The sequence below is a fragment of the Acinetobacter sp. YH12027 genome (assembly GCF_013420085.1).
In the GTDB taxonomy this organism is placed as follows: Bacteria; Pseudomonadota; Gammaproteobacteria; order Pseudomonadales; family Moraxellaceae; genus Acinetobacter; species Acinetobacter amyesii.
The window spans coordinates 57,672-110,810 of sequence record NZ_VOYW01000007.1 but is presented as its reverse complement, the minus strand read 5'-3'; the positions used below and the strand labels follow the sequence as shown (position 1 = coordinate 110,810).

Annotated in this window: 52 protein-coding genes (1 of these 52 cut by a window edge); 39 read left to right on the top strand and 13 right to left on the bottom strand. The window is 41.1% G+C overall.

The window, feature by feature from the left end:
• The 7 genes from FTT94_RS16475 to FTT94_RS03555 form a co-directional block, all read left to right on the top strand.
• On the top strand, window positions 1–237 hold a 237-nt coding region (locus tag FTT94_RS16475), incomplete at its 5' end, for a hypothetical protein (RefSeq protein WP_218955977.1).
• Complete coding sequence (locus tag FTT94_RS03580) at window positions 153–851, top strand: copper resistance protein B (protein ID WP_180170241.1); 699 nt, start codon at window positions 153–155, stop codon at window positions 849–851. The genes FTT94_RS16475 and FTT94_RS03580, both read left to right, overlap by 85 nt.
• Before the next feature lie 302 nt (window positions 852–1,153).
• On the top strand, window positions 1,154–1,471 hold the full coding sequence (locus tag FTT94_RS03575; RefSeq protein ID WP_078191168.1) for a multidrug efflux SMR transporter: 318 nt from the start codon (window positions 1,154–1,156) through the stop codon (window positions 1,469–1,471).
• Between the two features lie 55 nt (window positions 1,472–1,526).
• Window positions 1,527–1,844 carry a quaternary ammonium compound efflux SMR transporter SugE gene (sugE, locus tag FTT94_RS03570; protein ID WP_078191206.1) on the top strand — a complete coding sequence of 106 codons (318 nt, stop codon included), beginning with the start codon at window positions 1,527–1,529 and terminating at the stop codon, window positions 1,842–1,844.
• A 37-nt stretch (window positions 1,845–1,881) separates the two neighbouring features.
• On the top strand, window positions 1,882–2,364 hold the full coding sequence (locus tag FTT94_RS03565) for a methylated-DNA--[protein]-cysteine S-methyltransferase (RefSeq protein ID WP_168378519.1): 483 nt from the start codon (window positions 1,882–1,884) through the stop codon (window positions 2,362–2,364).
• A 39-nt stretch (window positions 2,365–2,403) separates the two neighbouring features.
• Entirely contained in the window at window positions 2,404–3,057 is a 654-nt protein-coding gene (locus FTT94_RS03560; protein WP_180048993.1) for a nuclease-related domain-containing protein, read from the top strand.
• A 62-nt stretch (window positions 3,058–3,119) separates the two neighbouring features.
• Complete coding sequence (locus tag FTT94_RS03555; RefSeq protein WP_180048992.1) at window positions 3,120–3,488, top strand: SseB family protein; 369 nt, start codon at window positions 3,120–3,122, stop codon at window positions 3,486–3,488.
• Window positions 3,489–3,580: 92 nt separating this feature from the next.
• Here FTT94_RS03555 and FTT94_RS03550 read toward each other — a convergent pair whose 3' ends face one another.
• The gene (locus tag FTT94_RS03550) at window positions 3,581–4,513 is read right to left on the bottom strand and encodes a tRNA-dihydrouridine synthase (protein ID WP_180106345.1); all 933 of its coding nucleotides are present in this window, start codon (window positions 4,511–4,513) and stop codon (window positions 3,581–3,583) included.
• A 449-nt stretch (window positions 4,514–4,962) separates the two neighbouring features.
• On the opposite strand from FTT94_RS03550, the gene FTT94_RS03545 reads away from it, so the two are divergent.
• Window positions 4,963–5,172: a cold-shock protein gene (locus FTT94_RS03545; RefSeq protein WP_067761877.1), complete on the top strand. Its 210-nt coding sequence runs from the start codon at window positions 4,963–4,965 to the stop codon at window positions 5,170–5,172.
• Between the two features lie 151 nt (window positions 5,173–5,323).
• Here the strand turns inward: FTT94_RS03545 and FTT94_RS03540 are convergent, their stop codons facing one another.
• Complete coding sequence (locus tag FTT94_RS03540; protein ID WP_078191164.1) at window positions 5,324–6,133, bottom strand: inner membrane protein YpjD; 810 nt, start codon at window positions 6,131–6,133, stop codon at window positions 5,324–5,326.
• Between the two features lie 138 nt (window positions 6,134–6,271).
• Here FTT94_RS03540 and ffh point away from each other — a divergent pair, with 138 nt between their 5' ends.
• Both ffh and FTT94_RS03530 read left to right on the top strand, forming a co-directional pair.
• Window positions 6,272–7,675 (top strand): signal recognition particle protein, encoded by a 1,404-nt coding sequence (gene ffh, locus FTT94_RS03535; protein WP_078191163.1) that lies wholly within the window; start codon window positions 6,272–6,274, stop codon window positions 7,673–7,675.
• A 283-nt stretch (window positions 7,676–7,958) separates the two neighbouring features.
• Window positions 7,959–8,552 (top strand): alpha/beta hydrolase, encoded by a 594-nt coding sequence (locus FTT94_RS03530; RefSeq protein ID WP_180106352.1) that lies wholly within the window; start codon window positions 7,959–7,961, stop codon window positions 8,550–8,552.
• 145 nt (window positions 8,553–8,697) lie between these two features.
• On the opposite strand, the gene FTT94_RS03525 is transcribed toward FTT94_RS03530, so the two are convergent.
• From FTT94_RS03525 to FTT94_RS03515, 3 genes are all read right to left on the bottom strand, one after another.
• Entirely contained in the window at window positions 8,698–9,375 is a 678-nt protein-coding gene (locus FTT94_RS03525) for a hypothetical protein (protein WP_180170238.1), read from the bottom strand.
• 225 nt (window positions 9,376–9,600) lie between these two features.
• Complete coding sequence (locus FTT94_RS03520; protein WP_180048988.1) at window positions 9,601–10,329, bottom strand: type III pantothenate kinase; 729 nt, start codon at window positions 10,327–10,329, stop codon at window positions 9,601–9,603.
• Between the two features lie 23 nt (window positions 10,330–10,352).
• Complete coding sequence (locus FTT94_RS03515; protein ID WP_180170237.1) at window positions 10,353–11,108, bottom strand: biotin--[acetyl-CoA-carboxylase] ligase; 756 nt, start codon at window positions 11,106–11,108, stop codon at window positions 10,353–10,355.
• A 29-nt stretch (window positions 11,109–11,137) separates the two neighbouring features.
• On the opposite strand from FTT94_RS03515, the gene FTT94_RS03510 reads away from it, so the two are divergent.
• From FTT94_RS03510 to ligA, 5 genes are all read left to right on the top strand, one after another.
• Window positions 11,138–11,950 carry a sulfite exporter TauE/SafE family protein gene (locus FTT94_RS03510; protein WP_180008514.1) on the top strand — a complete coding sequence of 271 codons (813 nt, stop codon included), beginning with the start codon at window positions 11,138–11,140 and terminating at the stop codon, window positions 11,948–11,950.
• A gap of 147 nt (window positions 11,951–12,097) precedes the next feature.
• The gene (locus FTT94_RS03505; protein ID WP_180170236.1) at window positions 12,098–12,793 is read left to right on the top strand and encodes a GntR family transcriptional regulator; all 696 of its coding nucleotides are present in this window, start codon (window positions 12,098–12,100) and stop codon (window positions 12,791–12,793) included.
• A 10-nt stretch (window positions 12,794–12,803) separates the two neighbouring features.
• Complete coding sequence (smc, locus tag FTT94_RS03500; RefSeq protein WP_180170235.1) at window positions 12,804–16,253, top strand: chromosome segregation protein SMC; 3,450 nt, start codon at window positions 12,804–12,806, stop codon at window positions 16,251–16,253.
• A gap of 1 nt (window position 16,254) precedes the next feature.
• Complete coding sequence (locus tag FTT94_RS03495) at window positions 16,255–17,307, top strand: cell division protein ZipA C-terminal FtsZ-binding domain-containing protein (RefSeq protein WP_180021407.1); 1,053 nt, start codon at window positions 16,255–16,257, stop codon at window positions 17,305–17,307.
• Window positions 17,308–17,405: 98 nt separating this feature from the next.
• Window positions 17,406–19,439: an NAD-dependent DNA ligase LigA gene (ligA, locus tag FTT94_RS03490; protein ID WP_180170234.1), complete on the top strand. Its 2,034-nt coding sequence runs from the start codon at window positions 17,406–17,408 to the stop codon at window positions 19,437–19,439.
• Window positions 19,440–19,681: 242 nt separating this feature from the next.
• On the opposite strand, the gene FTT94_RS03485 is transcribed toward ligA, so the two are convergent.
• The 3 genes from FTT94_RS03485 to FTT94_RS03475 form a co-directional block, all read right to left on the bottom strand.
• A complete protein-coding gene (locus FTT94_RS03485) occupies window positions 19,682–21,145 on the bottom strand; it encodes an amino acid permease (protein WP_180021403.1) in 1,464 nt (487 codons plus the stop codon).
• Window positions 21,145–22,179 (bottom strand): methyltransferase, encoded by a 1,035-nt coding sequence (locus FTT94_RS03480; protein ID WP_180021401.1) that lies wholly within the window; start codon window positions 22,177–22,179, stop codon window positions 21,145–21,147. The genes FTT94_RS03485 and FTT94_RS03480 overlap by 1 nt, the downstream gene beginning before the upstream one ends.
• A 66-nt stretch (window positions 22,180–22,245) precedes the next feature.
• Entirely contained in the window at window positions 22,246–23,616 is a 1,371-nt protein-coding gene (locus FTT94_RS03475) for a uracil-xanthine permease family protein (protein WP_180021399.1), read from the bottom strand.
• Window positions 23,617–23,789: 173 nt separating this feature from the next.
• On the opposite strand from FTT94_RS03475, the gene typA reads away from it, so the two are divergent.
• Together typA and mscL are read left to right on the top strand one after the other, a co-directional pair.
• On the top strand, window positions 23,790–25,625 hold the full coding sequence (gene typA / locus FTT94_RS03470) for a translational GTPase TypA (protein WP_078192340.1): 1,836 nt from the start codon (window positions 23,790–23,792) through the stop codon (window positions 25,623–25,625).
• 290 nt (window positions 25,626–25,915) lie between these two features.
• On the top strand, window positions 25,916–26,347 hold the full coding sequence (gene mscL / locus FTT94_RS03465) for a large conductance mechanosensitive channel protein MscL (protein ID WP_078192339.1): 432 nt from the start codon (window positions 25,916–25,918) through the stop codon (window positions 26,345–26,347).
• Between the two features lie 113 nt (window positions 26,348–26,460).
• On the opposite strand, the gene FTT94_RS03460 is transcribed toward mscL, so the two are convergent.
• Complete coding sequence (locus tag FTT94_RS03460; RefSeq protein WP_180170233.1) at window positions 26,461–26,745, bottom strand: peptidylprolyl isomerase; 285 nt, start codon at window positions 26,743–26,745, stop codon at window positions 26,461–26,463.
• Entirely contained in the window at window positions 26,742–27,596 is an 855-nt protein-coding gene (gene mutM, locus FTT94_RS03455; RefSeq protein ID WP_180170232.1) for a bifunctional DNA-formamidopyrimidine glycosylase/DNA-(apurinic or apyrimidinic site) lyase, read from the bottom strand. The genes FTT94_RS03460 and mutM overlap by 4 nt, the downstream gene beginning before the upstream one ends.
• A 388-nt stretch (window positions 27,597–27,984) precedes the next feature.
• Between mutM and FTT94_RS03450 the strand changes: the two genes are divergently transcribed.
• From FTT94_RS03450 to FTT94_RS03435, 4 genes are all read left to right on the top strand, one after another.
• Window positions 27,985–29,241 carry a carbohydrate porin gene (locus tag FTT94_RS03450; RefSeq protein WP_180170231.1) on the top strand — a complete coding sequence of 419 codons (1,257 nt, stop codon included), beginning with the start codon at window positions 27,985–27,987 and terminating at the stop codon, window positions 29,239–29,241.
• A gap of 18 nt (window positions 29,242–29,259) precedes the next feature.
• Entirely contained in the window at window positions 29,260–31,419 is a 2,160-nt protein-coding gene (locus FTT94_RS03445; protein ID WP_180170230.1) for a TonB-dependent receptor, read from the top strand.
• 12 nt (window positions 31,420–31,431) lie between these two features.
• On the top strand, window positions 31,432–32,547 hold the full coding sequence (locus FTT94_RS03440; RefSeq protein WP_168378535.1) for an NADH:flavin oxidoreductase/NADH oxidase: 1,116 nt from the start codon (window positions 31,432–31,434) through the stop codon (window positions 32,545–32,547).
• Window positions 32,548–32,628: 81 nt separating this feature from the next.
• The gene (locus FTT94_RS03435) at window positions 32,629–33,558 is read left to right on the top strand and encodes an AEC family transporter (RefSeq protein WP_180009885.1); all 930 of its coding nucleotides are present in this window, start codon (window positions 32,629–32,631) and stop codon (window positions 33,556–33,558) included.
• A gap of 72 nt (window positions 33,559–33,630) precedes the next feature.
• Here the strand turns inward: FTT94_RS03435 and FTT94_RS03430 are convergent, their stop codons facing one another.
• The gene (locus FTT94_RS03430) at window positions 33,631–34,437 is read right to left on the bottom strand and encodes a tetratricopeptide repeat protein (RefSeq protein ID WP_180042212.1); all 807 of its coding nucleotides are present in this window, start codon (window positions 34,435–34,437) and stop codon (window positions 33,631–33,633) included.
• A 249-nt stretch (window positions 34,438–34,686) separates the two neighbouring features.
• Here FTT94_RS03430 and FTT94_RS03425 point away from each other — a divergent pair, with 249 nt between their 5' ends.
• From FTT94_RS03425 to FTT94_RS03415, 3 genes are all read left to right on the top strand, one after another.
• Window positions 34,687–34,932 carry a hypothetical protein gene (locus tag FTT94_RS03425; protein ID WP_078191141.1) on the top strand — a complete coding sequence of 82 codons (246 nt, stop codon included), beginning with the start codon at window positions 34,687–34,689 and terminating at the stop codon, window positions 34,930–34,932.
• A 207-nt stretch (window positions 34,933–35,139) separates the two neighbouring features.
• On the top strand, window positions 35,140–36,324 hold the full coding sequence (locus tag FTT94_RS03420; RefSeq protein WP_180170229.1) for a sorbosone dehydrogenase family protein: 1,185 nt from the start codon (window positions 35,140–35,142) through the stop codon (window positions 36,322–36,324).
• A 168-nt stretch (window positions 36,325–36,492) separates the two neighbouring features.
• Entirely contained in the window at window positions 36,493–37,674 is a 1,182-nt protein-coding gene (locus tag FTT94_RS03415) for a Fic family protein (protein ID WP_180089184.1), read from the top strand.
• Between the two features lie 205 nt (window positions 37,675–37,879).
• Here FTT94_RS03415 and FTT94_RS03410 read toward each other — a convergent pair whose 3' ends face one another.
• Together FTT94_RS03410 and FTT94_RS03405 are read right to left on the bottom strand one after the other, a co-directional pair.
• The gene (locus tag FTT94_RS03410; RefSeq protein ID WP_257228637.1) at window positions 37,880–38,605 is read right to left on the bottom strand and encodes a folate-binding protein YgfZ; all 726 of its coding nucleotides are present in this window, start codon (window positions 38,603–38,605) and stop codon (window positions 37,880–37,882) included.
• 117 nt (window positions 38,606–38,722) lie between these two features.
• Window positions 38,723–40,822 (bottom strand): multicopper oxidase family protein, encoded by a 2,100-nt coding sequence (locus FTT94_RS03405; RefSeq protein ID WP_180170228.1) that lies wholly within the window; start codon window positions 40,820–40,822, stop codon window positions 38,723–38,725.
• A gap of 591 nt (window positions 40,823–41,413) precedes the next feature.
• Here FTT94_RS03405 and acnD point away from each other — a divergent pair.
• The 15 genes from acnD to FTT94_RS03330 all read left to right on the top strand — a co-directional run.
• Window positions 41,414–44,032: a Fe/S-dependent 2-methylisocitrate dehydratase AcnD gene (gene acnD, locus FTT94_RS03400; protein ID WP_180170227.1), complete on the top strand. Its 2,619-nt coding sequence runs from the start codon at window positions 41,414–41,416 to the stop codon at window positions 44,030–44,032.
• An 82-nt stretch (window positions 44,033–44,114) separates the two neighbouring features.
• Window positions 44,115–45,023, top strand: a complete 909-nt coding sequence (locus tag FTT94_RS03395) for a hypothetical protein (RefSeq protein WP_180170226.1) — start codon at window positions 44,115–44,117, stop codon at window positions 45,021–45,023.
• 67 nt (window positions 45,024–45,090) lie between these two features.
• The gene (locus FTT94_RS03390) at window positions 45,091–45,321 is read left to right on the top strand and encodes an antitoxin (protein WP_078191134.1); all 231 of its coding nucleotides are present in this window, start codon (window positions 45,091–45,093) and stop codon (window positions 45,319–45,321) included.
• Window positions 45,321–45,740 (top strand): type II toxin-antitoxin system VapC family toxin, encoded by a 420-nt coding sequence (locus FTT94_RS03385; RefSeq protein ID WP_180170225.1) that lies wholly within the window; start codon window positions 45,321–45,323, stop codon window positions 45,738–45,740. Before FTT94_RS03390 ends, FTT94_RS03385 begins: the two co-directional genes overlap by 1 nt.
• 39 nt (window positions 45,741–45,779) lie before the next feature.
• Window positions 45,780–46,016: a hypothetical protein gene (locus FTT94_RS03380; RefSeq protein WP_143221616.1), complete on the top strand. Its 237-nt coding sequence runs from the start codon at window positions 45,780–45,782 to the stop codon at window positions 46,014–46,016.
• A gap of 127 nt (window positions 46,017–46,143) precedes the next feature.
• Complete coding sequence (locus FTT94_RS03375; RefSeq protein ID WP_111884815.1) at window positions 46,144–46,719, top strand: DUF4126 domain-containing protein; 576 nt, start codon at window positions 46,144–46,146, stop codon at window positions 46,717–46,719.
• Window positions 46,720–46,826: 107 nt separating this feature from the next.
• Window positions 46,827–46,985, top strand: a complete 159-nt coding sequence (locus FTT94_RS16890) for a DUF2569 family protein (protein ID WP_180064013.1) — start codon at window positions 46,827–46,829, stop codon at window positions 46,983–46,985.
• A 218-nt stretch (window positions 46,986–47,203) separates the two neighbouring features.
• The gene (locus tag FTT94_RS03365) at window positions 47,204–47,413 is read left to right on the top strand and encodes a hypothetical protein (RefSeq protein ID WP_078191130.1); all 210 of its coding nucleotides are present in this window, start codon (window positions 47,204–47,206) and stop codon (window positions 47,411–47,413) included.
• A gap of 105 nt (window positions 47,414–47,518) precedes the next feature.
• Window positions 47,519–47,776, top strand: coding sequence for a hypothetical protein (locus FTT94_RS03360; protein WP_180170224.1), 258 nt, complete (start codon window positions 47,519–47,521; stop codon window positions 47,774–47,776).
• 752 nt (window positions 47,777–48,528) lie between these two features.
• Complete coding sequence (locus FTT94_RS03355; protein ID WP_078191128.1) at window positions 48,529–48,771, top strand: DUF6868 family protein; 243 nt, start codon at window positions 48,529–48,531, stop codon at window positions 48,769–48,771.
• A 106-nt stretch (window positions 48,772–48,877) separates the two neighbouring features.
• Complete coding sequence (locus FTT94_RS03350) at window positions 48,878–49,582, top strand: DUF1003 domain-containing protein (protein WP_180027256.1); 705 nt, start codon at window positions 48,878–48,880, stop codon at window positions 49,580–49,582.
• A gap of 604 nt (window positions 49,583–50,186) precedes the next feature.
• Entirely contained in the window at window positions 50,187–50,645 is a 459-nt protein-coding gene (locus tag FTT94_RS03345) for a GIY-YIG nuclease family protein (RefSeq protein WP_180170223.1), read from the top strand.
• Between the two features lie 85 nt (window positions 50,646–50,730).
• Window positions 50,731–51,396: a pseudouridine synthase gene (locus FTT94_RS03340; RefSeq protein ID WP_180170222.1), complete on the top strand. Its 666-nt coding sequence runs from the start codon at window positions 50,731–50,733 to the stop codon at window positions 51,394–51,396.
• Window positions 51,397–51,884: 488 nt separating this feature from the next.
• Complete coding sequence (locus FTT94_RS03335) at window positions 51,885–52,820, top strand: hypothetical protein (protein WP_180170221.1); 936 nt, start codon at window positions 51,885–51,887, stop codon at window positions 52,818–52,820.
• Between the two features lie 133 nt (window positions 52,821–52,953).
• Window positions 52,954–53,139, top strand: partial view of a ribonuclease E inhibitor RraB gene (locus FTT94_RS03330; RefSeq protein WP_168378552.1) — the beginning only. The gene runs 201 nt beyond the window's last position; 186 of the gene's 387 nt are visible here — the first part of the coding sequence; the start codon lies at window positions 52,954–52,956; the stop codon falls past the right edge of the window.

Here is a 53,139-nt window from a genome sequence, read left to right as displayed (position 1 = left end):
GCTAAGAACATGCAGAACATGCAGAACATGCAGAACATGCAGAACATGCAGAACATGCAGAACATGCAGAACATGCAGAACATGCAGAACATGCAGAACATGCAGAACATGCAGAACATGCAGAACATGCAGAACATGCAAATGCATCATCTATTGCGTCACGTGCTGCTTCTGCGCAGTTTCCTGTTGATCATAAGCGTGAACATGGTGGACAGATTTATCAAGCGACTGAGATAGACAATCGATGGCTCAATAATGCCGATGGCAGTGGAAGTTTAAAGACCGAAATTGAGAGTCGAATCGGGACCGATGAAAATAAGCTCTTTATCAAACTACATGCCGATAAAGCAGAATCTCAAGATGCTGATTATGCGGCTCAAGTGATGTATAGCCGTATGATCTCCGACTTTTGGGATGCGCAAATTGGCGCACGTTATCGGGTCGATGAACATCAAGTGATGGACAAGGAACAGTTTGATGCTGCGGTGGGTCTGCATGGTCTGGCACCGTATTTCTTTGAAACTGATGCTTATCTATATCTTGGTACAGATAATCAGGTCAGTTTTTCTTTAAAAACCGAACGTGATCTGCTGCTGACGCAAAAACTGATTTTAAAACCGTATCTAAACCTAGATGTGGTGCTGAGTGATGATTCTGCCTATGCACAAAAAACAGGACTCAGTTCTGTATGGCTAGGGCTAGAAACACGCTATGAAATTAATAAAAAGTTAATGCCATTTATCGATGTTGCTTACAGCTACGAAAAAGGAAATCAGCATACGGCATGGCAAGCTGAAACTGGAAGTGAAAAACAATGGTGGTATGGCGCAGGACTTCGTCTGAAGTTCTAATCGGCCAATAGACCAAATAAAGAGGGCATCATCAATAGGTTTTGGTGATGCTTTTTTTTTATGTCTGAATCTATCCTTTGAACAGACATGCCATGTTTTGGTGCAATTCATCTGCACAAGTTTTTTCCTTAACTGAATAACGGCCTAGATTTGGTCAAAAAATGTAAAGAATGCACTAAAATTCAGCATATTTGCTATACTGAGACGATATTCGGAGGAACGACCTCCCTTACATCTTTGTTCAAAGCCAGTAAGAAAAATCGTCAGGACGACCTGACTCTACTAATATGGAGGAAGGCATCATGGCCTGGGTTGTTCTAGTATTCGCTGGTATTTTTGAAATCGTTTGGGCCTATTCGATGAAGCTCTCAGAAGGCTTTACAAAACTTGGCCCAAGTTTAGTCACTTTATTTTTTATGATCCTGAGCTTTGGTTTATTGGCCTATGCCATGAAAACGTTGCCTCTAGGAACGGCTTATACCATTTGGACAGGAATCGGCGCGATTGGCTCTTTCCTCGTGGGTATTTTTATACTCGGTGAGCCTGCAACTGCCATGCGGATGTTAGCCGCAGTACTGATCATTTCTGGTCTAATCTTGATGAAATTATCTTCAAGTTAATATGTTCTAAAGCACAGCGGTCATTGACCCCTGTGCTTTTTTTATGGGTAAAAATATGGCTTGGGTTTTATTAATTGTAGCGGGATTGCTTGAGGTAGTCTGGGCATATTGTATGAAAGTCTCTGAAGGCTTTAGCAAACTGACGCCAAGTATTTTGACCATTGTTTTCATGATCGCAAGTTTTGCTTTATTGTCTTATGCAATGAAATCCTTACCGCTGGGTACAGCCTATACAGTATGGACAGGCATTGGTGCAGTGGGTTCATTTATCCTCGGCATCGTTGTATTGGGTGAGCCTGCCAATGCCATGCGTATGCTAGCTGCGGTCCTGATTATTTCAGGACTAGTCTTGATGAAATTATCGTCCTCCTGAATAATGAAGTGTTGCGATTTTGAGCTTGGAGTATGTCATGCAACTTTCTTATCAGTTTTTAGATTCACCCGTTGGACAATTAAAACTTGTTGCACATGAAACCGCATTGGTGGCTGTTCTTTGGGAAAATGAAAACCCTAATCGTGTGCGATTGGCGGCTTTGGTTGAAGATCTGCAACACCCGATTTTGCTCAAAACCGCACAGCAATTAAATGAATATTTTGCAGGTAAAAGACAGCAATTTGACTTGCCGCTAGACTTTGAAGGCACCGCATTTCAGCAACAAGTTTGGCAAGCTTTACTGACGATTCCTTTTGGAGAAACTCGCAGTTATAAACAAATTGCAGAGCAGATCGGCAATGTCAAAGCCGTACGTGCTGTCGGTGCAGCCAATGGTAAAAATCCAATTTCAATTATTGCACCTTGTCATCGTGTCGTGGGCGCAAATGGAAAATTAGTGGGTTTTGCGGGTGGTCTAGAAAATAAAGAAATATTGTTAAAAATTGAGAAATTACAATAAAATAGAAAATATACTTATTTAAAATAATGAATCAAATTAATGAATATTTCTCAAATCTTTGCACCCTTCATTTCGACGTTGTGGTGGCTAATTCCATTGTTACTGATTGTGGGGGCAATCAAAGCATTTAAACCTTATTTAAAGGGGAAAATGGGGGAGTTTGCTGTCGCCGTTCATGTCAAACTTTATTTGAAAGACCATTATATCTTGTTAAATGATTTGACCTTACCAGATGGCGAAGGAGCTACAACTCAAATTGATCATCTTCTTTTAAGCCCATTTGGTGTGTTTGTGATTGAAACTAAAAACTATAAGGGCTGGATTTTTGGGAGCGAGAGACAAAAACAATGGACGCAAAAGATTTATAAAAAAAGTTTTAAATTTCAAAATCCAATTCACCAAAATTATAAACATATGAAAGTGTTAGAACAGGTGTTGAGCGATATTGTGGATAAAGACAATATGCATTCTGTGATTGTTTTTATGCCTGAAGCAGTGTTTAAAACAGAGATGCCGTCGAATGTATTTCGGGGTACAGCTTGGGTGGACTATGTTCAAACCTTTCAGCAACCCGTGGTCTCTGAAATGAAACTTAAACGAATACAGTTGCGTTTAGAAAAAGAAATTTTAGAAAAATCGTGGAAAACAAATCGACAGCACGTTGAAGATTTAAATCAACGGCATAATTCATAAACTTCCTGTATGCTGTGGATGGTGAACAGTATCTGACTGATAAAAATAGACGGACAATAACAATGAACGACACGCTTCAACATCTTTATGAATCGACTTTAGATCATCCTGAGCAATACCAAGACTTTTATCAGCAACTTTTAGCCAGCCAAGTGTATTGTCTGGGTGAGCGTGATGCTGAGCAGCATTTACATTTTCAATTGATGGAAAAGGAGCAGGGCGAGCAAGCCATTCCATTCTTTCTGAGTCTTGCGATGCTTCAACAGGATGTTGGCGCAGACGCAGAATTTGTCATGATCAGTGCTGAAAAATTGTTTGCCATTACCAAAGGCGCAAGCTTGGTGATGAACCCGACTTCGGAACATCCGAAAGAGTTTTTGGCAGATGAGATCGATGCAATTTTAGAGTTTGCCAAACAACAAAGCCTTTGAACACTGTAGGTGTAATCAAAGGCTCTGCGGCTACGCTGAGATAGCTGTTTTCACACTTTTTCGTTTTCATATTGGGCGATGTGCTTTAAAACTTACATACCGGCTTTGAGTTTTTGCACGATTTCATCAAGTGGTTTGACACGTTTTACTTCATCCCAAAGGACTTTGGCTTCTGGATAGTGCTTCGACATCATGCCGAGCCATTGTTTATAACGACCGACCATATTCATTTCTTTTTTATACGAACCGTTTAAGAAACGAATTTGTAAGCCAAGCAGTTCATGCCATGTAATCAGCGGCTCATCGGTATTACGACGAATACACTGTGTAATGTCAGGGGTGGTCACCGCAGCACGACCAATCATCAGGTCTTCACAACCAGATTCGAGTTGGCATTGTTTGGCATCGGCATTGTTCCAAATTTCACCGTTGGCAATCACGTTAATTTTCAATGCTTCACGAATGGGTTGCAACTGATCCCAAAAGGCAGGCGGGGTATAACCATCGGCTTTGGTTCGCGCATGGACTGTAACCCATGCGGCACCCGCATCTTCGATGGCATGCGCATTTTCCATGGTGAAGTTATGATCCATATAACCCAAACGCATTTTTGCCGATACAGGAATATGACTCGGAACAGCATCACGCACAGCTTTGACTAACTCATACACCACTTCTGGTTCATCTAGCAGAACTGAACCACCACGGTGGCGATTGACGGTTTTTGCAGGACAACCAAAGTTCATATCAATCGCAGGTGCACCAAGTTCTACTGCGCGTACAGCATTTGCCGCGAGCATGGTCGGATTGTTACCTAAGAACTGCACATGAACCGGTGTTCCTGCTGCAGTTTTGCCGTCATTGTTCAGTTCGGGACAATAACTATGATAAATATGGTCGGGCAGGACAGAGTCCGTGACACGGATAAACTCGGTTACACACCAGTCAAAACTCCCAACATGCGTCAACACATCTCGCATAATTGGGTCGGTTAAGCCTTCCATCGGCGCAAGAACAAGTTTCACGGTCACACAGCCAAAAATTGAAAAACGGAGTTATACGTGGTTTTGAAAGGGATGTCTAGGTTTTGTGCTTCTGGTGATGCGGAATACGAAATCACAAGATTTTATGTAATTATTTGGTGAAATTAGGACCAAAGTCGTAAAGTCTTGACTGACATAAAACTTAAACAATAAAATGAGTAAATACAGATGGATAGTAATAATAAGAAGATGGCTTTTACTGTTGTTTTTTAATGGAATCAACAACATATACTGTGCTTGAATCTTTTAAGATTTCATGTATGATGGCTGCAACTAGAAAAAAAGTATTGTTTCGTAAATTTTCTTTAAGTATCGCAGTGTTAGTCATAATCCTTCGTTTTTTACAGAAATGAAGTTCAATTCTTTATTATTTTCCAAGTTATAGTCAGTCATCATCCAATGGCTAAATCAACAAATTAATAGGTATTATTATGTCTAATACAGTTACTGGTACAGTTAAATGGTTCAACGAAACTAAAGGTTTCGGTTTTATTGCACAAGACAACGGTCCTGACGTTTTTGCTCACTTCAGCGAAATCACTGGTTCTGGCTTCAAAACTTTGCAAGAAGGCCAAAAGGTTTCTTTCAGCATCGCTCAAGGTCAAAAAGGCCCGAATGCTGTAAACATCGTTGCTCTATAATTTAGACGTAATGAAAAAAAAGCGCTGTATAGCGCTTTTTTTATGCCTGTTATTTCTGTGTGAATAATCAAGCTATAAAAAAAGAGAGCCTTAGCTCCCTTCGTAATAAAACTTACTTCGTAATAAAACTTAAAATCGTTTCATCGTCGACTTAGCGGCCTAAAACCATTTCTAAAATAAACTTAGAACCAATAAAGCCGACTGCCAAGAGACAAAAACCAATGATGGTAAAGCGAATGGCTTTTTGACCACGCCAGCCGAATCGATAATGCCCAATGAGCAAGGCACCATAGACGAACCATGAAATGATGCTAAAGGCAGTTTTATGCGCCAAATGCTGTGCAAAGAAGTTATCGATGGTGAAGAAACCAAACCCAAGTGCCACGGTCAGTAGTGCAAAACCAGCAATCAATAAGTCAAATAGTAAAGATTCCATGGCTTGGAAGGATGGAAGAAGGCTCACCCATACACGTTTTTTCTGTTTGTTTTTCAGTTCACGGTCTTGTAAACGCAAAATAACCGCTTGAATAGTTGCCATCAGCAGGACGGCATACGCGGAAAGTGACAAGATGATATGGATGTCTAAACCCAGTGAATGTTGTTCTATAAATTGATTTTGTCGACTAAATGCAAAGCCTAAAATCAACCCCGTCGCTGCCACAGGAATACCCAACAGGTTCATTGCCAGCACAGGTCGATAGGTACTAAATAACACACTGAGCAATAGCATGAGACCTGAAGTAAATGACATCAGGTTGAACACGTCATAGTTCACACCCATAGGCGTCAACATGTCGTTATATAAAACACCTGCATGCAATAACATGCCTAAACCAAGTACAACACCAATAAACCAATGGTTCGGCGCACGTTTAGACATTAAATGGCTGAATAAATACCAAAAAGACGTGGTATAAGCGATTAATGCTAGGATCGTGTAAACCAAGGGGAGACTGATCATGTCAAACCTTTTTCAGGATGTTGAATATTCATTTATATAAATTCTGCAAGAACTAAAGTATCCTATAGCATTCTATGCATAAATTTTCTATTTTAAGAAACAATTTTTTGCTCATGGCTATTTTAAGCGGATTTTGCAATGTTTGATACCTTAACAGAACGACTCACGCAGAGTTTAAGAAATGTTACTGGCTCAGGGCAGCTAACCGAAGACAATATTAAAGATACGTTACGCGAAGTACGTATGGCACTTCTTGAAGCCGATGTTGCGTTACCTGTAACTCGTGAATTCATCGCGAAAGTTAAGGAAGAAGCATTGGGCCAAGAAGTGATGACTCAGTTATCACCGGGGCAGGCTTTCGTCAAAATCGTTCATGACGAATTGACCAAAATGATGGGTGAGGCGAATGAAAGCCTAGACCTAGCGGCAAAACCACCAGTTGTTGTGCTTCTTGCAGGTTTACAAGGTGCGGGTAAAACAACCACTGCGGCAAAACTTGCACGTTTCTTACAAGAACGTCAAAAGAAAAAAGTAGCAATGGTGTCTGCCGACGTTTATCGTCCAGCAGCGATTAAACAGCTACAAACAGTTGCGGGTGAAGTTGGCGCGATTTTCTTTGAATCTAGCGCAGACGAAAAACCGATTACCATCGCAAATCGTGCGATTGAGCAAGCAAAAATTCAATTTGCTGATGTCTTGATTGTCGATACAGCAGGTCGTTTACATGTAGACGACGAAATGATGGATGAAATTAAAGAGCTTCATGCAGCGATTAAGCCGACTGAAACATTGTTCGTGGTTGATGCCATGACCGGTCAGGATGCGGCGAATACGGCAAAAGCCTTTAATGATGCCTTGCCTTTGACGGGTGTGATCCTGACAAAAACGGATGGTGATGCACGTGGTGGTGCAGCACTTTCTGTTCGTGCTATTACTGGCAAGCCGATTAAATTCTTGGGTATGGGTGAAAAACTCGATGCCCTAGAGCCATTCCATCCTGAACGTATCGCACAGCGTATTTTGGGTATGGGTGACGTACTTTCTTTGGTCGAAGAAGTTGAACGTAAAATCGACAAAGAAAAAGCCGAAAAAATGGCGAAAAAACTGCAAAAAGGCGGTAGCTTCAACTTTGAAGATATGCTGATGCAGTTTGAACAAATGAACAAAATGGGCGGCATGATGGGCTTCCTGGATAAACTTCCAGGCATGAGCAACTCAGGGATTCAAGATGCAATTGCACAAGCAAATCCTGAAAAGCAAGTGAAGAAAATGGAAGCGATTATTCAATCGATGACCATTAAAGAACGTCGTAACCCAGACTTGATGAATCCAAGCCGTAAAAAACGTATTGCAGCAGGCTGTGGTATGGATGTTGCGGAAGTGAATAAACTCATTAAGCAACATGCGCAAATGGCGAAAATGATGAAGAAGTTTGCCAACCCAACAGGTATGGCAAAAATGATGAAATCATTGGGCAATATGCAAAAACAATTTGGCGGCGGTGGCATGGGTCCATTGTTCGGCAGTAAAGATCCGAAGTAATTTGGACTTAAAAAAAGGCGCATTCAGCGCCTTTTTTTATGGCTGAAATTTAACGAGACTGTACGCTCAAGCAAAGTGATCGAGTGCATTTGATAGCAAGTACTGGATGAGGGAATCTGGCTATACGAGCCGATAGATACCGAACTGAGCTAAATCATTACAAAAAGATGCCAAATTGACATTGAGAGCGTGTAGGTGGCAGGTTTAAAACAGAGGTGAAAATTTGCCGAACTGCAAATTGAAAGCTTCACTAAAAATAATCACCTAGAATAAGAATCAAATCATGAATACACCGCATACGCCAGAAAGCCAAAAGATCTATATTGTTCATGGTCATGATACTTCGCCGAATGATCATTGGTTTCCTTGGTTGGGACGAAAGCTGCAAGAAGCAGGACATTATTCTCGACGCATCGTGATGGCAAATGCGGCACAACCTGATTTTGACCATTGGCAGAAATTTCTAGCGTTGCAAATGCCAGATTTGGATGAAAATACCATCGTGATTGCACATGGTTTGGGGTGCTTAACCACGCTGCATTATCTCAATCAATATTTTGAACAGCATAGCACACGGATTAAAGCGGGCGTTTTTGTGTCAGGTTTTAAAAGTAGTTTACCGACACAGCCTGAATTAACCGCATTTATTCAACGTGCAAAAATGGATAGCGGTGTTTTACAGACCTATATGCCGATTTGTATCAGTCTGATTTCATCCAATGATCCAATCGTGCCGCCACCGGTTGCGATTCAATTGGGCAATTTTATAAATGCACAAATTTATGAAGTGAAAGAAGCAGGGCATTTCACAGCAAAAGATGGCTTTTCTGAGATTCCACAACTGTGGCACGTGTTAGAGCCGATTTTAACGGCTTAGGTAGGTTTTGAGCGCGTGTTTTATAGATCGCGTGTTTTGTCGATAAGGGATTTAGTGAAGACTGAGATTACAATCATGCAATTGGTGCAATTGAAGAGAAAAAAGGCGCAATCTGCGCCTTTTGTTTGTTCGATTTGTTGATAGATCAGTCGAGTTCTAAAGCAACACGTTCACGAATGTCGTCAATGTCATCATTGGCTTCGCGACCATCTTCCTGCCATGCTTTATAAGCACCAACATATTCACCATCGGTATCGACGACATATTCAGCCGCAATTTTTCCTGAGGCATACCATAAGCGATAGGCGTCATTGCCATTTTCATCGACTTTATACGCTGCGCCACGTTGTCCTGTTGGATAAAACTCTTCGCCTTGGATGCTCACGCCATCTTGGTTCACAAAGGTAGATTCTACTTTGCCATTTTTGCGATAAAGCGTTACCGGACCTTCGATGTCACTGCCACTGAAACTAAATAGTTTCATCGGATCTTTAACCCAAGCAGGTGAGGATTGAGGGGTTTTGGTTTCTTGGTAAAAATCTTGAACTAAAAAATCACCTGTGGCATTACGACCTAAAAGTACACGGTAATAGCCGTCTTGGACTGGGGTCATGTAATAACTTGAGTCAATATACGATACGCAGCCGCAGTAATCAGGATTATCTTCATCTCCAAAATAGCCCAAAACTGCTTCAGAGGTGCTGAGCTGAGATTTGATTTCGGCAGGGATTTTAGAGTTGGCTAGATTTTGTGTGGTGGTACAACCGCCGAAGAATAATGTAGAGGCGAGCAGGCTTAAACCCAGTAAATTCTTAAATTTCATATCTATACTCTTCGTCTTATATTCTATCTTGAAAGACATTTTTAAATTATAAAGTTGCTGATGTATCTGTCGATCATCGCAGGCTATTGTAATTCCTTGGACGAAAAAAGGTCATGAATCGCGATACAATTTGTAACCACGCTTATATGAAATGACCATCAATAAAAAAGCGTGATCACCATTGGTCATCACGCTTTCACAGTTTGCTATCAAAAGATGGCTAAATTACACGCCATTTACATAACTTTGTAGGCCTCGAAGCAGCAAATCTGCTTCGACAGCTGGCTGATATTGTTCTAAATAGCGTGCAAATAGCGCAGCATCGCCACCGGTTAAAATCAACTGACTTGGATATTTGTCGAGAACCTTTTCAATGGTGCTGACCAAGCTGAGCAAGATGCCATGATGAACAGCGTCTATGGTGTTTTTACCAGGAGACAGCTCATCAAAGGTGGCATCTGGAATTTTAATGCCTTTGGTGTTTTGGATGAGCGAATCACGTTGCAAATACAAATTTGGCAAAATATAGCCGCCTAAATGTTGTAAGCCATCCGTTAAGTCAATGGTGAGTGCCGTGCCACAGCTAATGACACAGTATTTTTGTGTAGGGTCTTTGACCACAGCCAGCATTTGCAGCCAACGGTCGATCCCGAATTTACTGGTGTCTTCATATGCACAGCGTAAGCCCGCATATTCGGCATGTACTTTGGCAATAGTGACAGGAACGGCTAAAAATTTAAGAATTTTTTGAATCCGATCATTATTTTTTTTGTCGAGTACCGAGGAAATCCCGACCTGACCTAAGTCCAAACTTTTAAAGTGCTGGATTAAACCGAGTAGGAGTTCGGCAGGCGACTGTAAATGCAGTTCCGCAGCATGCTCTATAATTTGATCGTGTTCGGTAATCCAGTATTTCAGCCGGGTATTACCGACATCGAGCCATAATTTTTTCATCAGTAGGCCTTTGCAATCCTGTTTTATGATTGATCTGCTAAACGTAAGCGACCTTGGAAATGATTTTCTAAGCGCTGCGAAGTTTGGATGTTGATCGAACCATCATTTTCAATACCGAGAAAGAGACCTTGGCTTTTGCCTTGCAGGTGTTCAAGCTCAACAGGCTGTTGCATAAATGCAGCATAATGGTTGAATCGTGCAGCGAGGTTATAGCAGTTATGATCGAACCATTCACCTGCAAGTTGAATCGCGGCATAGAGTTCAGCGATTAACTGTAAACGGTTTGGCGAGGGAAGTCCGAGTTCAGATAACGACGTTGCACGTTGCTCAATTCCTGTGGATGGAATCGGAAATAAGTTCATCCCAACGCCAACAATTGCTTGATGTGGCGAAATCGGTTCAATCAAAATCCCGCCCCATTTTCCTTGTGGACTATATAGGTCGTTGGGCCATTTCACTTGTAATACGAGATTCTGCAAACTAGGCATTTGTAAGATATTTAAGGCTATTTCGAGTGCAAGCCGCCCATCTATAGCTGTCTGTAAATTCAGCAATGTGCTTAAATAGATATTACCAACGGGTGAGACCCATTGATGATCGCGTTGCCCACGCCCCTGAGTTTGCTCTTCACTGCATACCAAAACATCTTGAATGCCTTTTTTGGCAATCTCACGGACATCGTCATTGGTCGATGTGGTAATGGGCTTCAGTAATAAAACTTCAGGCGGCTGAGGTACTGTGCTCAGCAATTGCTGTAAGTGTCTGGTCTCTAAATCCATTTGAATCTGAGAGTTGTGGAATAATATTGATGGAGTTAATCATATATTTACTGATTGGTGCAATCGCTGGTTTTGCTGCGGGGCTATTTGGTGTTGGCGGTGGCCTGATTATTGTGCCGATTTTATTCATCGTCTTTACCCAACTTCAGTATGACCCCAGTGTGATTATGCACATGGCAGTAGGCACGTCTTTGGCCACGATTATTGTGACCTCACTCAGTTCGGTTTCGGCTCATCATAAAAAAGGTGCAGTGCTGTGGAATGTCTTTCGGAATTTGGCACCGGGTTTGGTGATCGGTTCATTTCTCGGTGCAGGCATTGCAGATTATCTCTCAGGGCAGGGTTTGCAACTGTTAATCGGCTTTTTTGCAGTCTGGGTGGCCTTTAAAATGTTTCGCGGTGCTGCGACACCTGTCGATCCGAATAAACATTTACCCTCACAAGCCATGCAAATGGCAGCAGGCGGTGGCATTGGGATTGCCTCTGCGATCTTCGGAATTGGTGGTGGCAGCTTAACCGTCCCGTATTTGAATAAAAATGGCGTCATTATGCAAAAAGCAGTCGCAACGTCTGCTGCATGTGGTTTACCGATTGCGATTGCAGGGGCACTCGGCTTTATGTGGTTCGGTCATCAAGCCGATATCGTGGTTCCCAATACCATTGGCTATATCCATATTTATGCATTTATCGGGATTAGTGTAATGAGCTTCATCACTGCGAAATTGGGTGCGAAAGTGGCTCATATGTTGTCGCCATTTATGCTAAAGCGTTGTTTTGCATGTTTATTAACAACAGTCGGCTGCTATTTTATTTACCAAGGTGTGCAAGCCTTTGGCGCATGATTGTCCGTTTTGACTGAAAAAATTGGCTTTGTTGACACAAGATTGTCAGACAATGTCATGTTCAATTAGGTTGCTTATCGTTTCTAATGCAAATAGATTGAGTGTAAATCTGAACATTGCATCTTATAAAAAAAAGATAGGAACAGTATGCAACAACAAGAAGCGGACAGTTTGTCAGAACAAATTGCCAAACACATCGGTGAACAAATTATTCGCGGTGAGTTGGTCGAAGGCGAGCGTATTCAGGAACTCAGAATTGCGGCCGAATTGGATGTGAGCCGTGGCTCTGTTCGTGAAGCTTTATTGATTTTAGAACGGACCCAGCTCATTGAAATCTACCCGCGACGTGGCGCCTTAGTCTCTGAAATGTCGGCTTTACAAGTGCGCTCATTATTTGATATTGCAGCATTATTGTTGGGTCAAATTGTGCATCGTATGGCGGAAACGTGGCGCAGCCATGAAGCTGAGTGTATTCAGTTATTACTTGAACAATTAGACGTGGAAACTCGCCAAGGCAATACTGAAAAGTTTTATGATCTGATTTTTCAGGGCATGGCTCGTCAGCATGAAATGGTGGGAAATACCTACCTGATGCGTTATTACCAAGAATTGTTGCCATCACTCAGACGCAGTTATTTTCTGACACTGAATATTTCACGACGTGAACTACAAGAATCTTTTGATTTGTTTAAATTAGTGACTGATGCAGTTTTAATCAGAAAATCACATCAAGCCACTTTATTTATGGAAGATTTTTGTCGACACTTACGCAACCTTGTGTTGGAATCACTAACACGGATGAAACAAATCGAATTAGCGTGGGCGAGACGTTCACGCCGCTGATCAGGACATTATGCGTTTAAGCAGTTTAAAACTTTCCGGCTTCAAATCTTTTGCCGATAGCACAACTCTAAAATTTGAAGGCAACCGTAGTGCGGTTGTTGGACCGAACGGCTGTGGTAAATCCAATGTGATTGATGCCATTCGTTGGGTTATGGGTGAATCCAGTGCCCGTCAATTGCGTGGTGGCACCATGCAAGATGTTATTTTTACCGGAACGGCAAAGCGTAAACCAGTCGGGATGGCGAGTGTTGAACTGCGTTTTGATAACACCTATGGCAAGTTAGGTGGTGCTTATAATGCCTATACTGAACTGGCAGTTCGCCGTCAGGTCAATCGTGATGGTAAATCTGAATATTTCCTCAACGGCACCAAATGCCGCCGTCGTGATATTACCGATATTTTCTTAGGCACCGGTTTAGGTCCGCGTTCGTATGCGATTATTGAACAGGGCATGATCAACCGTTTGGTCGATGCCAAACCTGAAGAAATGCGCGTGTATATTGAAGAAGCCGCTGGGGTTTCTCGCTATCAAGCCCGTCGTCGTGAAACGTTGCAGCATCTAGAACACACCACTCAAAATTTAGAACGCCTCGAAGACATTGCATCCGAACTAAAGTCTCAGCTGAAAACCTTAAAACGTCAGTCTGAAACGGCGGTGCAATACAAAGAATTAGAAACCCAAATTCGCACGATTAAAATTGAAGTGCTGTCTTTCCAATGTGAACAAAGTATGCGTTTACAGCAAGAATACACGCTTCATATGAATGAGCTTGGGGAAACTTTCAAACTGGTGCGTTCTGAGCTGAACACCTTAGAGCATGACTTATCTTCCACCAGTGCTTTATTTCAACGGCTTATTCAACAGTCCACGCCATTACAAAGCGAATGGCAACAGGCGGAAAAGAAACTGTCTGAGTTGAAAATGACGCTGGAGCAAAAGCAGGGTTTATTTGCACAAAATTCGGCAAGTTTGGTGGAGCTTGAAAAGCAAAAAGTCCAAACCAAAGAACGTTTACAGCTATTAGAGTTACAACTGGAAACGCTGCAAGAACAGCAAGATGGATTTGTTGAGCAATTACAGCGTCAAGAAAGCAGTAGTCAAGATCAGACCCAGCAGTTAGCCGATTTGAAAGCTCAGTATCAACAAGCGGTTCAACAATTTGAACAATGCCGTGGGCAAGTCGAAAAGCAGCAACAGCAAAAGCTACAGATGTTGGCGCAGAGTGAACAATTGACCAAAAATATTGGTCGTATTGAGCAACAGCGTGAGACCCTGCAACAGCAAAGAAGTCAAATTCAGCATCAGGCGCAGCAAGATGAGCTGGAGCAGTATCAGCAAGATAAGCAACAGCTCGAACAGCAAATTGTGCAACAAGAGCTGGTAGTTGCCGAAACGCAGACACAGCTTGCAGCTGCACAAGAACAGCAGGCACAGCATAAAAATATGGTGCTGCAGCTAAAGTCAGAAATACAGGTACTGTTGTCAGAGCAGAAAAACCTAAACCAATTGATGATTAAAGCCAGTCCAAAGCAGCAAAGCCAGCGTCAACATTTAATGCAGCAGTTGCAGTTGAGCACGCAAGGCAAACAGCATGCGCAACTGGTCGAGAAATTTTTGTCTAAATGGCTGAGTGCTCAAGTTTTAGGACACAGTGATAATTTTCAAGACAGTATTGCACGTCAGGTCAAAGGCAGTAACCACACCGCAGCACAAATCGTTGGATTAGATGCTTTGGCGACGTGGATTGAAGCACCACAACTTTCGATCTGGCAGCAGGTCGCGATTGCTGAAACATTGACGGTGGCATTGAGTCATCAGGCTAAACTGGCTGCTGGTCAGTCGATACTCACGCTCGATGGTTATCATGTCGGTGCAGATTGGGTGATTGGTCTGGACTATGATGAGGACAGCCAAGCAGGGCAAGGTGCATTGAGCCACCGTATTCGCTTAGATGAATTGACTGAATTACTTGCAGAGCAGCAGCCAAAGCTAACGCAACTAGAAGGCCAATTGCCTGAGTTGCAAAATGCCGTACAAGCTTTACAGCAAAATCTGCAACAGCAACATAGCCAATTAAAAAATTGGCAAAAAGACATTCAAAATGCTGATGTTGCCATTGCGAAGGTACAAAGTTCCAATCAGGCTTTTGCATTACAAAAGCAGCAGTTAGAAGATCAATTACAGCAACTTGAAGCACAGCTTGAAGAAGATGCCATGCAAAAAGACGATTTGGAAATTGATCTGCATGCGCTGACAATGAAGCTTGAGCAAGCCTTGCCAAATTATAAGACCTTGCAATTCCAAGTTGAGGAATTGAGTCTAGCGCTGGAAAGTGCTCAGCAAGTGGCATTACACAGTCAGCAAGAATTGGAAATCGTGCGTCGTCAGTCTGTACAGACGAAACAACAGATTGAATTATTAGAAAAAGACACGGTCTTTTTAAAAGCGCAAACTCAGCAAATTATTGGACAGATGGAACAGGCGAAGAAATTTGTCGATCCAGTACAGTTAGAATTGCCTGCGCTTGAGTCACAGTATTCTGAACAGGCTCAAGTCACTGAACGTTTACAAAAAACCTGGAATGACTGGCAGCTTGAACTCAATAATGTTCAGAGCAAACAACAGACATTGACGGAACAACGCCATTCACATCAACAGCAAGATGAAAAATTGCGTACGCAATTGGAAGAAAAGCGTTTGGCTTGGCAATCCGCGCAGTCTGATTTGCAGCATTATTCTGAACAGCTGAAAGAAATGAACAGCGAAATGCTGACAGGTTTAAGCATTGATGTGGTATCCCATCAGCAAAAACTAGAAAAAGCACAGCAGCAGTTTGATAAATTGGGTGCAGTCAACTTGGCTGCGGCAGAAGAATATACTGAAGTTTCTAAACGCTTTGATGATTTAAGCCACCAAATTGATGACTTGCAAAAGACCGTTGAACAACTGCAAGCCGCGATGAAAAGCATTGATCAGGAAACTCGAAAGCTGTTTATGACTACTTTTGATAAGGTCAATGCTGAACTTCAAGAGTTGTTTCCGAAAGTATTTAATGGTGGTGAAGCAAGTTTAAGCCTTGAAGATGGTTGGCAATCAGGTGTAAAACTGATGGCACGACCACCGGGTAAACGAAATAGCTCTTTGGCATTATTGTCGGGTGGTGAAAAGGCATTGACCGCATTGGCTTTGGTTTTTGCGATTTTCCGCCTAAATCCTGCACCATTTTGCGTTTTAGACGAAGTCGATGCACCTTTAGACGATGCAAATGTAGGAAGATTTTGTAATCTTGTAAAAGAGCTTTCAGAACAAGTGCAATTTATCTACATTACACACAATAAACTGGCTATGACAATGGCAACTGACTTACTTGGTGTGACCATGCCAGAACCAGGAACTTCAAAATTAGTGACTGTGAATATAGAGCAAGCCAAAGAATACGGTTTAGCTGCGGAGGCATAACATGGAAATCACCACTATAGCTGGGATTGTAATCGCTGTAATTATCATGGTTGTGGGCATTCGAATGATGTTTCGTAAACCTGCGGATGCAGCGCCATCACTCGACACCGAATTACATATTGACCCTGATAGTCAGCAACCTGTTATTCCGCGCCATGTACGAAATCAGTTAAATACACCTGAAACCACGCAACGTGTAGAGCCGACTTTGGCTGAGGAAAAAGTCACAGCGGTTGAAACGACTGAAGCTGTTCAAGCGAATGTAACTCCAGAAGCAACGGCAACGGAACAAGCAGAGCAGAGCGCTGAGGCGACGGCAAAGACTGAGACGACTACGACGGATCCCGTTTCAGTTGAAAAAGCTCAAACTGCAACAGAAGACAATACATTGTCTACAGAAACAACAGAATCTGCAACGGTTGCAACTGTAGCCACCGATGCCAATCACGCAGCGACTCCTGCGACGAATGTTCAGGCTGACGCTGTTCCTGCAGAAAAAGCACCAGAATTTAGTGTAAATAGTGCAATTGAAAAAGCTGAAATTAGCGATTTTGATGAAGAAAGCAGTATTTTGGATGCTCATTTACATGAACAAAAAATTGTTGATGAAGAAAGTGCTTTAGCAACTGCGGAAACTTATATCGCCTTAAATGTGTTCCCGGATAGCCGTGCCTTGTCAGGTGAAAAAGCATTAAAAGTGTTGCTGAAGTACGGTCTGCGTTTTGGCGAAATGGCCTGTTTCCATCGCTATGATGAAGAAGGGACAAAGTTATTATTCTCTGTATTACAAATGAATAATGATGGCGCTGCGCAAGGTTTTGATCTTGAAACTTTATCGACTGAAGAAGTAAAAGGTTTGGCCTTCTTCTTAGCGCTTCCACACAGCGATGTACAAAATGCCTTTGATACTATGGACAGCATTTCACGTCTAATTGCACGTGAAATTGACGGTACTGTGTATGATCAAAATAACCAAGAATTTACACCGCAGATGCGTGAACATTGGCGCCATCAAGCGATTGATTATCGTCAAGGTCAAGCCATCGAAGTCTAAGCGTCTTTGATTGAAACTCACCGAGTGGGTTTCTATAATAGCAACAGATAATGAAATTTGAGGGCGGAGTATGAACCGCCCTTTTTTATGGTGAATGTATGACACAACAATCCACTGTCGTTGCACAGATGCGACAACTGATTCAACTCTTGGCGAAGCATAACCATGCCTACTATGTCATGGACACGCCAGAAATTGAGGACAGTGAATATGATCAACTTTTTCACCAATTAAAAGCGCTTGAAGAGCAATATCCTGAGCTAACTCAACCCGATAGCCCGACCAATAAAGTGGGTGGTAAAGCGCTCTCCAAATTTGAGTCGGTGACACATGCAGTACCCATGTTGTCATTGGGTAATGTATTTAATGCAGAAGATTTATTTGCCTTTGCACGCCGCGTAGAAGAGCGCTTACCGAATCAAAAAATTGAATATGATGTCGAATTAAAATTTGATGGGCTGGCGATTTCTCTTTGGTATGAAAATGGTATTTTGATCCGTGGTGTGACACGGGGCGATGGTGAAACAGGGGAAGATATTACCCAAAATGTAAAAACCATTCGTAATTTGCCTAAAGTACTGACTTCTACACAGACCAATATTCCAAGTCTGCTTGAAGTTCGTGGTGAAGTCCTGATGCCAAAATCAGGCTTTGAAAAGCTTAATGCTGAAAACGAAGCCAAAGGTGAAAAAACCTTTGCCAATCCACGAAATGCAGCAGCAGGAAGCTTACGTCAACTCGATCCTGCAATTGCGGCTTCGCGTCCTTTGGCTTTTTATGCCTATGGCATTGCACAGTGTGAACCACATCATGGGCAAACCACCATGTCTGCTAGCTTAGAATGGCTGACACAGTTTGGTTTTGCTGTCGGTGAACGTCACTTTATATGTGACAGCATTCAGGACGTACAAGCTGCATATGAGCAAATGATCATTGATCGTCCAAGCCTGAGCGTTGAAATTGATGGCATGGTGATTAAGGTAAACAGCCTGAAGCAACAGCAAACACTGGGCTTTTTAAGTCGTGAACCGCGCTGGGCAACGGCATATAAATTCCCTGCAGTTGCAGCGCTGACGACAGTTGAAAATATTGATTGGCAAGTGGGGCGTACAGGGACTTTAACCCCAGTCGCGCGTTTAAACCCTGTGGCAGTCGGTGGCGTAACGGTTTCCAATGTCACTCTACATAATATTGGTGAAATTCACCGTTTAGATGTACGTGTGGGTGATACAGTCAGTGTCTACCGTAGTGGCGATGTGATTCCCAAAGTGGAAAAAGTATGGCCTGAATTCCGACCTGTAGATACGGTAGAAGTTCAGTTACCTGCATATTGCCCAGTCTGCTCATCTCCAGTGGTGATGCCCGAAGGTGAAGCCTTGGCACGTTGTTCAGGTGGATTGTACTGTGCTGCACAGCGTATTGAGGCGATTCGTCACTTTGTATCGCGTAAAGCTATGGACATTGAGGGCTTAGGCGACCGTTGGGCGGAATCTCTTTTACATTTGGATCTGCTCAAAGATGTTGCTGATATTTATAGCTTGCCTGAGCATCGTGAAAAATTACTGACCATTGAAAAAATGGGTGAAAAGTCGGTTCAAAACCTCATCGATTCTATTGAAAACAGTAAGAAAACGACACTAGGTGCATTTATTTATGCACTCGGTATTCGAGGCGTGGGTGAAACCACGGCACGCATGCTCGCCAATACCTTCCAAACCTTTGATGCGATTCGTCATGCAGATCTCGAATCCTTGAAAAAAACGCCAGACGTTGGTGATATTACCGCTGAATGGATTGTCGATTTTTTCCAAGCGCCGCATAACCTCGAAGTGGTTGATCGTTTGTTGGCAGCTGGGATTCATTGGGATGCACCCGTTGCACCAAGTCGTCAGCCGCTGAATGGCGAGAGTTGGGTGATTACAGGGACATTGAGTACCATGGGTCGTGATGAAGCGACGCAAATGCTTCAAGCCTTAGGCGCACGTGTCAGTGGTAGTGTTTCGGGTAAAACCAAATGTGTAGTTGCAGGTGAAAAGGCAGGTTCTAAATTAGAAAAGGCTGAAAAGCTGGGTGTACCTGTGATGAGCGAAGACGAGTTTATTGCCTTTGTACAACAGCATAATGCTTCTTAAGTATTGAAAATCAAACCTGAAAACGTAGTTACTTTTGAACAAACGCCTGATGCATTGCATTGGGCGTTTTTATTTTTGGTGCTTAACATGATTGAGTGAGCGTGTCAGTTGTTGGTGATAGATCAGACAGCATTCCTCAACATTACTCACGAAATATTTTGTTAAAGCGTGAATGTATTGAGACACAATTTTAGCCATAAAAAAAGCAGCTCTTAGGCTGCTTTTTTTATTTAGTGATCACATTATTCTTGATCAACTTTCATTGGTTTTACATCCATTTCTTGATAGGAAACCAACTTAGTTTTGTGTTTCCACTTATAACCGAACCAAATGGCAAGGAATAAGAAAATACCAATATAGGTAGAAACAACGGCCAACCATTCACCATCTAAAACGGCTTGATAGTTCTGACCAAGGACCACGATGGCACACAAAATAAAGGCAAACCACGGTGCAAATGGGAAGAATTTTGCACGGTAAGCAAGATCTTCCAATTTATTGCCTTGAGCCAAGTAGCCTTTACGGAAGCGATAATGTGAAACTGCAATACCGAGCCACACAATAAAGCCACACATACCTGACATGTTCAGTAACCAGTTAAAGACCGCTTGTTCACCGATAAATGTGGTTAAGAAGCACAGTGCCGCAATCGCCGTTGTTGCATAAAGCGCATTCATCGGTACGCCACGTGCATCTAAGCGACCAAAGACTTTCGGCGCACTGCCTTTACGTGCCATATCAAACAGCATACGAGTAGAGGAGTACATACCAGAGTTACCCGCTGATAAAATCGCAGTCAAGATCACCGCATTCATCACCGATGCAGCAAAAGCAAAACCTGCTTTTTCATACAGTAAGGTAAATGGTGATAGTGCAATATTTTCAGTAGATGCTGCTTGTAATAAACGTGGGTCATCATAGGCAATCAGTGTGCCGATAATGAAAATACACACGATATAAAACAACAAGATCCGCCAGAAAATTTGCTTGATGGCAATAGGAATGGTCTTTTCAGGATCTTTCGATTCACCTGCAGCCACACCAACCATTTCAGTCCCTTGGAAAGAGAAACCGGCAATCATGGCCACACCAATCAAGGCAGATAAACCGCCGACAAATGGGGCTTCACCCTTGGTCCAGTTGGCAAATGTTTCTACGCCCGGTGTCAGCATGATTTTGCCAATCATAAACAGGCCGATAATGATAAAGGCAACAATTGCGAGCACTTTAACAAGCGAGAAGAAGAATTCGGATTCACCGAAGCCTTTTACGGTCAGCGCATTAATGGCAAAGACGATTGCGAGGAAAATCGCACTCCAGTAGAAGCCCGGAATATCTGGAAACCAGAATTTCATAATGAATTGGACAGCAACCAATTCAAATGCCACGGTAATTGCCCAGTTATACCAATAGTTCCAACCCAAAGCGAAGCCGAAACCACCCTCGACATACTTTGTGCCGTAGGTAAAGAATGCACCCGAAGTTGGATTATGTGTTGCAAGCTCACCTAGACTGGTCATCAAGAAGTAAATCATTATACCAATTAAGCAGTATGCAAGCAGGGCGCCACCCGGGCCTGCATTGGCAATGGTTGCACCTGAGGCAAGGAATAAACCTGTACCAATTGATCCACCAATTGCAATCATGTTGAGATGGCGAGCACCCAACTTACGCTGAAGCTGAGCTGGTTTTTGAGTTTCGCTCATCATTGTTCCTTAAGATTTTTTTGCGTGCTCGCAAACAAGACTTTAAATCCTTGTTGGTCGGCTTTGATTGTACATTGACCATAATGTTGCTCAATTAAAGTCGGATAATTGAGGAATCGATTGGCTACAATCCAAAGTTCGCCCCCAGACTTTAAATGTCTGCGCGAAATTTTGCATAGATTTTCACTGGCATTGTAGTCGGTTTGAATCCCTTGATGGAAGGGTGGATTGCTGACTATGGCATGTAAAAATAATGGAGCATCCTCGATTCCTGTGACCGCTTTAATCTCAAGTTGTTCAGGTTCAAGCAAATTTTGTTCAAATGTCATTTGTGTAGACGCTAGTGCAAAGGCATCTACATCCATGGCAAAAATACGATTTTTAGGATTCAGTTTGGCTAAATAAGCACTGATAACACCCGCACCACAGCCAAAATCTGCAATTTTGCCCGAAGTCATCTGTGATAAATAAGGCAATAAGGTAGCCGTACCCACATCTAAACGGTTCTGGCTAAAGACACCCGGCAGTGCGCAAATCGTAAGCTCACCATTTGGGGTTTCAACTGGATATTTTTGCACCCAATCTTGCAGTGGCTTCAGTGTGACAGTTTTTTCCAATAGGGTTTGCCACATTTGACAGTGACGCGCGCTATCAATTTTTAGTGTTTTACCAAAGGGCTGTAATTGTTTTGCAGCGCGTTCAACACCGCCTTTTTTCTCACCCACGAGGAAAATAGATGCACCTTGAGCAAGATGACTTGCGACATTGTGTAATAAATAATTTAGCAGTTCTTTTGATTTCGGAACAAAAATAACCGCTTGATCAAACTGACCTTCAGGAAAATCGACACCAAAATGGACGTTTGACTGTTGATTTTGAAAGTACTGAAAATCATTAAAATTCCAGCACCAAATCGATGGCTTAATATTGTCATTCAATTGACTGAGTAAGTCATCTGTCGGTGCATTTACGAAAAGCACGCGATCTTGTAATAAATCGATCTGTCGTATAACGACTTCACTTGTGAGATCCATAGATTTCTCCATCATAAAAAACACTGCCTAGGGCGGAACCTAGGCAGTGTTCTTTGACAAATGAACTTACTTCTTCACTTCAGGAAGAACAATATTCAAAATAAGGGCAGCGATACCACCAGTGGCAACGCCTGAACTGAAGATATTACGGAACAATTCAGGAAGATGTTCAAGGATTTGTGGTACTTGTGCAACACCTAGACCCAATGCCAATGAAATCGCAATGATTAATAGTGCGCGGCGGTCTAAATGAATGCCTGACAAAATATTAATACCAGAGGCAGCCACAGCACCGAACATCACCATCACAGCACCACCAAGTACGGCTTGTGGAACCGCCTGAATGACACCTGCAACAGCAGGAAGTAAGCCTAAAATAACCAATAAGGCAGCAATCCAAATGCCTACATAGCGGCTTGCAACACCTGTTAACTGAATAACACCGTTGTTTTGCGCAAATACAGAACTTGGGAACGTGTTAAAGATACCGGCAAGGAATGAGTTTGCACCATTCACCAATACACCACCTTTAATACGCTTCATCCATTCAGGGCCATCTACAGCTTGATTTGAAAGCTTAGAAGTCGCGGTAATATCGCCAATCGCTTCTAAAGATGTCACAAGGTAGATAAATGCCATTGGAATGAATAAGCTCCAAGAGAAGCTCAGGCCAAAGTGCATCGGTGTTGGAATTTGAACCAGTGGCGCATCTTTTAAACCATCAAAGTTTAAATGACCCATAAAGCCTGCAAGGATGTAACCCACGACTAAGGCAATTAGGATGGCAGAACTTTTTACCCATGTAATACGCACACGGTTCAATAAAATGATCAGTGCCAAAACGGTACATGACATGATGAGGTTGTCTGCATTGGCAAATGTTTTATTGCCCATGGCTTGATAACCACCACCCATGCTGATCAGGCCTTCTTTAATTAAAGTCAGACCAATCAATAGCACCACAATACCTGTTACCAATGGGGTAATCAGTTTTTTCACCCACGGTAAGATCCGTGACACACCCATTTCAATGAATGAACCCGCGATCACCACACCAAAGATAGATGCCATCACTGCTTCTACAGGTGTACCTGCCGCAACCATTGCAGAACCAATACCGATAATAGGACCAATAAAGTTAAAGCTGGTTCCTTGTACAATCAGGAGACCTGCACCAAATGGACCGACTTTTTTACATTGTAAAAAGGTTGCGATACCAGAGATCACCAATGACATCGACAGAATCATATTGGTGTCTTCTTTTGACACACCAAGTGCCAAACAGATCAGCAGACCCGGCGTCACAATTGGGACAATAATGGCCAATAAATGTTGAAACGCAGCGAGAAAAGCAATAAAAGGTTTTGGTCGATCATTCAATCCATAGACTAAATCGAGTTGATCTTTTGCTTCGGGAGATTGGTTTAAATCAGACATGCGGCACTGAAAATTAAGGCTAGGTGGCGCTATTCTAATCTGTTTACACAGCTTTACAAAACCAAAAGCGTACCAGTCGTCAAAAAAAATGCGATTGTCAATAAACTGTCACTACTAAAATCTATATTTTTTCTGTATAATTTGCCCTCAAACTTTAGGCGTATCGAATTCACATGTCAGATATTAAAACTCTCCGTAACATTGCCATCATCGCGCACGTCGACCATGGTAAAACTACTCTTGTAGACAAACTTTTACAGCAATCAGGTGCTCTTGGCGATCGCGCAGGCGAGATCGAACGTGTAATGGATTCTGGCGCTATTGAAAGTGAACGTGGTATTACCATTCTTGCAAAAAACACTGCAATCAAATGGTTAGACAAGCGTACTAACACTGAATACCGTATCAATATCGTGGATACCCCGGGACACGCCGACTTCGGTGGTGAAGTAGAACGTGTAATGTCAATGGTTGACTGCGTACTTCTTCTTGTTGATTCTCAAGAAGGCCCAATGCCACAAACTCGTTTCGTAACGCAAAAAGCGTTCGCACGTGGTTTGAAACCAATCGTAATTATTAACAAAGTCGACAAGCCAAACGCTCGTCCAGACTGGGTAATTGACCAAGTATTCGATTTGTTCGACAACCTTGGTGGTTCTGACGAACAGTTAGACTTCCCAGTTGTATATGCTTCAGGCCTTCGTGGTGTGGCTGGTCCATCTCCAGAAGAACTTGCTGAAGACATGACTCCATTGTTCGAAACAATTGTAGACATCGTTGAACCACCAGCGGTTGACGTTGACGGTCCATTCCAAATGCAAGTGTCTTCACTTGACTATAACAGCTTCGTAGGTGTTATCGGTGTTGGTCGTATTCAACGTGGTTCAGTGAAATTAAACACTCCTGTAACTGTAATTGACAAAGACGGTAAAACACGTAACGGTCGTATCTTAAAAATCATGGGTTACCATGGTTTAGAGCGTATCGATGTTGAATCAGCTTCTGCTGGTGACATTGTTTGTGTAACGGGTATTGATGAACTTCATATCTCTGACACAATCTGTGATCCAAAAGCAGTTGAAGCTTTACCTGCACTTTCTGTAGACGAACCTACAGTATCGATGACTTTCCAAGTAAACAACTCACCGTTTGCTGGTAAAGAAGGTAAATTCGTAACTTCACGTAATATCCGTGAACGTCTAGATCGCGAATTGATTCACAACGTAGCATTACGTGTTGAAGATACTGACAGTCCTGACCGTTTCAAAGTATCTGGTCGTGGTGAGCTTCACCTTTCAGTTCTTATTGAAAACATGCGTCGTGAAGGCTTCGAAATGGGCGTATCACGTCCACAAGTAATCATCAAAGAAATTGATGGTGAAAAACAAGAGCCATACGAAAACGTAACGTTTGACGTTGAAGAGCAGCACCAAGGCGCTGTAATGGAACAAATGGGTCACCGTAAAGGTGAAATGACCAATATGGAAGTTGACGGTAAAGGCCGTATCCGTATTGAAGCAACAGTTCCTTCACGTGGTTTGATTGGTTTCCGTTCTGAATTCTTAACTATGACTTCAGGTACAGGTATCATGACTTCTAGCTTCTCGCACTACGGTCCTATGAAACAAGGTACTGTTGCGAAACGTCAAAATGGTGTGTTGATTTCTATGGTTCAAGGTACTTGCTTGGGCTATGCACTATTCAGCTTACAAGACCGTGGCCGTCTATTCGCTAAACCTCAGTTAGAAGTTTATGAAGGTATGATCGTTGGTATTAACTCACGTTCAGACGACATGACTGTTAACCCAACTAAAGCGAAACAGCTAACTAACGTACGTGCTTCTGGTACTGATGATGCGTTGACTCTTGTTCCGCACATTGAATTTACGCTTGAACAAGCGCTTGAATTTATTGAAGACGACGAATTAGTTGAAGTAACGCCTAAGTCAATCCGTATCCGTAAACGCTGGTTGACTGAAAACGAACGTAAACGTAACCGTAACGTTTAATTTTACAGTTTCAAAAAAACCGCTGACTTAGGTTAGCGGTTTTTTTATGCATGGGCGTTTTGAATAAAAATGCAAAAATTGAATGACTTTATTCATTTAATTCGACATGCATAATTTTGATAAATCCTTTTTAATAGAATGTATTACCAAAATCAAAAATGTTTTGTGTGAATTTTTATACATGGCATTTAGAATCGAATAAAAACCAAGTAAATTAGGTGGAAATAGTTATACAGATATAATGTATACTTCGTCACAAAATTAAAGCTGAAAAAATTTCTGGAGATCACATGAGTATTATTCAAGAATTTAGAGAATTTGCCGTAAAAGGCAACGTGATGGACTTGGCTGTAGGTGTCATCATTGGTGGTGCTTTCGGTAAAATCATCGATTCAATGGTAAAAGACATTATCATGCCTTTTATTTCTTGGATCCTTGGTGGTGACGTTGATTATTCAAATTGGTTCTTAGTATTGGGCGATAACCCAAACAATTTAACCACGCTAAAAGCAGCACAGGATGCAGGCCTTAATGTTTTGGCTTACGGTAACTTCTTAACTATCTTAATCAACTTCTTGCTTTTGGCATGGGTCGTATTCTGGTTAGTGAAATTGATGAACAAATTGCGCCGTCAAAAAGTTGAAGAGCCAGCTCCAGAGGCGACTCCAGAAGATATCGAATTACTTCGTGAAATTCGTGATGAATTAAAACGTAAAGGTTAATCCTTTAGCAGTGAAAACGGCACTTTGAAGTGCCGTTTTTTATTGAATCCCTTCCGACCTTCCTTTTAAAAAGGGAGGGGAATTCCTTCTTTTCAAAGGAGGGATTTAGGAGATTAAAAATCCATCCGAAACTTAATTTCTAACAAATGCCAGCCAAACTTGCTTTTGATCGGGCCATGAAGTTCACGTTCGGGTAGGGTAAATACCGCTTTATCAATTGGGCCAACCAACTGGCCTTTTTTAATGTCGCCAAGCTCGCCACCTTTTTTACCCGAAGGGCATGTCGAATGCTGCTTTGCAATTTTGGCAAAGTCCGCACCGCCTTTGATTTTCTTTTTTAGTTGCTCACATAGTTCTTTATCTTTGACTAATATGTGGCGAACAATCGCAGACTTCATGCGTTATTTCCTTTCACGGTTTTCTTAGTCAGCATTTTAACCTTTTTTAAAGGCTGACACTCTGGGCAAAACACCGATGCACGTTGCCCTAGTTTGATATTTTGCAAGATGGTTTCACAGTTGATGCACATTTCACCGGCACGTCCGTAGGCGAGCAGAGTTTGTTGGAAATAACCATTTTCGCCCATCGCATTGGTGTAATCACGTAAAGTCGAACCGCCTAAATCAATTGCCTGTTTTAAAATACGTTTGATTTCGATGACCATTTTTTCAACTTGTTCAAAACTCAAACTCGATGCTGGCTGCGCAGGGTGTATGCCGAGGTTAAACAGGCTTTCCGTTGCATAAATATTGCCCACACCGACTACGATATGATTGTCCATGATCGATACTTTGATACTGGTCTGCTTATTTTTAAATTTTTGGAATAAGTATTCAGCATTAAACGCATCACTCAGCGGTTCAGGGCCAAGCGTGTCAATCAGTTTGCTTTGAGACGATGCATCTAACCATAAAATACAGCCAAAACGGCGTGGATCGTGATAGCGCAATTGCATATCTTCAAAATGAATTACCAGATGATCATGCTTGCGTAATGCTTCATGACCTTCACAAATCCGAAAACTACCAGACATGCCCAAATGCCACAACATGCTGTCCTGTTCAAATTCAGCCAAAATATATTTTGATCGACGGCTGAGCTGAAGCAGCTTTTGTCCGACGAGTTTTTGAATGTCGTCAGGAATAGGCCAACGCAGGCTCGACTGAAAAACCTCAACTTTGAGAACCTTTTCATTCAATAATGGCAATAAACTGGTTTTAGTGGTTTCTACTTCTGGTAATTCAGGCATAAAGGTCGAAGCAATGGGTCATTCAAGTTATGCATACTATTGGGTCTAGCCCAACAGAATGCAAGTTTCATCGCGGTCTGAGGGGATGTTTGAACAGGCTATTGATTATTAATTGTGAGAATAGTAAACCAATAAGTCACGATGATGAGTTCGAATAAGCGATCAGAATTTTAAAATTTAATTTTCAAAAATATAAGATATTGAAAAATAATAACTAAAAATATTGCATAACAATAGATTTATTTAAAATCATTTATTGATAAATTAAAGTTTTGTTAATGATAAAAATAATGCTGAGATAGAACGTGAAAAATTATGTAATTTTTGCAACATTAGATTTCAAGCCTTGTGGCTTGTCTAGAGACTCTCTCCAGATTTAGGTTTTACCATGAAAAAATACAGTCTAGCTCTTCTACCTGCATTTGTTGCAGCAGCCATGACACATGTTCACGCCGCAGAAGCATTCGACACTAAAGGTCAGTACATGCTCGGGGATTGGGATGGTAAACGTACCGAACTTGCACAACAAGGTGTGAAGTTTGAGGCCAATATTGCTGCTGATGCTGCCTATCTTGCCGATGGCGGTCGTAATCCGGGACATTCAGCAACGGTAGCCAGCCAATTGTGGTTAGGTACACAGCTTGATATGGAAAAACTCGCAGGTTGGGATGGCGTGACTGTGCGTGCTGTAATGACTGCTCGTCAAGGTCAAAGTACCTCAGTTCGTGATTTGCAAGGAGATGTTCATCAATTAGCAAATGCACAAGCCAATTTTGGTCGTGGTAATCAGAAAACTCGCTTATCTGAACTGTCTATTGAAAAGCAATTTAAACAGCAAGGCTTAAGCATTAAAGCAGGCCGTTTAGGTTTGGGCATGGACTTTAACGTGATGGGCTGTGACTTTGCCAGTACTGCGTTTTGCGCTGCGCAAATGGGTAAATGGCAAGGCAATATTTGGATGAATACCCCAGTTTCACAGTGGGGCGCACGTGTGAAGCAAGAGCTTAGCCCAGAACTTGCTGTACAAGCGGGTGTGTATGAATACAACCCTGAAAATGCTTTGGAACGCCATGGTTGGAATTTGGATACCGATGATGCCGATGGTGTAACTATTCCTGTAGAAATCATTTGGACACCGAAAGCATTGGTGAATGGTTTAGCAGGCAGTTACCGTGTTGGCGGTATATATAACACGGCTGATGATGTCAAAAATCAAAAAGACATTGCAAATCCAGCTGATGCTAAAAACCGTACTTTTGCAGGTTGGTTAGCCGTAGAACAGCAATTGACGTCGACAGGTGAAGGCAAGCAAGGTTTACATTCATTTGCAAACTTTACATGGCATGATCGTGTGACCAATAAAGTGGATAACTCACAGCAGTTGGGTTTGAAATACATTGGATTGGCCGATCGTTTACCTAACGATATGGTTGGCTTGGGCGTGAACCGTGTGCATGTCAATGATCGACTTTCTGCTGAGAAATTTGATGCAAGTGCAGAATATAATGTCGAGTTGAACTATAGCCATAACCCTACGAAATGGTTGATGATTCGTCCAAGTTTACAATATGTGATTAACCCAGGCTCAACAAATCGGGTTGATGATGCTTTCTTAATTGGTTTAAGCTCTAAGGTAATCTTCTAATGTCAAAATAGGTGCTCTATGCAAAGTAAATTTAACGTCACATCATTTAAGACACATTTACTTTGCCTGACGGCATGTATTAGCCAGCAGCTGTATGCAGAAACAGGTTCTACGGAACCTGTTTTACTTCCTGAGATTACCATTGAAGCGCCACGAACCAATACCACGTGGTTAAAAACCCCTGCATCGGTATACCGTGTACAGCAGGCTGAAAATAATAACAATACGGGTGTGAATCTGTCTGAAACCTTAAAAGGTGTGCCCGGACTACAACTGAATAACCGTGAAAACTATGCACAAGACTTGCAACTGTCTATGCGAGGCTTTGGCGCTCGTTCAACATTTGGTGTGCGTGGTATCCGTTTATATGTTGATGGAATCCCTGCGACCATGCCGGATGGTCAGGGACAGACGTCAAATATCGATATGAGTAGCTTAAATCATATCGAGGTATTGGGCGGGCCATTTTCTTCTTTATATGGCAACTCTTCGGGTGGGGCGATCTTAACAACAACCAAGCAAGGTACTGGAAAAGACTCGATCGAACTCGGCTATTCGGGCGGCAGTCATCATAAAAGCCGTGCTGATATTGTGCTGCAAGGTGGCTCAGAACAGGCCAATGAACCTAGCTATGTCGTGAGTTCTTCTTATTTTGAAACCGATGGGTACCGTGATCATAGTGCCGCAAATAAGGTACTTAGCAATGCAAAACTGACTTGGGATCTGGATGATGGTTCCAAGGTCAATTGGATTGTGAATCATGTGGATATCAATGCCGATGATCCACAAGGGTTGACTCGGGAGAAATTGCGTCAAAATCCGAAACAGCAAGTAGCATTTTTAAAGCAGTTTGATGTACGTAAAGAAATTAACCAAACTCAAACGGGCTTAACATGGAAAAAACCATTGAATGATCAGCATGAACTTAATGCAATGGTATATATGGGGCAACGTGATGTAACCCAGTATCAATCGATTCCTAAAGGTGATTATTCAATCAATTTAGGCTTAGATGAAGATGGAAATCCAATATCATCAACAAGTCAAAGAAACCCTCGCCATGCAGGCGGTGTGATTGATTTTAGCCGTGACTATTATGGAACAGATATTCGCTGGACAGGCAAAGACCTCTTGCCGAATACGCGTTTAACTGCAGGCCTTGCCTTTGATTACATGGATGAAGACCGTAAGGGCTATGAAAATTTTGATGCCAATGACAATTATGGCGTGAAAGGTGATTTACGCCGTGATGAAAATAATACCTTGTGGAATTTAGATCCCTATGTACAAGCTTCGTGGAATTTTTTACCCAATTGGACTTTAGATACAGGGCTACGATATAGCAATGTTCATTATGAATCTGACGATAAATATGTCGTGGGTTTAAATAAGGATGACAGCGGTAAAACCGACTATGACAAAGTTTTACCTTCAGCAGCATTAAGTTGGAATATTGCGCCTCAACTGAATGCCTATGCCAGTTATGCCAAAGGTTTTGAAACACCGACCTTTACAGAAATGGCCTATTCTAAAGATGACGGTATGAATTTTGATTTAAAACCGGCCAGTAGCGATAACTACGAGCTTGGGCTTAAATCACAAAATGCATTGGGGAATTTCACTGCAGCGGTGTTCCAAAGCAAAACTCAAGATGACATCGTCTCTGCAGGAAGTATCAATGGTCGTGCAACCTATAAAAATGCCGATAAAACCTTACGTGAAGGTGTGGAGCTTTCGTGGAATAAACAGCTATGGCGAGATTTAAGCGCGCAAGCAAGTTACAGTTATATCGATGCCACTTTTGATGCCGCAATTCCTGACAGTGATGTCGTCAAAGGCACCTATATTCCGGGTATTGCCAAAAACCAAGCGTTTGCCACACTGAATTGGCTGCCAGATATTGGCTTTAATGCCGGCCTAGATGTTCGCTATATGGATAAAGTCTATGTCGATGATGCCAACAGTGATGCTGCGTCGAGCTATACCGTGGTTTCTGCCAACGCTGGTTATGTGTGGAAACAAGCAGATTGGAAAGTTAAAACCTATGTACGTGTAGATAATTTGTTTGATGAAAACTATGTCGGTTCAGTGATCGTCAATGATGGAAATGGACGCTTCTTTGAACCCGCGGATGGTTTGAATTGGAGTGCAGGATTAAGTGTGACCAAAGCCTTCTAAAAGGAGAGTAATGTGGCGTTGTTATTTCAACCAATTCAGTTTGGAACATTGGGGCTGACTAATCGAATCGTGATTGCACCCATGTGTCAATATTCTGCCAATGAGCAAGGGGAGTTAAGCTATTGGCATGAACAACAATGGGCGAATTATGCCTTGTCAGGTGCCGGACTTTGTATCGTCGAGGCAACGGCTGTACAGGCAGAGGGACGCATTAGCTATGCAGACCTCGGTCTTTGGAATGATATGCAACGCGCACAGATGAAGGCACTATTGGCCAAGGTGAAATCACTTTCCCCTATGCCATTTGCTATCCAACTGGCACATGCGGGTCGTAAGGCATCGACAGATAAACCTTGGGCAGGACGTGGACAATTACCCCCAGATCATCCTCAAGGATGGCAAACTGTTTCAGCAAGTGAGTTGCCCTTTAATGTCACAGATCATGCACCCCATGCTTTAAGTCGAGATGAAATCCAGCAGATCATTCAAGACTTTGCCGATTCAGCAAAACGCGCGGTAGATGCAGGCTTTGACTTAATTGAGCTACATGCTGCACATGGTTATTTACTGCATCAATTTATGTCACCATTGTCGAATCATCGTAGCGATGAATATGGTGGCAGTTTGGAAAATCGCATTCGTCTAACCCTTGAAGTGTTCCAAGCCATGAAAAATGCCGTGCCTGAAGATTATCCAATAGGGGTACGTATTTCCGCAACTGATTGGATGGAATATACTGAAGCACCGAGTTGGGATCTAGACTCGGCTGTTGGTTTGTCAAAAGCGCTTGCACAACTAGGCACAGCCTATATTCATGTTTCTAGTGGCGGCTTAGATGTTGCGCAAAAAATTCAATTACAAGCCAGTTATCAAGTGCCTTTTGCTGAAGCCATAAAGCAAGCCGTTCAGGTTCCCGTAATTGCTGTGGGTTTAATTACCGAAGCAATGCAAGCCGAAGGCATCTTACAATATGGCATGGCAGATGCGATTGGTCTTGCTCGTGCAATTCAATATGACCCGCGTTGGCCATGGCATGCCGCTGCTGAACTCGGTGAAAACCTAAAAATTTCTCCGCAGTATTTACGCTGTCAGCCGCATGCACAAAGAAGTCAATTTACGGCTTTCTAATTTTCAAAATTTATAGCGGTCCGATCTACACTCTCAGGTTGAGGGTGTGGATAGAAGAGTCTATTACACAGGATATTTCGTATGGTCTTTGAGGTGATTGGTCCAATCTTTTTTCTTTTGGCCTTGGGATATCTGTCTGTAAAATGCAGTTTATTGAGTAAAGAACAGGTCGGAACCATTGGTGCATTTGTGATTAAGATTGCACTGCCGGCTTTGTTTTTTCAGTCATTAGCTTCTAAAGATTTGCATCAAATTTGGTATCCCGGCTATTTCTTTGTTTATACCGGAGTCACGTTTTTACTGTATGGCATGGCCTATTGGCTATTGTCGACACATTTTAAAAATAATATGTCGCAAACAGCGGTACTGTCATTAGGCGCTGGCATGTCAAATACAGGCTTAATTGGCACTGCAGTCCTAAGCTTATTGGTCGGTCAAAATGCGATGACCTATACCTCATTAATCGTCATCATTGAAAGTGTGCTGCTGATTCCAACGGTGCTGGTCCTTGCGCAATTAGGAAGTTCACAGCAAAAAGCCAATATTGGCGACATCATCAAAAATACCTTATTTACCCTGTTAAAAAATCCACTCTTTGCAGGGGTAATGTTAGGGATTGGATTTGCAATTTTCCAAATCCGTTTGCCTCATCAAATCAATGATGTACTAGCGATGTTAGGTCAAACGGCTTCACCACTGGCACTGTTTGCAATTGGTGGAGGGATTGTCGGTATGAGCTTAAAGTATGTGAATGCTCAGAGCTTCTATTTGGTGATTTCAAGCAACTTGGTGATGCCTTTACTGACTTATTTAGGCTTACGTTATTTGACCGATGTCAGCCAAGAGATGTTATATGCAGGGACGATTATTGCCGCATTACCGATGCCGACGATTTTTGCCATGCTAGGACAAGTGTATGGCTTAAATGAAAAGACCTTAACGCCTTTGTTGATGAGTACTATCTTGGGCTTTGTCGTAACAGGTGTATTAATCAGTCTGTGGTGGGCGTGATTTTGATCAGCTCAAGATTTGCTTAAACCCATGAAAAAGCCCTGCATGTGCAGGGCTTTTTTTAATGCTCAATTAACTCTTTTTCGCATTGGCTTTAGGTGCTTTGGCTTGTTCAGCAATCATTTTATCCACGGTTGCCAAAGATTCTTTGGCTTGCGGAATATTTTCTTTGGCTAATGCGCTAAATATTTTTTTAGCTTCAGGCAAATTCTGCGGGATGATATTGCCATTTACAAACATATTGCCCACCGCCATTAATGCAGGGACATAGCCTTTTTTCGCTAACTCTTGAATGCTATTCAGACCTTGCTGAATAGGCTTTTCATTTTTAGCTTTAAAGCCAGCACTGATGTCATAAAGCGCTTTGGCATGAATCGCAGGGTAGTTGCCTTTTTTAATCAGCGGATCAAGTTTACTGAGCGCCAATTTATCTGACTCAGGTTTATTTTCTGCAAAAAGTAAAATGGCATAGTCGATGGAGGCATCGTCAAACCCTGCCGAAGATGCACGTTCTAAATATTGTTTGGCCTTGTTGGTATCTTGTTTTAAGCCCAGTGTGCCCGTTGCATAATTTTTACCTAAAACATAGTTAGCAACTGGGTAGCCTTTGGCTGCAGCCTGTTCATAGAGTTGGATGGCTTTTTTCTCATCCTTCGCTACGCCTTGACCTGTTTGAGTAAGATAGCCCAAATTATAAGTGGCCTGAGCATTACCTTTTGCTGCAAGCTTGCTCAGTGTCTGGTAGGCGCCATTCATATCTTTGGCCTTGACCATAGCTTCCACTTTAGCAAATTCAGGATCGACGGCATCTGTTTTGGTTTCAGCAAAAGCCAATTGAGTGCTCATTGCTAAAATGCTTGCGAATAGGATTTTTTTCATCTTTAAACCTTTTATAAATCATACACATAATTCCATTTATGTGTTTTGGTGGTTATTTTTGTCGGTTTTTACATCATAGGTAGATTTACGTAAATGTAAAGTGAGGAATTGTGATTTAAAGCGTTTTTATAAAATAATGTTGATTGCCCTTAGCGCTTTAAATGCTATGACTTTATTGCATTAAAAGCCTTTGCAAAAAAGCAGGACTCTGATTTAATCGCGCATTGTTATTTTCTCTGAGGCAGCGCGATGTTTATTAAAGGCATTAAACGCAATTACGATAAAATCAATGCAGATGAATCGATTGCAGATGAAGATAAAATTGATGCGCTTTTGATGAAATTGGGTGCAGAGTTTTTAGTCAGTAAAGAGGATCGTGTTTATATTTTCAAAAAAGGCGATTTAGAAGCTAAATTTGATGCCAAACATGCGCGCGCCTATCATTTTAAAGAATATGTATGCAAAGACATGAATAAGTTGTTTCATGGATTTTGATTAAAATCATGATTTAAAAACGAAAACATGAGGGGGAATAAAGTTCCTCCTTATTTTTGTTTGTTGTGTGCTGCAACAGCGTATGTGATTTAAAAAACCTTAATTTTCAAAAGTATAATATTTTCTAAAAATATAAATTGAATAAAAAAGATACAAGGCATCTATGATGAATACAGATATACATGATTCATTGAGATGTATTTAAATATGATAAAAATAAGTGCCATCTTGATCCTTAGTTTCGTTTGTTCAATGACCAGTTGGGCTCAACTACCCAAGCTTGTACCTCATCCAATCCATTTAAAAAATGGCAAGCAGTTTTCATTAAATTTGCCTGCAAATTTCGAGATCATTCCTGCTGCTGAAGGTCTCAAACGGGTACGCTTTTTTTCGCAAGCGCCTGATCGCAGAATGTTTGTCACGGATATGTATGATCTAACAGATAATAAAAAAGGTACTGTATATATATTGGATGATTGGAATGCTGACACCGGTAAATTTGGCAAAATCATTCCTTATCTGACCGGTTTGAGAAATCCAAATTCAGTTCAGTTTTATACCGATGCTCAAGGACAGGATTGGCTCTATTTGGCGGAAACGGACCAACTGACACGGCAAAAATTTAGTAGAGGAGAAACTCAGCCTTCGAGTAAGGCTGAAGTTTTAGCGACATTTCCTGATTATGGTTTGAGTTATAAATACGGCGGTTGGCATCTGACGCGGACGATTGCTATCGGTGGAAATGGAAAAGTTTATGTGTCGGTTGGTTCGAGTTGTAACGCCTGTGTTGAAAAAGAAAAAGTACGAGCCTCCGTCATTGAGATGAATCCTGATGGTTCAGAGCAACGGATGTATGCGACAGGTTTGCGTAATGCTGTTGGGCTAAAATGGATCGGAAAATTTCTATTTGCAACTAATCAAGGTTCTGATCATTTGGGACGTAAAAAGCCAGATGAAACTTTTTATGCGTTAAAGCGGGATGTCGATTATGGCTGGCCCGCATGTTATTCATGGCAGGGCAAAGTCTTGGCGGATGCTAAATTTAAACGTGCATCAGGCTGTAAAAATGTTCCATCGCCCTATGCTTATTTCCCTTCGCATTCCTCAGCACTGGGTTTTGATTATTTTGATCATCCAGACACAGATGCCACCATTAAAAATGCATTTTTAGTGGCCTTGCATGGCTCTACCGACGAAGCGATTGGCCATGGCTATCAAATTGCAATTATGCGTAAAGGACAAAAACTTGAAACCTTTATGGATGGTTTTTTAGTCGGTAAAAAGGTGTATGGGCGACCTGCTGATATTTACCGAATTGATGCAAATTCCTTTTATTTTTCGGATGATCGGGGTGGGGTGGTTTATTTTGTGAGGTGGAGAGATATTTTCTGATTTTGTGAAAATCCAATAAAAAAAGTCTAAGTATAAAATAAAGAGAGGGTTGATCACTTTAAATATTCTGACATTTTTACTGACATATAAATATATTGAAATGCTGTAATACTTTGAGATATATTGGAAAATAACTGACATTTTTGCTGACAAAATTTAAGGAAAAAAATGCCTGAGCAAAGCAAAGAGTGGTTGAATGAAACTACACTACGTGTGATGACCTATAAATCTGGTTCATTCACATTTAGTCTGAGTTTAGACTACGAACGTTTACAAGGGGCAATTGACCGAGTAAATGATGCACAAAAGCGCTTTAATAAAATGCCAGGACTTCCTCAAATTATCGACCAGATGCAAGAAAAAATTCTTGCAAGTAGTATTTACAGTACGAATACTATAGAAGGTGGTGAGTTCAGCCAAGAAGAAACAGCGCAAATTTTAAAAATTGATCCAGCTCAAATCCAAAATACAGCAGAAAAAAGATTAACCAACCTAAAGCAGGCGATAGATTGGATTAATCAACATAAACACACAACACTTACTCCTAATTTGGGAAAAAATATAAGCTTGGATGATGTATTGACATTGCATCGCCTTGTTTCTCAAGATGTTGATGAAAAAAATAATCCACCTGCTCAATTCAGAAATAATCAACCTACACAAAAAACGATCGTAGGTGATGCAGAACATGGAGGGACATATCGTCCACCGAAATGCTTAGCAGATATTGAATATCTGATGTTAGCTTGGCTTGAATGGTTAAATGCCCCTGTCATTATGCAACAAGCTGTGTTGATTCGAGCAAGTCTTGCACACTATTATTTTGAATTAATTCATCCATTTTGGGATGGTAATGGGCGTACAGGGCGATTGATTGAAATGCTGATTTTGGAACAATCAGGTTATCATTTTAGTTCTTCTGCTGTATGGAAATACTATCAGGAAAATATTCACCAATATTTTGCACTTTTTAATCAATGTCGCAAGTTAGCCGATAAAAAACAAGATGATGCTCATCAAGGTTTTGTCAGATTTATGATAGAAGGTATGTTTAAAACCATTGAAAACTTACATGATCAAGGAGATGACCTTATTCGTTTTCTTCTTTATAAAAATGCATTGAATGATGCTCGTAAAAACAAAAGGTTATCTGAAAGACAAATTCAATTGATTGAAATTTATATGGCTGAAGCAATTATTGTTTCACCTACTGAACTTTATAAACGACCTATTGTTCAGATATTATTTAAAGGCAAAACAGAACGAACTTACTATCGAGATATAGAAGGAATTGTGAAAGCTGGATTTTTGAATGAATTAGAAGGGAAATTGTATTATCCATACATATAAAACAATATAGATGACATTTTTACTGACATTTTTTTTAATTTTATTGGTTTAAGTTATTGAATTAAAATAGTAAATAACTGTCATTTTAGCTGACATTATTTTCCTATAAAAAAAATTTAACCTTTATATTTCTATAATTTTTCAGTCATAAAAAAGCCCCTAAACTTAGAGGCTAATGTACCACAACATTCTAAAATTTATAGACTTAAGCAGGACGTGCCACATCACCATTCAATGCTTCAGGCAAGGCTAAAACAGTCACGTCTAACTCTTCTAAGGCTTCAGGACGAGCAACAACCAGTGCTACATAACCATTTTCTACAGCCGCGCTATTTACCACTTGCACGCCTTTATTCAGCTGTTCGCCTTGTGCAGGAGCAGCGCCTGTACCTGAAATCGCATGCAACCAAGCTTTGGGTTTGGCTTTAAACCATAAACGTGCAATCACTTCCTGACCCAAATAACAGCCTTTGTCATAGTGTACACCTTCACGCTGATGTAAACGTAGCTCTTGCGGTTGGAACACATGTTCAAGCGCTTGGTCAATATAGGCCTGACCCGCTTGAATGGCTTGAACTTCCCATGCTGCAATATCCGTCGGCGCCGAAGCAAAAGTCGTGTCATCACCGGCTAAACTTGGAAAAACTGCACCGGCTTCTTCCAGTTTCATTTTTGAAAAAGCGCCGAATTTTTTAATATGTTTGGCAAATTCTTCGGCTTGATCTGCTGTTGTGACAATAGAAAAACTTTCAGCACTGTGTTTGGTGAGCCATAAACCAAAGTGAATACGGCCTTTGAGGTCGCAGATTGCGGTATAACGTGTTGCATTTTCTTCAAGGCGTTCAACATGCAAAGTCACTTGCCCTTGTAGAAATTTTTGTGCATCGACACCGTTGAGAGAAAAAGATGTGAATGCCATAGACGTTGTCATGACCAGCCTCAGTATAAATTTTAGATATCATTAATCATGTTATTTTGCAGCAAGCCGCAGTGTTAGGCAAACAAAAAGCCCATATTGATATGGGCTTTTGTACAGCAGAGATTAGTCTTAGTGATTGTGTGTCGGCATATCGCTTGCAGTCATATCTATAGTGGAATGATGTGAAGGCGGTTCACTATTACAATCATATTGGTCGCCACAAATACGCACGGTTTCCATCATGCCTTGATCTTCATGGTCTAAAATATGGCAGTGCAGCACGAAGTCGCCTTCAAATTTTTCGTACTTGCTGCGCACAAAGATTTTATAGCCCTGTTTGACGAAGAGCGTATCTTTCCAAACGCCTTTCATTCCATGATATTGCGAGTCAATATTTCCTGCACCATCTTTATCTGAGCTGCCGATCGCACTGACATCGACACCATTTTCATTCAATATTTTCACGACTTGGAATGGATTGACATGAATATGGAAGGGATGACTTGCAACATTACTGCTCAACTCCCACTCTTGGGTTTGCCCGATTGGAAGCTTGCGGACATAGCTATGGTGGGTATGGTCTTCATCGTGGTAGGCATCTCCAAAGCTGATCAAGGTGCCTTCCTCGGCATGACGAATACCAAATTTAAAGCTGCCATCTGCATTGAACAGAATGTCAAAGTTGGTGATTTGCTTCGCCATCGTTTTGAGCATTTCATCGACTTCAGCAGTCATTAAACTCGCATGAGAGATAAAGGCTGATAAATCACCCTGTTCGAGCTGTGCAATCACTTCTGGTGCTAGTTTCAATTGGGTTGCCTGACTTTTCAAAAAGTTATAAGGCGTTTGCTGCGGTAGTTGGGTTGCTTTTACATTGACCCAACCGAGGAGCTGTGTATTGAGTTTTTCTTCCGGTGCGCGACGAAGTAGCGGACTTGATTCAGGCGCATTAATTTCATCTTCTAGATTCAGCTTGGCATCGTATACACAGTATTTATTGGTGGTCGGGAAGGCGAGCATGGCATCAAAGCGATAACCCGGCTGAAAAACTTCAATCCCTTGCTTTTGGATTTTACCCATGGTCAAGCCGTCTTGTGCAAGGGTATATAATGGTAATGTTTTCAGTGTTTTAAACTGTGAAGACATCGACTTGCTTTGATACTTTTGACATTCGCTCAGGGTTTGCTCTGCGGTAAAGTGCGCAGAATCAGGTAGTTCTTTGATGGTCAAACCAATGGTGTCACGGATACCGCCGTGAATCATGCGCCAGCGGTGGTATTGGTTTTGATCTACCTTAATTTCACCAAACATTTTGCCATTGATACTGGTAAAACGATTTTCATCCGCCCATGAGGTGGGTATATCGAGTTTTGAATAATCTTCTAAGCTATAGATGCAGGGTGTACCATTCACTTGGCTTAAATTGCTGTCGCAATCTTCATTGTATTGAATCTGCTGGAACAGCATGATTTTTTCATGGTCATACTGCTGGGTTTTTTGATTTTTCCATAAGATGTCCAAATCTCCAGTCTGCTGAATTTGCCCCTGTCGAATGACGGGTTTTCGCTCTCCCTCAATAATCAAAGGGCCAGCCATGCCGCTTGAGACCTGAATCGCGGTTGAACCATGCACATGAGAGTGATACCAAAATGTTCCCGCAGGATGATTCGGTTCGATCTTAAATTCGTAATGAAAATCTTGCTGAGGTTTTAAGCTCAAAAATACGTTGTCACTATTTCCTTGCGGGCTAACCCAAAGACCATGTGTATGTAAATTTGTGGTGTTAAAACAGTTCCCTTGGTTAATATTGGTCACTGGACTTGGGCAGGTCTCTGTCGATTCAACAGGGAGATGATTGACCAGATGGATTTTTAAATTGTCACCTTGTTTCGCACGAATTTGTGGGCCAACCAGTACATCAGAAACACTGCCATCGGTATTTTTTGAGTTCCAGAGTTCAGGTTTAGTCAGATAGCCTCTGACTTGTAATAGATCATTCTCACCCGTTTCAGGGTCGTATAAGGCTTGGCGTTTATAGGCAATCAGCAGTTCATGCTCACCTTGTGCATTGGCTTTCAAACGTGGTGGATTCGAGACGACAGTCGGTGAGTCTACTTCCTCTTCTTGAATCGTCGAATCCGTTGTCGATTGGTCGTTGTCGCCACAGGCAATGAAGCTAAGACAGCTTAAGAGGCAGCCAGCCCCAATGATGGTTTTAAATTTTGTCATGATCTTTCCCCAAAGCATAATGACGGTAGAACAGTAATCGCTGATTTATTTAGCTAAGATTTTGTAAATATTGTGATTATTTTGGCGAGTACAGCGAATTACTGTTCTTGTATGTCGTGCTTTTATTATCTGAGAGAGGGGTGATTCGACGCTATCCCTGCAAATAGGGATAAATTGAGAATTAAGATAAAATAAATAATAAAACTGTGTTTTGATTCACATTGTGGCTTTGAGGCGCAATGAGCTAATGAAGTAATTTAATGCCTTGATTATTAAATACTAAAATTGATAAGACTGATTTTTAATCAATTTGGTTGATATTTAGATTAAATATTATGCAGTGCAATTTACCTTAGACTAAAGAATGAGGCGGATTTGCAGCTATTTTTCAAAAAAATTCATATTTAGAGCGAATATTCCAAAGTTAGTGTAACTAAATATTTCAAAAACCCCTATTTTTATATTTAACTATATGAAATATATGAGATTTGGGAAATGGGTTTTCGGCAGTGTAGTATGCCTATCGAACAAAGATGAATTGTCTATGAAAAAGACAACGCAAAAAAATGAAAGACCGAGGGCAGGAACGCTATGAACAACAACTACCGTAAACCGCTGCAAGGCACCCAGCTAGAATACTTCGATGTACGCCAAGCCGTAGAAGATATTCAGCCAGGCGCATACGCAAAACTCCCATATACATCTAAAGTCCTTGCAGAGCAGTTGGTTCGTAAATGCGACCCTGCAATCTTAGAACAATCTTTAAAAGAGCTGATTAACCGCAAACAAGACCACGATTTCCCTTGGTACCCTGCACGTGTGGTGTGCCATGACATCTTAGGTCAAACCGCATTGGTTGACCTTGCAGGCTTGCGTGATGCCATTGCAGATCAAGGTGGCGACCCGTCAAAAGTCAATCCTGTTGTTCCAACACAGCTGATTGTTGACCATTCTCTAGCTGTAGAGTTTGGTGGTTTTGATCCTGATGCATTTGAGAAAAACCGCGCGATTGAAGACCGTCGTAACGAAGACCGTTTCCATTTCATTGAATGGACCAAGACAGCCTTTGAAAATGTCGATGTGATCCCTGCGGGCAACGGCATCATGCACCAAATCAACTTGGAGAAAATGTCTCCAGTGATTCAAAACCGTGATGGTTTAGCATTCCCTGATACCTGTGTGGGTACAGACTCACATACACCGCATACTGATGCATTGGGTGTGATTTCTGTCGGTGTCGGCGGTCTAGAAGCTGAAAACGTGATGCTTGGCCGAGCATCTTGGATGCGTCTGCCAGACATCATTGGTGTAGAGCTTGTCGGTCAGCGTAAAGCAGGCATCACCGCAACTGATATCGTGTTAGCGCTTACAGAATTCTTGCGTAAAGAACGTGTGGTTGGTGCTTATTTAGAGTTCTTCGGTGAAGGTGCAGACAGCATGTCTGTAGGTGACCGTGCAACGATCTCGAACATGACCCCTGAATATGGCGCAACGGCTGCGATGTTCTACATCGACCAAAACACCATTGATTACCTGACATTGACAGGCCGTGAAGCGGATCAAGTGAAATTGGTTGAAAGCTATGCCAAAGAAATCGGTCTTTGGGCGTCAGATATGACAGCAGCGGAATACCCGCGTGTACTGCGTTTTGATTTGTCGAAAGTGACTCGTAATATTGCAGGTCCATCGAATCCACATGCACGTGTATCAACCGCTGATTTAAAAGCGAAAGGCATTGCAGGTAACTTAGAAGCGGCTAAAGCTCAGGAAGCTGAAGGTTTAATGCCTGATGGCGCAATCATCATTGCAGCAATCACCTCATGTACAAACACTTCTAACCCACGTAATACCGTGGCAGCAGGCTTACTTGCACGTAAAGCTAATGAGTTAGGACTTGTGCGTAAACCTTGGGTGAAATCATCATTTGCACCGGGTTCTAAAGCAGCCGCTTTATACCTAGAAGAAGCAGGTGTACTCGGTGATTTAGAAAAACTGGGCTTTGGTATCGTGGCATATGCATGTACCACGTGTAATGGTATGTCGGGCGCGCTCGATCCAGTGATTCAGCAAGAAATTATTGACCGTGATGTGTATGCAACTGCGGTACTTTCAGGTAACCGTAACTTTGACGGACGTATCCATCCATACGCAAAACAAGCATTCTTGGCTTCGCCTCCACTCGTTGTGGCGTATGCCATTGCAGGGACGATTCGTTTTGATATCGAAACCGATTCACTGGGCAATGACAAAGACGGTAATCCAATTTACCTGAAAGACATTTGGCCGTCTGATGCTGAAATTGATGCATTGGTGAAAGAAGCGGTTAAACCTGAACAGTTTAAGAAAGTGTATATCCCAATGTTTGATTTGGGTGAGCGTGAAAAAGCGGCAAGCCCGTTATACGACTGGCGTCCGCAAAGTACTTATATCCGCCGTCCGCCGTATTGGGAAGGGGCATTGGCTGCACCGCGTACACTTGCAAATATGCGTCCGCTTGCGATCTTGCCTGACAACATCACCACAGACCATTTATCGCCATCGAATGCGATCATGATGGATTCGGCTGCAGGTGAGTATCTGCATAAAATGGGCGTGCCTGAAGAAGACTTTAACTCATACGCAACCCACCGTGGTGACCATTTAACTGCACAGCGTGCGACATTTGCCAACCCGAAATTGTTTAATGAAATGGTGGTGCGTTCTGACGGTACGATCAAGCAAGGTTCAAAAGCGCGTGTAGAGCCTGAAGGCGAAGTGATGCGTATGTGGGAAGCGATTGAAACTTATATGAATCGTAAGCAGCCACTGATCATCATTGCAGGTAAAGACTACGGTCAAGGTTCGAGCCGTGACTGGGCAGCTAAAGGTGTGCGCCTTGCAGGTGTAGAAGTGATTGTGGCGGAAGGTTTTGAGCGTATTCACCGTACCAACTTGGTGGGTATGGGCGTGTTACCGCTTGAGTTTAAAGCAGGGACTGACCGTAAAACTTTGAAGCTGGATGGTACTGAGCTGTATAGCGTGATTGGTAATATAGCACCGCGTTCTGACCTGACTTTGGTGGTTGAGCGTTCAACTGCTGATGGTAAAAATGAAATCATTAAAGTGCCTGTGACTTGCCGTTTAGACACTGAAGAAGAAGTGCATGTGTATGAAGCGGGTGGTGTGTTGCAACGCTTTGCACAGGATTTCTTGGAAGGAAATGTGGCGTAATTTAAAATAAGTCCTTTTAATACTTGAAATAATTCAATAAAGCCATATGTCAGATATGGCTTTATTATTTGGAAAATGAAAAATGTCTCTTTTAAGAGAAATTCAGAACGATGCAGTAAACTCTAATATTAAAGTTTCTGATTTATTAAGAAGATGTAAAGTTTTAGCTTATCGATTAGGAAATGAAGATTTTAAAACATGGGTTGATTCAGAGCTTAATGGATATGAATCGTTGGATGGTATTCCTTCTTATCGAATTTATAACGATGTTAATTCAAAAGGTCATTTTTCAGGTGCATTTGGATCTGGGCTAAGAAATGCTGACATTCCATCAAATTGCTTTCCTAAAGAATTTCGAAAGAATTTAACAACGGTTTCATTAACTGGTCCAATTGCTGAATTTGAGTCACTAGTAATAAATGCTAAAAAGGGTAAACTGTTACAACAACCGTGGGACGCAAATTTTGTGGCTATGTTTAGCAATAAAATTTATAAGAATATGGTGTGTGTACAGGCTTGGAAAGTTATACCTTCTACAAAATTAGAGGGGATTATTGATATTGTAAAAACAAAAATATTAAATTTCGTATTAGAAATAGAAGTTATTAATCCTGAAGCTGGAGAAGCAAAATTGAATACGAATCCTATCCCACAAGATAAGGTGAGTCAGATTTTTAATATAAATATTTCAGGAAATGTTGGGAATTTAGCTTCAGGGAATAGCAACAGCGGTATTCAACAATCTACAAATAATGAAATTCCAAAAGAATTCTTGGAGATAATTACTAAGATTCAGGAAGAAAATAGTGATGAAAACTCTGTTTTACAAGAGCTAGAGAATAAAGTAGAAGAGCTAGGACGGAATGTTGGAACTGTAAAATATAGTGAAAAATATAAGGAATTAATAAGTTTTATGTCTGATCATGCAACTGTTGTTAGTGGATTAATTTTGCCTGTTTTGCCATATTTAAGTTCATTATTAAATATATAGTATTGATTGAAAAATATTCAAAAAATACCCATCATAAGGTATATATCAAAACTTATGGAGTCGCTTTATGACTACAGCAAAAGTTTTTATGACAGGTCGCAGTCAAGCTATTCGGTTACCTAAAGAATTTCGCTTTGAAGGCAAGGAAGTTGAAATCTTCCGCCGTGGTGACGAAGTCATATTGCGTGAAAAACCGGTCACAGCAGATCAATTATTTAAAGTTTTGGCACAAATGCCAGACGACTTTTATGCAGAAACAAGAGTGGATGAACCACCGCAAGAACGAGAAGAGTTCTAATGCCAACACAATATTTATTAGATACCAATATTTGTATTTACATCACCAAGCATCAACCCGAAATTGTCCGTCAGCATTTTGAAAAACATTTACCTGACGGCAATATTTTTATTTCAGTGATTACTTTGGGGGAACTTCGCTTTGGTGCGGAAAAAAGCCAATGGAAAGACAAAGCTTTCAAAGTTATCGATGAATTAACTTCAATCATTCCTGTTATAGAGTTAGATGAACACACCGCCTTACACTATGCTCAAATTCGAAAACAGTTAGCGCTTCAGGGGCAAATAATTGGCAATAACGATTTATGGCTAGCTGCTCATGCACGATCAAATAATTGGGTCATGGTCACAAACAATGAAAAAGAATTTCTGCGTGTAGACGAATTGCAAGTAGAGAACTGGCTCAGCAAATCGCTGTAAACCCACCAAAATTTCCTTTCGAAATTATGCTTTGCCTAAATGCCATTATCAATTGTCGAAATGACCAATAGACATTCATCACAAGAGGGTTATACTGAATCTACCATTTCTAAAAACACATGGAGAACAAAAATGGTTACTGCTGGTCAAAAACCCGGAACAGGCTTCTATTTTTGTGTTCAATGCGGACACCGCGTCTACTTAGAAATTGGTACTGATCGTTTACCACCGTGTACCAAATGCCAAGGCAATCAATTTAACAATAAGAATGCCTAAGCTGCAAAACACTAACAGTTATCCGCTGTTTAGAAAGAAAAGCCCTATCACTCGATAGGGCTTTTTGCTAACGTATAACACAGCATATATAAAAACAAATTGTACGTTTAACCGTTCGGAGAAGCCCATGGAAACAATATTAGGACTGTGTATTGGTATTGGCTTAAGTGCTGCCTGTGGCTTCCGTGTCTTTGTACCTTTATTGGTGATGAGTGTTGCCTCCATTTTAGGACTATTCGAACCAATGAAAGGATTCGAATGGCTGTCTATGCCTGCAGTTTGTATTGGCTTGGCAATTGCGACTGTCTGTGAAATCGCTGCTTACTATATTCCTTGGGTAGACAATGCCCTCGACACCATTTCAACACCCGCAGCAATGATCGCAGGGACGATTGCCACAATGGCAGTAAGCTCAGGTGAAATGTCACAGTTTGCCAGTTGGGCGGCAGCAATTATCGTGGGTGGTGGTACAGCAACAGCAGTGCAAATGAGTACCGTTGCAGCGCGTGGCGTATCTACCGCAACCACAGGTGGCGTTGCAAATCCAATCTTATCTACAGGGGAATGGATTGGTGCTGCAGTCTTGTCAGTATTGGCCTTTTTAGTCCCATTTTTCGTGGTGATCTTAGTGATTGCAATCGTGATCTGGTTGGTTCGCCGCATACGCCAAAAACGAACTGTACAGGTCGATACCCCTTTATAAACCAATCAATATTTCACTCTAAAATGAATCCATCTTTTAGAGTGAGTGATCTGCGTTTTGTTTAATAAATATAAAATTAAAAATCAGAAACTGAGTATTAGCAAAGTTTGATAAAGATTATAAAAATTATAAGAAGCGCTACTGATACACAGACCATCATACAGTTAGCGACGAGTACTATGGGTTGTCTGATTTGGACGCCGTATTTGTTGATGTCAGTTCGAGTGAAAAATACCTTTACTCAACATTCCAAGCACTTGGCTTAAGCGCAAAAAATGCAATCGAGCAATCGCACCTATCCGTCCTAAAAGAGCACATCATTATGCGTTTAAGTCATCCAAGAGACGCCTAAAAAAATCTTTAAAATTCGATTGATTTTTGAACAATAAAGGCATAATTTTATTATGTGATTATAAATCACATAATTTTTATATGGATTTATTAATCTTTTGAATTTTATAAAAAATAATGAGGGGAATGGTAGATGATTAAATTTATAGTCGATGAAAATGCCTTAACGAATGGCTCACATTTAATTCACAATGGTACGCAAGGATGCGTAGACATGCCGCAGTTTGACCAGCAAATATTGATTGGTTATTTTGCCAATTTCGAACTCGCTTATAAGCGTGCACGAATGAGCTGGCCAACAGAAAAAGTTGTTGGTTGCGATAAATGCTGTAGTCAAAGCTAGAAATTCAACATGCATTAACTTTGAAATAACGCTGTATATCCAAGAAAAATGGCGCAGAAATTGCTAACTAAAACAGGTAATCGCGTTATTTATAGGATATGCAGCATGACCACAGAAACCATCCGTTCTACAAAATATCCAACACAGGCACATGCCTATGCAGCATGGCCTTTGATCCTGATCATCATTGGTGGTGCGATTGGACTGGTATATGCTGTGATTGCTTATCTGATCAATCTCAAAATATATGCATCAGACCTCAGTCAAATGAATAAAATTTTGGCAAATTTACTCTGTGGTATGGCGGCATGTAGTGGTTGGTGGTTTAGCGCACACTGGGTACAAAGCTATTTAGCTCATTGACCAATACCTCGTTGAATAGATCAACCCTAATATCGGCAGAACATGGATAGGCTTAGATCTCTACTCAGAGGACGATACTTTGTGAGTCGTGTTCAACCTAGATGTATGAAGTTAAGGGGGATGAATGCTCAGTGGCTATACATTTTAAGTTTGACGCTGTATTTGCACGTTTGAGCTGTTGTAAAAGAAAATTTTCTTATAATTGGACAAATCTGCAGATAAAAAACGCTGAAATGAGCTGAAAAGATAAAATATCCTGCTAAATCTAAAATGGCTGAAAAAATTTGCTGAATTTGTGGAAAATTAGAAAAACTTAGGAAATTAATCCCGATGCCCTTTGGTTAAAGTATATCTCAAGGGTGTGATAGAGATTGAAAAGAGTAGCATGCTGTCAGTGGTGCAAAACACGCGTACAGTACTCACCCAAAAGGTCTCGATTCAGCTTAGGACGCTATAAACCAGAAGTTTATAGGCTATAAGATCATGACTTATAAAGTGATGATAGTTGAAGTAAACAACATTGTTTTCTCTTATACCACCCCAAAAATTTAAGCCAAAATAAAAAAGAATAATAAATCATTACTCCTTTAATCCGCACAAAACAAACCACACCAGTTAAATCAGCACAAGCTCAAAGATCGTCAGGCATCTCTCTTAAAAATAGTCCAAATCTAAGCGGAAATTTAAAAGCAATATTCAATTGCTCGAAAGGGGCATAAACTAAGGATAAAAATACGCTTAGGAGATTTGCCATGAACTTGAGTCATTTAAGCGATTTCTTGCTGTATAGCTTAGTGATTAACTATCTGATTTTAATCATTTGGTTTGTGGTATTTGTCTTTGCTAAAGATTGGATGAAACGCCTGCATGGGCAGTGGTTTAAGCTGAGCGATCAGCAGTTTGACGCTATTCATTATGGTGGAATGGCTGTCTATAAAATTGGTATTTTACTTTTGAATTTAACCCCCTATATTGCATTGCACTATCTAAAATAGGCTTAACCATAAAAAATACTGAGTGTAAAAGCACAAGCTGCTTGCATTAAATTTAGGCAAAACAGTATGCTCAAAAGAACATAAAATTCAATTGGGCAAGGCAAGAATGAACGGGAAAGTAGAATGCCGTACTTGTTTGGTGTGCAAAAAAAGTTTCCCACTGAAAAATATGATTCCAATGGGAATCGTGCGTAAAGTCATTACAGAAGAAATTGCACAGGATTTTCCTGAATCTGGTGCTCAGGACTATATATGCCAAACTGATTTGACCAAATACCGTATGCAATATGTACAGTCAATTCTGAACTCCGAACAAGGCGAAGTCTCCAATTTAGAATATGAAGTGCTGAACAGCATGCAGCAGCATGATCTGATTAGCAAAAATGTTGAAGAAAAGCTGGATCAGCAGTGGAGTTTTGGCGAAAGGCTAGCGGATAAAATTGCAACATTCGGCGGTAGCTGGGCATTTCTTATTTGTTTTACATTGTTTTTAGCAGTGTGGATTTTAGTCAATACGGTGGTAATGGTGAAGCATCCTGCTGATCCTTATCCTTTTATTTTGCTGAATTTGATGTTGTCTTGCCTCGCTGCCATACAAGCGCCCATTATTATGATGAGCCAAAACCGTCAAGAAGCTAAAGACCGCATGCGTTCGGAAAATGATTATCAAGTGAATTTAAAAGCTGAATTAGAAATTCGCCATTTACATGAAAAGATAGATCATTTGTTGATGCATCAATGGGATCGTCTTGCCAAGATTCAGGAAATTCAGTTGGATCTACTGTCCGAAATGAGTAAAAAGAAGCAATAGTGTGCTTTGAACAGCATAAATAATTGTTATTTGAGTACTAAGTCTTGGCGGAAATTCTCGGAAAAAGTCATTTATAAGATGGAATAAATGTTAAAAAACCCTTGTTAAGGGAAATATTTTCAATATATCTTCAAATATGAAAAATATTTTTAAAATAAGATAAAAACAGTAATTTTCAGGGAAACAATCCCTCATCGAAATCACTACTATATATCTCAAGGGTGTTACAGAGATTGAAAAGAGTAGCATGCTGTCAGTGGTGCAAAACACGTGTACAGTACTCACCCAAAAGGTCTCGATTCAGCTTAGGACGCTATAAACCAGAAGTTTATAGGCTATAAGATCATGACTTACAAAGTGATGATAGTTGAAGTAAACAACACTGTTTTCTCTTACACCCTAAAAAATTTTAAAGAATTCAAACGAATAATAAATCCTTCCATCTTTTTCAAAATTCCAAACTTCGCATGTATTCCCAACACACTTTGATCATTGCTGATGTAATAAATATCACGCAGAAGATCTTAAACTTAATCTAAGCTTCAGATTGTCCTTTTTCACAAAGTTGTTATGCTTAACTATCTAAATTTTAAATAATTTTATTATGGGTTATCTTGATCAATTGATACAGGATTGTCTGCAGGCACAGCAGACTAAAGCTGAGCGTATATTTGAGTTTTCAAGTTTTGATGATCTTGCTCTACACGCACATTATATTTATGTGATAGAGCAAGTTGGTGGCGATATACAGCAGACATATCAGGACTATGCTGCATTTAAGGCATTGAAAACCCATACTTGCGCCAAGTTAAATCAACCCAATCACATTCTGTATGTCGGATCATCACGGACAGGTATAAAGAATCGTTTAAAACAACATTTAGGTTTTGGGCCTAAACGAACCTATGCCTTGCATTTATCGCAGTGGTTTCAGGGCAAATATCGCATCACACTACATCAGTATCCATCGACCACGAGTGCAAGCATCTTACAGTTACTGGAGGATGATTTGTCTCATTCATTAGCACCAGCCTTTGGTAAATTGGGTACCAATAATCGTTAGGGTTAGACCTGATCGGTTAAAGTCGATTGACAGCGAATTAGTCAGTTGTTATTTTGCCGACATTCTCCCAGTACACAGTCTGTCCATGCCTTTAGATCCCAACTTTGTCTATGCGCCGCCTCAAGGTCCTCTACGTATTTTGTATGAAGATGCAGACTTGGTTGTCATCGAAAAACCGGCGGAATTGCTGTCGGTTCCGGGACGTTTGCCTGAGCATCATGACAGTGCCTATCTTCGAGTTTTGCAACAGTATCCAGCAGCAAAGATTACCCATCGTTTAGACATGGCAACATCAGGCATTTTGATGTTTGCGAAACACCGCGATGCAGAAGTGGCGGTGAGTAAAATGTTCCAAGCGCGAACGGTTCAAAAGCAATATGTGGCTTTGGTTCAGGGCAAACTTGAAGGTGAGGGCTGTGTTGAAGTGCCCCTCATTACGGACTGGGAAAATCGCCCACGACAGATGGTGCATTTTAAATTAGGCAAACCTTCAAAAACCTTGTATCAAGCCATTAGCTATGATGCAAGCAAGGATATTAGCCGAGTATTATTAACACCAGTGACAGGGCGTTCTCATCAGCTACGCGTACACATGATGCATATTGGGCACCCCATTACAGGGGATCAACTGTATCACCCAAATGCCAAACAGAGCTCACTCGGACGGATGGCGTTACATGCTTGCGATCTGGCATTTACCCAGCCCTTAACCCAACAAGCTGTTCATATTCATTGTGCGGCAGAATTTTAAAGCATATTCATGTGAATGCTCACTGTTCATAAAATCTGCTGTGTTGCATTGAAAATTTTATGCAGCTTAGCAAGCTAAGAATAATTACAGCTTTAAATAGGTTTTTCTGCTTAAAAATGAAACATGATATACGTTATATCCCCAATTCTGGGGATATATAAATAATTTAAATATCTCTATAAAGTGTGTGAAATGTTTACAAAGATTAATATTAAGTATCTTTTAGTAAATAAATACCATTTCTAAAGTTTTATTATATTTTCTAATGAATATTGATTGATTATTTTTTAATATGAAAATTTTTTATTAAATTAATTTAAAACAGTGTTTTAGTTAAATAGTGTTCAAGTGTGTATTTGGTCAGATAAATACGGTTTTTTGCATTTGTTCTGCTAATATGAAATGAATTATAGATTTTAACTTTTGTAACTTAGGTTTGTTTTGGGGAATAAACTTAAATTATTGAAGCTTATTTTGAGGATTAGCAAATGATCAATATTGCTTTAATCGTCCTTATCATCCTATTAATTGTGGCTCTCCTTTTTGTTTATAACCGCAAATTGAAAAATGATAAAACCCTACGTTCACTGCAGGAAAACTTCGATCGTGCGCGGTTAAAACTGGCTGAAACAGAGTCGCAGCAAGATGAACTGAATTATGAAATCAGTCAATTACGCATTCAAAACAGTGGTTTAAAAATCCAAGTCGATAAAGTAGCGAAATATCAACATATTGTAGAGATTGAACAATATGTCGAGTATCGAACTTTACAGGCTGATGGTTTGGTGGAAGTCACCAAAGCCAATGCCGATATCATGTTGAATGATATTCGCGCACAGATCGAACAAGTGCGTCAGTATTTGAGCAAATATCAAGAAAAAGCCAAATTACAAACGCAGGAACAAGCCCGTGCCGAGTTAAAAGGTTTATATAGCCAAGCGCTGGATCAGCAGCATTTGGAAAACATCAACCGTGCTTTGGACAACAAAATACGGGGCTATCAGTCAGCGTTCTTTTTGCCTTTACAGAGTATTTTAGATCAGCTGATGGATGGTATGAATGAATCTGCGGCAAAGCAAAATTTGACTGCGGTACGTTGCAAAATGATTGATGCAATGGAGCAGCAATCGACTGCAAACTGTAATTATGTTGATGAAGAACGTCGTTTGGCTGCGATGCAATTATTTACATTGGTGTTTAATAGTCGTGCTGATTTGTATTTAGCCCAATTAAATACCAAAAACTTAGGTGAGCTATTGCAGGCTTTGGCGGATGATTTCACCTTGCTCAATGCGCATGGTGTACATTTTAGTCAGGCACGGGTACTCGACAGTTATCTACAATTACGCTTAGAAGAATTGAAAATGGCAGCTTTGGTTTTACATCTCAAAGAAACTCAGGCCCACATGGATGTTGTGGTTTAATTTGAATTGTTATCAGAAAGATCACTTCGGCGGTCTATTTCTGATTAAAGAGATTTCGCTAATGCAAATTGCAACAATTATCCGTTAATCTAAGTCAACAGAATAAAATTCATAAACGATAAGGGAAAGTACAATGACTCGTGATTTTAAACAATTTCCAGATGATGATAATGGCAATGTGCTGTGGCAGATGCAGCAAGATGGTGATGATTTATCTGTGCCGCACGAAATCGAATATTCAATTGCCTTTTCGAACGAAGCGCAGGCTGAACAGTGTGCATTGTATTTATTGAAAGAAGAGCAAAAAATTTCGTTGTTC

Coding starts and splice junctions, on each gene's coding strand:
- FTT94_RS03375 (WP_111884815.1), top strand. CDS start 46,144: ATGGAAACAATATTAGGACTGTGTATTGGTATTGGCTTAAGTGCTGCC.
- FTT94_RS03415 (WP_180089184.1), top strand. CDS start 36,493: ATGCCTGAGCAAAGCAAAGAGTGGTTGAATGAAACTACACTACGTGTG.
- FTT94_RS03410 (WP_257228637.1), bottom strand. CDS start 38,605: ATGACAACGTCTATGGCATTCACATCTTTTTCTCTCAACGGTGTCGAT.
- FTT94_RS03450 (WP_180170231.1), top strand. CDS start 27,985: ATGAAAAAATACAGTCTAGCTCTTCTACCTGCATTTGTTGCAGCAGCC.
- FTT94_RS03365 (WP_078191130.1), top strand. CDS start 47,204: ATGATTAAATTTATAGTCGATGAAAATGCCTTAACGAATGGCTCACAT.
- typA (WP_078192340.1), top strand. CDS start 23,790: ATGTCAGATATTAAAACTCTCCGTAACATTGCCATCATCGCGCACGTC.
- FTT94_RS03575 (WP_078191168.1), top strand. CDS start 1,154: ATGGCCTGGGTTGTTCTAGTATTCGCTGGTATTTTTGAAATCGTTTGG.
- FTT94_RS03460 (WP_180170233.1), bottom strand. CDS start 26,745: ATGAAGTCTGCGATTGTTCGCCACATATTAGTCAAAGATAAAGAACTA.
- FTT94_RS03520 (WP_180048988.1), bottom strand. CDS start 10,329: ATGAAAAAATTATGGCTCGATGTCGGTAATACCCGGCTGAAATACTGG.
- FTT94_RS03565 (WP_168378519.1), top strand. CDS start 1,882: ATGCAACTTTCTTATCAGTTTTTAGATTCACCCGTTGGACAATTAAAA.
- FTT94_RS03420 (WP_180170229.1), top strand. CDS start 35,140: ATGATAAAAATAAGTGCCATCTTGATCCTTAGTTTCGTTTGTTCAATG.
- ffh (WP_078191163.1), top strand. CDS start 6,272: ATGTTTGATACCTTAACAGAACGACTCACGCAGAGTTTAAGAAATGTT.
- FTT94_RS03495 (WP_180021407.1), top strand. CDS start 16,255: ATGGAAATCACCACTATAGCTGGGATTGTAATCGCTGTAATTATCATG.
- FTT94_RS03510 (WP_180008514.1), top strand. CDS start 11,138: ATGGAGTTAATCATATATTTACTGATTGGTGCAATCGCTGGTTTTGCT.
- FTT94_RS03435 (WP_180009885.1), top strand. CDS start 32,629: ATGGTCTTTGAGGTGATTGGTCCAATCTTTTTTCTTTTGGCCTTGGGA.
- FTT94_RS03430 (WP_180042212.1), bottom strand. CDS start 34,437: ATGAAAAAAATCCTATTCGCAAGCATTTTAGCAATGAGCACTCAATTG.
- FTT94_RS03525 (WP_180170238.1), bottom strand. CDS start 9,375: ATGAAATTTAAGAATTTACTGGGTTTAAGCCTGCTCGCCTCTACATTA.
- FTT94_RS03340 (WP_180170222.1), top strand. CDS start 50,731: ATGCCTTTAGATCCCAACTTTGTCTATGCGCCGCCTCAAGGTCCTCTA.
- FTT94_RS03335 (WP_180170221.1), top strand. CDS start 51,885: ATGATCAATATTGCTTTAATCGTCCTTATCATCCTATTAATTGTGGCT.
- mutM (WP_180170232.1), bottom strand. CDS start 27,596: ATGCCTGAATTACCAGAAGTAGAAACCACTAAAACCAGTTTATTGCCA.
- ligA (WP_180170234.1), top strand. CDS start 17,406: ATGACACAACAATCCACTGTCGTTGCACAGATGCGACAACTGATTCAA.
- FTT94_RS03395 (WP_180170226.1), top strand. CDS start 44,115: ATGTCTCTTTTAAGAGAAATTCAGAACGATGCAGTAAACTCTAATATT.
- FTT94_RS03485 (WP_180021403.1), bottom strand. CDS start 21,145: ATGAGCGAAACTCAAAAACCAGCTCAGCTTCAGCGTAAGTTGGGTGCT.
- FTT94_RS03475 (WP_180021399.1), bottom strand. CDS start 23,616: ATGTCTGATTTAAACCAATCTCCCGAAGCAAAAGATCAACTCGATTTA.
- FTT94_RS03345 (WP_180170223.1), top strand. CDS start 50,187: ATGGGTTATCTTGATCAATTGATACAGGATTGTCTGCAGGCACAGCAG.
- FTT94_RS03355 (WP_078191128.1), top strand. CDS start 48,529: ATGAACTTGAGTCATTTAAGCGATTTCTTGCTGTATAGCTTAGTGATT.
- FTT94_RS03530 (WP_180106352.1), top strand. CDS start 7,959: ATGAATACACCGCATACGCCAGAAAGCCAAAAGATCTATATTGTTCAT.
- mscL (WP_078192339.1), top strand. CDS start 25,916: ATGAGTATTATTCAAGAATTTAGAGAATTTGCCGTAAAAGGCAACGTG.
- FTT94_RS03560 (WP_180048993.1), top strand. CDS start 2,404: ATGAATATTTCTCAAATCTTTGCACCCTTCATTTCGACGTTGTGGTGG.
- acnD (WP_180170227.1), top strand. CDS start 41,414: ATGAACAACAACTACCGTAAACCGCTGCAAGGCACCCAGCTAGAATAC.
- FTT94_RS03425 (WP_078191141.1), top strand. CDS start 34,687: ATGTTTATTAAAGGCATTAAACGCAATTACGATAAAATCAATGCAGAT.
- smc (WP_180170235.1), top strand. CDS start 12,804: ATGCGTTTAAGCAGTTTAAAACTTTCCGGCTTCAAATCTTTTGCCGAT.
- FTT94_RS03390 (WP_078191134.1), top strand. CDS start 45,091: ATGACTACAGCAAAAGTTTTTATGACAGGTCGCAGTCAAGCTATTCGG.
- FTT94_RS03515 (WP_180170237.1), bottom strand. CDS start 11,108: ATGGATTTAGAGACCAGACACTTACAGCAATTGCTGAGCACAGTACCT.
- sugE (WP_078191206.1), top strand. CDS start 1,527: ATGGCTTGGGTTTTATTAATTGTAGCGGGATTGCTTGAGGTAGTCTGG.
- FTT94_RS03360 (WP_180170224.1), top strand. CDS start 47,519: ATGACCACAGAAACCATCCGTTCTACAAAATATCCAACACAGGCACAT.
- FTT94_RS03545 (WP_067761877.1), top strand. CDS start 4,963: ATGTCTAATACAGTTACTGGTACAGTTAAATGGTTCAACGAAACTAAA.
- FTT94_RS03405 (WP_180170228.1), bottom strand. CDS start 40,822: ATGACAAAATTTAAAACCATCATTGGGGCTGGCTGCCTCTTAAGCTGT.
- FTT94_RS03445 (WP_180170230.1), top strand. CDS start 29,260: ATGCAAAGTAAATTTAACGTCACATCATTTAAGACACATTTACTTTGC.
- FTT94_RS03505 (WP_180170236.1), top strand. CDS start 12,098: ATGCAACAACAAGAAGCGGACAGTTTGTCAGAACAAATTGCCAAACAC.
- FTT94_RS03540 (WP_078191164.1), bottom strand. CDS start 6,133: ATGATCAGTCTCCCCTTGGTTTACACGATCCTAGCATTAATCGCTTAT.
- FTT94_RS03380 (WP_143221616.1), top strand. CDS start 45,780: ATGCCATTATCAATTGTCGAAATGACCAATAGACATTCATCACAAGAG.
- FTT94_RS03480 (WP_180021401.1), bottom strand. CDS start 22,179: ATGGATCTCACAAGTGAAGTCGTTATACGACAGATCGATTTATTACAA.
- FTT94_RS03555 (WP_180048992.1), top strand. CDS start 3,120: ATGAACGACACGCTTCAACATCTTTATGAATCGACTTTAGATCATCCT.
- FTT94_RS03350 (WP_180027256.1), top strand. CDS start 48,878: ATGAACGGGAAAGTAGAATGCCGTACTTGTTTGGTGTGCAAAAAAAGT.
- FTT94_RS03385 (WP_180170225.1), top strand. CDS start 45,321: ATGCCAACACAATATTTATTAGATACCAATATTTGTATTTACATCACC.